At 37.1% G+C, this 44,676-nt stretch carries 42 protein-coding genes, 1 tRNA gene and 1 pseudogene; 22 read left to right on the top strand and 22 right to left on the bottom strand.

All coding sequences use genetic code 11. The features are described 5' to 3' along the window. Positions 1-441: GAF domain-containing protein (locus CFPU101_RS20660; RefSeq protein WP_206817211.1), on the bottom strand; the 441-nt coding region annotated here is incomplete at its 3' end. A 253-nt stretch (positions 442-694) separates the two neighbouring features. Here CFPU101_RS20660 and CFPU101_RS20655 point away from each other — a divergent pair. Beyond that, on the top strand, positions 695-2,152 hold the full coding sequence (locus CFPU101_RS20655; protein ID WP_206817210.1) for an aminotransferase class I/II-fold pyridoxal phosphate-dependent enzyme: 1,458 nt from the start codon (positions 695-697) through the stop codon (positions 2,150-2,152). A gap of 16 nt (positions 2,153-2,168) precedes the next feature. Here the strand turns inward: CFPU101_RS20655 and CFPU101_RS20650 are convergent. Beyond that, positions 2,169-2,255 (bottom strand) — tRNA-Ser (locus tag CFPU101_RS20650). Between the two features lie 219 nt (positions 2,256-2,474). On the opposite strand from CFPU101_RS20650, the gene CFPU101_RS20645 reads away from it, so the two are divergent. Then, positions 2,475-4,046 (top strand): hypothetical protein, encoded by a 1,572-nt coding sequence (locus tag CFPU101_RS20645; protein ID WP_206817209.1) that lies wholly within the window; start codon positions 2,475-2,477, stop codon positions 4,044-4,046. A 68-nt stretch (positions 4,047-4,114) separates the two neighbouring features. On the opposite strand, the gene CFPU101_RS20640 is transcribed toward CFPU101_RS20645, so the two are convergent. Beyond that, positions 4,115-5,437 carry a dihydroorotase gene (locus CFPU101_RS20640; RefSeq protein WP_206817208.1) on the bottom strand — a complete coding sequence of 441 codons (1,323 nt, stop codon included), beginning with the start codon at positions 5,435-5,437 and terminating at the stop codon, positions 4,115-4,117. A gap of 110 nt (positions 5,438-5,547) precedes the next feature. On the opposite strand from CFPU101_RS20640, the gene lepB reads away from it, so the two are divergent. Beyond that, positions 5,548-6,159, top strand: a complete 612-nt coding sequence (gene lepB / locus CFPU101_RS20635) for a signal peptidase I (protein WP_206817206.1) — start codon at positions 5,548-5,550, stop codon at positions 6,157-6,159. A 185-nt stretch (positions 6,160-6,344) separates the two neighbouring features. Here lepB and CFPU101_RS20630 read toward each other — a convergent pair whose 3' ends face one another. After that, on the bottom strand, positions 6,345-6,617 hold the full coding sequence (locus tag CFPU101_RS20630) for a DUF86 domain-containing protein (RefSeq protein ID WP_242578138.1): 273 nt from the start codon (positions 6,615-6,617) through the stop codon (positions 6,345-6,347). Beyond that, positions 6,607-6,897: a nucleotidyltransferase family protein gene (locus CFPU101_RS20625; protein ID WP_206817205.1), complete on the bottom strand. Its 291-nt coding sequence runs from the start codon at positions 6,895-6,897 to the stop codon at positions 6,607-6,609. The genes CFPU101_RS20630 and CFPU101_RS20625 overlap by 11 nt, the downstream gene beginning before the upstream one ends. 410 nt (positions 6,898-7,307) lie before the next feature. Here CFPU101_RS20625 and CFPU101_RS20620 point away from each other — a divergent pair, with 410 nt between their 5' ends. The 4 genes from CFPU101_RS20620 (at position 7,308) to CFPU101_RS20605 (ending at position 13,456) form a co-directional block, all read left to right on the top strand. After that, complete coding sequence (locus CFPU101_RS20620) at positions 7,308-9,074, top strand: DUF262 domain-containing protein (protein WP_206817204.1); 1,767 nt, start codon at positions 7,308-7,310, stop codon at positions 9,072-9,074. Positions 9,075-9,250: 176 nt separating this feature from the next. Further along, entirely contained in the window at positions 9,251-11,449 is a 2,199-nt protein-coding gene (locus CFPU101_RS20615; RefSeq protein ID WP_206817203.1) for a phosphoketolase, read from the top strand. Positions 11,450-11,765: 316 nt separating this feature from the next. Next, positions 11,766-12,059, top strand: coding sequence for a glycosyltransferase (locus CFPU101_RS20610; protein WP_206817202.1), 294 nt, complete (start codon positions 11,766-11,768; stop codon positions 12,057-12,059). 218 nt (positions 12,060-12,277) lie between these two features. After that, entirely contained in the window at positions 12,278-13,456 is a 1,179-nt protein-coding gene (locus CFPU101_RS20605) for a sulfotransferase family 2 domain-containing protein (RefSeq protein WP_206817201.1), read from the top strand. Between the two features lie 343 nt (positions 13,457-13,799). Here CFPU101_RS20605 and CFPU101_RS20600 read toward each other — a convergent pair whose 3' ends face one another. From CFPU101_RS20600 to CFPU101_RS20590, 3 genes are read right to left on the bottom strand one after another with little or no spacing between them, the layout of a single operon-like run. Further along, the gene (locus tag CFPU101_RS20600) at positions 13,800-15,545 is read right to left on the bottom strand and encodes an ABC transporter ATP-binding protein (RefSeq protein ID WP_206817200.1); all 1,746 of its coding nucleotides are present in this window, start codon (positions 15,543-15,545) and stop codon (positions 13,800-13,802) included. An 18-nt stretch (positions 15,546-15,563) separates the two neighbouring features. Further along, positions 15,564-16,313 (bottom strand): TIGR00297 family protein, encoded by a 750-nt coding sequence (locus tag CFPU101_RS20595; protein WP_206817198.1) that lies wholly within the window; start codon positions 16,311-16,313, stop codon positions 15,564-15,566. Between the two features lie 57 nt (positions 16,314-16,370). Beyond that, positions 16,371-17,459: a DUF3616 domain-containing protein gene (locus CFPU101_RS20590; RefSeq protein ID WP_206817197.1), complete on the bottom strand. Its 1,089-nt coding sequence runs from the start codon at positions 17,457-17,459 to the stop codon at positions 16,371-16,373. A gap of 90 nt (positions 17,460-17,549) precedes the next feature. On the opposite strand from CFPU101_RS20590, the gene CFPU101_RS20585 reads away from it, so the two are divergent. From CFPU101_RS20585 to CFPU101_RS20570, 4 genes are all read left to right on the top strand, one after another. Further along, on the top strand, positions 17,550-18,332 hold the full coding sequence (locus CFPU101_RS20585) for an ABC transporter permease (RefSeq protein ID WP_206817196.1): 783 nt from the start codon (positions 17,550-17,552) through the stop codon (positions 18,330-18,332). A 302-nt stretch (positions 18,333-18,634) separates the two neighbouring features. Beyond that, on the top strand, positions 18,635-19,006 hold the full coding sequence (locus CFPU101_RS20580) for an NINE protein (protein ID WP_206817195.1): 372 nt from the start codon (positions 18,635-18,637) through the stop codon (positions 19,004-19,006). Positions 19,007-19,011: 5 nt separating this feature from the next. Beyond that, positions 19,012-19,707 (top strand): helix-hairpin-helix domain-containing protein, encoded by a 696-nt coding sequence (locus CFPU101_RS20575; protein ID WP_206817194.1) that lies wholly within the window; start codon positions 19,012-19,014, stop codon positions 19,705-19,707. A gap of 103 nt (positions 19,708-19,810) precedes the next feature. Then, on the top strand, positions 19,811-20,008 hold the full coding sequence (locus CFPU101_RS20570) for a hypothetical protein (protein WP_206817193.1): 198 nt from the start codon (positions 19,811-19,813) through the stop codon (positions 20,006-20,008). Positions 20,009-20,264: 256 nt separating this feature from the next. Here the strand turns inward: CFPU101_RS20570 and gnd are convergent, their stop codons facing one another. From gnd to CFPU101_RS20555, 3 genes are all read right to left on the bottom strand, one after another. Beyond that, positions 20,265-21,689 (bottom strand): decarboxylating NADP(+)-dependent phosphogluconate dehydrogenase, encoded by a 1,425-nt coding sequence (gnd, locus tag CFPU101_RS20565; RefSeq protein ID WP_206817192.1) that lies wholly within the window; start codon positions 21,687-21,689, stop codon positions 20,265-20,267. A 394-nt stretch (positions 21,690-22,083) separates the two neighbouring features. Then, positions 22,084-22,551, bottom strand: a complete 468-nt coding sequence (locus CFPU101_RS20560) for a DUF29 domain-containing protein (protein ID WP_206817191.1) — start codon at positions 22,549-22,551, stop codon at positions 22,084-22,086. A gap of 9 nt (positions 22,552-22,560) precedes the next feature. Beyond that, positions 22,561-23,376, bottom strand: a complete 816-nt coding sequence (locus CFPU101_RS20555) for a carbon dioxide-concentrating mechanism protein (RefSeq protein ID WP_206817190.1) — start codon at positions 23,374-23,376, stop codon at positions 22,561-22,563. Between the two features lie 147 nt (positions 23,377-23,523). Between CFPU101_RS20555 and CFPU101_RS20550 the strand changes: the two genes are divergently transcribed. Beyond that, positions 23,524-24,603 carry a RuBisCO accumulation factor 1 gene (locus tag CFPU101_RS20550; protein ID WP_206817189.1) on the top strand — a complete coding sequence of 360 codons (1,080 nt, stop codon included), beginning with the start codon at positions 23,524-23,526 and terminating at the stop codon, positions 24,601-24,603. Between the two features lie 99 nt (positions 24,604-24,702). Beyond that, positions 24,703-25,731 carry an acyltransferase gene (locus CFPU101_RS20545; protein WP_206817188.1) on the top strand — a complete coding sequence of 343 codons (1,029 nt, stop codon included), beginning with the start codon at positions 24,703-24,705 and terminating at the stop codon, positions 25,729-25,731. Here CFPU101_RS20545 and tsaE read toward each other — a convergent pair. The 5 genes from tsaE to CFPU101_RS20520 form a co-directional block, all read right to left on the bottom strand. Next, positions 25,708-26,178 carry a tRNA (adenosine(37)-N6)-threonylcarbamoyltransferase complex ATPase subunit type 1 TsaE gene (tsaE, locus tag CFPU101_RS20540; protein ID WP_206817187.1) on the bottom strand — a complete coding sequence of 157 codons (471 nt, stop codon included), beginning with the start codon at positions 26,176-26,178 and terminating at the stop codon, positions 25,708-25,710. The two genes, CFPU101_RS20545 and tsaE, sit on opposite strands and share 24 nt — an antisense overlap. A gap of 1 nt (position 26,179) precedes the next feature. After that, entirely contained in the window at positions 26,180-27,556 is a 1,377-nt protein-coding gene (gene yvcK / locus CFPU101_RS20535; RefSeq protein ID WP_206817186.1) for a gluconeogenesis factor YvcK family protein, read from the bottom strand. Positions 27,557-27,707: 151 nt separating this feature from the next. Continuing rightward, positions 27,708-28,184, bottom strand: a complete 477-nt coding sequence (locus tag CFPU101_RS20530; RefSeq protein WP_206817185.1) for a Tic20 family protein — start codon at positions 28,182-28,184, stop codon at positions 27,708-27,710. A gap of 60 nt (positions 28,185-28,244) precedes the next feature. Beyond that, complete coding sequence (locus CFPU101_RS20525; RefSeq protein WP_206817184.1) at positions 28,245-28,442, bottom strand: hypothetical protein; 198 nt, start codon at positions 28,440-28,442, stop codon at positions 28,245-28,247. A gap of 85 nt (positions 28,443-28,527) precedes the next feature. After that, on the bottom strand, positions 28,528-30,297 hold the full coding sequence (locus CFPU101_RS20520; protein WP_206817183.1) for a serine/threonine-protein kinase: 1,770 nt from the start codon (positions 30,295-30,297) through the stop codon (positions 28,528-28,530). A gap of 175 nt (positions 30,298-30,472) precedes the next feature. Between CFPU101_RS20520 and CFPU101_RS20515 the strand changes: the two genes are divergently transcribed. From CFPU101_RS20515 to CFPU101_RS20500, 4 genes are all read left to right on the top strand, one after another. Beyond that, a complete protein-coding gene (locus CFPU101_RS20515) occupies positions 30,473-32,434 on the top strand; it encodes a pentapeptide repeat-containing protein (RefSeq protein ID WP_242578136.1) in 1,962 nt (653 codons plus the stop codon). A gap of 46 nt (positions 32,435-32,480) precedes the next feature. Continuing rightward, a complete protein-coding gene (locus tag CFPU101_RS20510; protein WP_206817182.1) occupies positions 32,481-33,092 on the top strand; it encodes a Uma2 family endonuclease in 612 nt (203 codons plus the stop codon). A 69-nt stretch (positions 33,093-33,161) separates the two neighbouring features. Next, the gene (locus CFPU101_RS20505; protein ID WP_206817181.1) at positions 33,162-34,820 is read left to right on the top strand and encodes an FAD-dependent oxidoreductase; all 1,659 of its coding nucleotides are present in this window, start codon (positions 33,162-33,164) and stop codon (positions 34,818-34,820) included. Continuing rightward, positions 34,817-36,214 carry an ATP-binding protein gene (locus CFPU101_RS20500; RefSeq protein WP_206817180.1) on the top strand — a complete coding sequence of 466 codons (1,398 nt, stop codon included), beginning with the start codon at positions 34,817-34,819 and terminating at the stop codon, positions 36,212-36,214. Before CFPU101_RS20505 ends, CFPU101_RS20500 begins: the two co-directional genes overlap by 4 nt. Before the next feature lie 101 nt (positions 36,215-36,315). Here the strand turns inward: CFPU101_RS20500 and CFPU101_RS20495 are convergent. Both CFPU101_RS20495 and CFPU101_RS20490 read right to left on the bottom strand, forming a co-directional pair. Beyond that, a pseudogene (locus CFPU101_RS20495) lies at positions 36,316-36,617 on the bottom strand (DUF29 domain-containing protein); the annotation flags it as partial. 102 nt (positions 36,618-36,719) lie between these two features. Then, the gene (locus CFPU101_RS20490; protein WP_206817179.1) at positions 36,720-38,144 is read right to left on the bottom strand and encodes an NADP-dependent isocitrate dehydrogenase; all 1,425 of its coding nucleotides are present in this window, start codon (positions 38,142-38,144) and stop codon (positions 36,720-36,722) included. Positions 38,145-38,319: 175 nt separating this feature from the next. Between CFPU101_RS20490 and CFPU101_RS20485 the strand changes: the two genes are divergently transcribed. Next, positions 38,320-39,042, top strand: coding sequence for a phycoerythrobilin:ferredoxin oxidoreductase (locus tag CFPU101_RS20485; protein ID WP_206817178.1), 723 nt, complete (start codon positions 38,320-38,322; stop codon positions 39,040-39,042). A gap of 144 nt (positions 39,043-39,186) precedes the next feature. Here the strand turns inward: CFPU101_RS20485 and CFPU101_RS20480 are convergent, their stop codons facing one another. Next, entirely contained in the window at positions 39,187-39,627 is a 441-nt protein-coding gene (locus tag CFPU101_RS20480; protein WP_206817177.1) for an Hsp20/alpha crystallin family protein, read from the bottom strand. 260 nt (positions 39,628-39,887) lie between these two features. Between CFPU101_RS20480 and CFPU101_RS20475 the strand changes: the two genes are divergently transcribed. Further along, entirely contained in the window at positions 39,888-40,346 is a 459-nt protein-coding gene (locus CFPU101_RS20475; RefSeq protein ID WP_206817176.1) for a hypothetical protein, read from the top strand. A gap of 8 nt (positions 40,347-40,354) precedes the next feature. Here CFPU101_RS20475 and CFPU101_RS20470 read toward each other — a convergent pair whose 3' ends face one another. Both CFPU101_RS20470 and CFPU101_RS20465 read right to left on the bottom strand, forming a co-directional pair. After that, positions 40,355-41,308, bottom strand: a complete 954-nt coding sequence (locus CFPU101_RS20470; RefSeq protein WP_206817175.1) for an AAA family ATPase — start codon at positions 41,306-41,308, stop codon at positions 40,355-40,357. 216 nt (positions 41,309-41,524) lie between these two features. Next, positions 41,525-42,169, bottom strand: coding sequence for a Uma2 family endonuclease (locus CFPU101_RS20465; protein ID WP_206817174.1), 645 nt, complete (start codon positions 42,167-42,169; stop codon positions 41,525-41,527). 183 nt (positions 42,170-42,352) lie between these two features. Between CFPU101_RS20465 and CFPU101_RS20460 the strand changes: the two genes are divergently transcribed. From CFPU101_RS20460 to CFPU101_RS20450, 3 genes are all read left to right on the top strand, one after another. Then, complete coding sequence (locus CFPU101_RS20460; protein ID WP_206817173.1) at positions 42,353-43,558, top strand: phospholipase D-like domain-containing protein; 1,206 nt, start codon at positions 42,353-42,355, stop codon at positions 43,556-43,558. A 226-nt stretch (positions 43,559-43,784) separates the two neighbouring features. Next, entirely contained in the window at positions 43,785-44,036 is a 252-nt protein-coding gene (locus CFPU101_RS20455; protein ID WP_206817172.1) for a hypothetical protein, read from the top strand. Beyond that, on the top strand, positions 44,011-44,370 hold the full coding sequence (locus tag CFPU101_RS20450) for a type II toxin-antitoxin system PemK/MazF family toxin (protein ID WP_206817171.1): 360 nt from the start codon (positions 44,011-44,013) through the stop codon (positions 44,368-44,370). Before CFPU101_RS20455 ends, CFPU101_RS20450 begins: the two co-directional genes overlap by 26 nt. Positions 44,371-44,396: 26 nt before the next feature. Here CFPU101_RS20450 and CFPU101_RS20445 read toward each other — a convergent pair whose 3' ends face one another. After that, positions 44,397-44,591, bottom strand: coding sequence for a DUF433 domain-containing protein (locus CFPU101_RS20445; protein ID WP_206817170.1), 195 nt, complete (start codon positions 44,589-44,591; stop codon positions 44,397-44,399). Positions 44,592-44,676: the final 85 nt, after the last annotated feature.

Raw genomic sequence — 44,676 nt, 5'->3', positions numbered from 1 at the left:
CAATTCGCAACTTGGTATGATATGACAGGGATCAACGGGCAAGTGACGAATATCAACTTTAGCGAGGTTTGCACCTGTTAAAGGACAGTCAAGATGATTTATAGTTTTGCGGGCTGCTGCTACGTCAACAATCACACGCTGACGAGCTTTCAGAAACATGGTTCGTGCTATGGGTGGAATATCTCCCGCAGGAAAGTGCAAGCCTAATAATGAAGGTAAGGCTTTACCGACTAAAGACTCTGCAATGACTTCACCACTTCTATCAGGAGAAAAGCGATAAATTTTAACTCGTGCTACGTTTAATAGGGATTGAACTTCTCGCGCTGTTGTCTGTAAAATTTCTTCAAGTTCTAGAGACTGACGAATTCGATTAACTATTCGATTGATTAAGTCTTCGGAATAAAGTTCTTGTTTGCTTAATCTTTCTTGTTGAGTTTTCAATCTGCCTCCTGTAAATTGTAAATGTTTAATATGTCATTTAATTAATGATTTTTTAATGATCCTAGGATGACTGATTTTTTGACACTCATCTGTGATCTAAGCATCAAGTTTAAGTGATTCAAATTCTGATTTTGAACCAAATTGGCTTGAAATTCCTTTAAACTATAGATCGTGCGAGAATCTTACCAAGGGCGCACCGTGTACACGAAGTGCGGCGAAGCCTAGCAGATTTCTTCGAGATCGCTCATTTAGAATGAATTCTTTTGATCTTTTTCGGCTCTCTCAATCTGAAACCCCTCTTTTAAATCAACTCAAAGAACTTGCTAATCTTAGTGAGGCGGCTTTTTATGCACCTGGACATAAAAAAGGACAAGGTATTTCACCATTATTAGCGAATTTATTAGGGAATGACGTTTTTAAGGCAGATTTACCCGAATTACCAGAACTCGATAATTTATTTATCCCGTCTGGAGTCATTCAAAAAGCACAAGAATTAGCAGCCGAAGCATTTGGGGCAAAAAAGACATGGTTTTTAGTTAATGGTTCAACCTGTGGGGTTATTGCGTCTATTCTGGCAACTTGTCGTGAAGGAGATAAAATTATTCTCCCGCGCAATAGTCATTTATCGGTGATTTCGGGTTTAATTCTTTCGGGTGCAATTCCGATTTTTGTAGAGCCAGAATACAATATAGAACGAGATTTACTTTATAGTGTAACACCCGAATCTGTAGAAAAAGCTTTACAACAACATCCTGATGCTAAAGCGGTGATGGTGGTTTATCCAACCTATCACGGTATTTGCTGTGATTTAGAGAAAATCGCCAAAATTACGCATGATTACAATATTCCTCTAATTGTAGATGAGGCACACGGCGCACATTTTACCTTTCATCCCAGTTTACCGCCATCTGCTTTATCTTTAGGGGCGGATCTCAGCATTCAATCAACCCATAAGGTTTTAGGGGCAATGACGCAAGCTTCTATGTTACACCTCAATAGCGATCGTATTGAGTTAGAGCGAATTAATCAAGCCCTGCAACTGGTTCAAAGTTCAAGCCCTAGTTATCTATTATTAGCGTCGTTGGATGCAGCGCGGCAACAAATGGCACTCTTTGGCTATGACTTATTAAACCAAACGTTAGAGTTAGCCGATACGGCAAGACAACAACTTAGTCAAATTCCTCATCTTTCTGTGTTAGACTTCTCTCGTCAAATGACTGGTTTTCACTATTTAGATAGGACTCGTTTAACGGTTTTCGTCGATCAATTGGGAAGAAATGGCTATGATGTAGATGAAGATTTACGTCAATTGGGGGTAACTGCAGAGTTACCAATGATGCGTCATCTAAGTTTTATTATCTCGATCAGTAATATTTTAGCAGATATCGAAAAATTAGTAACGGCGTTTCAATCACTTTTACCAGTTTCATCAACACTTCCCTCTATCCCATTTCCCCCCGCATCTCCCTTGGCGATATCTCCGCGTCAAGCGTTTTTTTCTCCGACTGATTTTGTAACGATTGAAAAAAGTGTGGGGTTAGTCAGTGCTGAATTAGTCTGTCCCTATCCGCCTGGTATTCCTGTACTGATGCCTGGAGAAATCATCACATCGAATGCGATCGACTATTTATTACAAGTCTCAAAAATGGGGGCAAGCATCACTAAATGTAGTGATCCAAATCTTGCAGTTTTAAAAGTCTGTTGCGCTTAAATTAATCTCATCTAAACGGAGAGGGTGGGATTTGAACCCACGTACGAGTCACCCCGTAACCTGATTTCGAGTCAAGCGCATTCAACCGCTCTGCCACCTCTCCATATTCAGATTGATATTCTAGCATATCGTTGTCTAAAAAAATAGAAAACTCAGTAAATCAAACTAAAGTGTAGTTTTAAGCTTGGAACTTTTTGAGATATTTTATAGTCTACATTCCCCGATACTTAACCTATTAAAATTTTACAAATTTTACAAACATACTGTGAAAATATCAGGTCAAATCAAAAGATTTATTTTACTTATAATATTATTCCCTTTAATGTTACTATCTTCTCGCCTAGTTGCTGTACCTGCTGAAACGAGTGCTTATCAAAAAGTCAAGACTTTTATCGAAACCAAAAAAACAGCACAAATCGTTTTATCACCAGAAGGTGAATTTATTACCTGTTTTAATGATAGTATTGCGGGTTGGGTTGAGAAAAAATTTACACCCGCTTTAGTTAATCAAATTCAAACGAGATTAGAGCCATATTTAAAAGTAAATTTAAACGCACAGGGTTTTGTAGAAGCTGCAACAAGAGCGTTAGAAAATGAAAAAGATGAAACGAATTATAATGCCATTTGGGTGAGGGATAATGTCTGGGTTTATTATGGCTTATTACAAGATCCAAATGGTCGTTCTGATGCAAGAAAGTTATTACTAGCATTATGGGACTATTACGCCACCGATGCCCAAATCGCTAGATTTAGACAAATTATTGCAAATCCAGCCTTATCCACTGATTCAATGGCAATGCCTCATATTCGTTTTGATGGCAATTCTCCCTCCTTAGAAGATGTCATGATAGATGGTAAACCTCAAATTTGGAACCATCGTCAAATTGATGCACATGGATTATTATTCACCGCAATTGGTGAAGCGATTGATCAACAATTAATCGATCTAAATGAACTTACAGAAAAAAGACTAAGAGTTCTTGCATTATATCCTTTATTTCTACAACGAATTAAATTTTATGACTATGAAGATGCGGGAGCTTGGGAAGAAATTCCTCGTAAGAATACTTCCAGCATTGCATTAGCCACTCGGTCTTTACAAGTCTGGCGTAAGTTAATGTATGCACAAAATAATTCTGCTTATCAAAAACGCTTAAAAAACTTTTTATTAAAACAATCTACTGATATTAGTAATGTTTGGTCAGAACCCTCACTCAATAATTCAATTTATCAAGGTTTAAATACAGTTAAAATACAACTTCGTCTAGGTGGAGAATCACCGAATTATAAACCTGATGACATACGTTTCCGTCTTGCCGATGCTGCTTTAGTCGTACTCATACAACCTTCACCCTTAGAAGGTTTAACCGAAGAAGAAATGCGAAAAACGCTTTTAATTATAGAATCCTTAAGACGACCGACAGGGTTTTTACGCTATACACGAGATAGTTATCAAGGAGGAAATTATTGGATAAAACCAAAAGAAGTCGCTAAAGATACGCCAACTTTAACAGGGGATACATCCTCTAAAAACGCTTTTTTAGGACGGCTGAGTCAACTTATTCCAGATACTGAGGCGCAATGGTTTTTTGATAGTTTACTCGTTTTAGCCCGTTTGCATTTAGCCGAAACTACCAAAAATCCTCAATTACGCCAACAGGATATTCATGCTGCTACCGTACATTTAAAACGCGCTTTAGGACAAATCACAGGACAAGGGTTAATGACAGCCGATGGTAGAGGGGTTAAAGCTTGGCAAGCCCCAGAAAGTATTAATACAGTAGTGATAGAAGGACAAAGATTCTTTTTACCTTCTCCTATTACGCCACTAAATTGGGCAAAAGCAGGTTTAAGTCTGGCTTTGGATAAATACGAAACGATGATTAGCCCGTAGGGGTTTAGTCTTCAAACCCTTAATTTTAGGCATTTTTGAGGGTTTGAAAAGGCATACATATAGTACATCTATTCTCTAAATCTTAAAGCTTTTCCTCTAATGTCTGTATTCAGTTTTCCTTTTTCGTAGACGACTTGACCCCCGACGATGGTATAAACAGGCCATCCTGTCAGGTTCCATCCTTCAAAAGGACTCCAACCGCATTTAGTTTGTAATTCTTCGCGCAGTACAGGACGATAGGTGTTTAAATCGACTAATACTAAGTCTGCATCATAACCAGCTTGAATGAGTCCTTTATTGGGAATTTGATAGGCTTTAGCAACCGCAGTAGACATCCAGTTCGACACTTGAGAAACGGTACAGTTTCCCTGCATGGCTTGGGTTAGCATAATGGGTAAAGATGTTTCGACTCCAGGCATTCCAGACGGACTACTGGGATAGGTTTGGGCTTTTTCCGCTAAAGTATGGGGTGCGTGGTCTGTCGCAATAAAGTCGATAATTCCATCTCGTAACGCCTGCCATAATATTTTAGGGTTATCGGGCGATCGTAAAGGTGGATTCATTTGTGCTAATGTACCAATTTTCTCGTAAGCGTCGGTGTTTAAAACCAAATGTTGGGGAGTCACTTCCGCAGTTACCCAACTCGGTTTATCTTCTCTTAAAAATTCGGCTTCAATACCTGTAGACAGATGCAAAATATGTAAGCGTCGTTGATATTTTTTCGAGAGTTTGAGGGCTAATTTTGTGGCGTTGAGGGCGGCGGTTTCATCTTGGATCATCGAGTGAATCGCGGGATCAGTAATACCTTCGTACTGTTTGCGCCGTTCGATAATACGGGCTTGGTCTTCGGCATGAACTGCAATTAAACGGGTACCATTGGCAAAGATAGGCTCTAATTCGGCTTCTGTAGAGACTTGTAAGGGCCCGTGCATGGAACCCATAAAGATTTTAATACCACAAGTCGGGTGAGCCGTTACTAAATCGGGTAAATTTTCAGCTGTTGCCCCAATAAAAAAGCCATAATTGACTAAACATTTTTCTGAAGCGCGTTGTAGTTTATCATCTAAGGCTGCTTGGGTAGTCGTCAAGGGGCGAGTATTCGGCATCTCTAAAAAAGAAGTTACGCCACCTTTAGCACAAGCACAAGATGCAGTATGTAGATCTTCTTTGTATTCTAGTCCTGGTTCGCGAAAATGGACTTGCGGGTCGATGACACCAGGCAACAACGTTAAACCCGAAGCGTCTATGATGCTACTGTGTTCACTACACAGAATGTTAGAAGCAATTTGGGTAATCTGTCCACCCTGAATTAGAACATCGCCTAAAAAAAAGTGTCCATCACTTAAAAGAATTTGTGCTTGACGAATGAGTAAAGTGTTAGGATTCGACATGATAGTGCAGAATTTCCGATGATCTTAATCATGACATCTAACTGGATGACCTTGCACTAAATCGCAAAATTATCTGTTAAATTAGTTCCTATTGATCGCTGTAAAACGATATGACTCGAAGCGTGAATCCTAAATCAAAACATCAATCAAAAACCTCTGATGAAAATCCTTGGATAGAGGGGATTAAAACCGTTGCTACTGCTGCTGTTCTAGCATTTGGTATTCGGACATTTGTTGCAGAGGCCCGCTACATTCCGTCCTCATCGATGGAACCAACTCTACAAATTAACGATCGCCTGATTATTGAAAAAGTAAGTTATAAATTTAGAGATCCTGATCGCGGGGATGTTGTCGTTTTCTCTCCAACTGCTAAATTAAGAGAAGAAAATTTTAAAGATGCTTTTATTAAACGAGTCATTGGTTTACCTGGGGACAAAATAGAAGTTAGTGGCGGAACTGTTTATATTAATGGAAAAGCGTTATCAGAGGACTATATTGCAGAAAAACCAAATTATGATTTTGGGCCTGTTACCGTACCCGAAGACCAGTACTTAGTATTAGGAGATAATCGTAATAATAGTTATGATTCGCATTTTTGGGGCTATGTACCCAAAGATAATCTAATCGGTCGTGCGGTGGTGCGTTTTTGGCCACTCAATCGTGTCGGTACTATTGATGATCCTCCAGCTTATCAAAAAGAGTCAGTTGGTTCTCAAAACTAGACAAAAATTTAATTAAAAACCTTTCATTCTGCTAGGTCTTACGCTCTGATTTTTTATACCAGAGCGATATTGACGTTTTTTTCGATTATGTTAATGATTAATCAACAAAAATTATTTTTTTCTAATTTTAATAAAATATCCTTAACTTGTTCGAGCAATGGAGCAATTTTATTTTCTATTGTATCCTAGAGAATTTCATCTTCTAAGCTAAAATAGGTATGAGCTAAAATATCTCGCAATCCTGCAATTTTTCGCCACTCAGCTTCAGGATATTGATTTCTGATTTCCATTGGTACATTTTTGACTGCTTCACCAATAATTTGTAGATTTCTTACTACTGCATAATGAGTTTTTTCATCACTCACAAAATCTTCTACTCTCATTCCTTGGGTATAACGCTTAATTTTCGTCTCACTCGTTAAAATATCTTTTAAATATAATCGGAGACTACGTGACATTTATTGCTTCCTTTAAAACTGAACTGCGAATTTGAGGTTTTAGCATTTTTTGACTGACTAAATCTACCTTTACTCCTAAATAATCTTCTAAATAAAATTCTAAATCCATATATCGATCAAACGTTACTTTTCCTTCAAATTCAACCAGTATATCTAAATCACTTTCTGGTTTAGCCTCATCTCTTGCTACCGAGCCAAAAATTGCCAGCGATTTAACTCCAAAGCTAGTAATTATTGTTTGCTGTTGTCGTAATTTAGCTAAAATTTCATTTTTAGTCATAATTCCTCATTTTCTCTGATCTCTTGTTCAATTTATTCAGCCAATTATTGGCGTTAGAACTATAAACTATTCTATCCTTAACCCTTGAGTAACCTAATCTCCCAAAGTACACGCGAAATTGTCTTAATGACAAAGTAAGGCGAGCGCTTTTCTTAAAATGGACTAAAACCTTTACAATAAGACGCTTTCATCTAAATTTTGCTATGATACGAGGAATTGATTTTTCGGATTTGCAGATCAAATCCCTACACGCTAGCGTTATTTTCATTAATAAAAATCGTAAAATTTGTTACTAATTAATTATCAAACTATTAAGATTTAGTTACATTTTACAAAAATAGTGATTTTCTGGAAATTTTTGGGAAGTCTAAAGACAAATAGTTTTAATGTCTAAGGATTAAGTTTTATCTATGACTACTTTCATTACTAGCCCAGTTCGTCTTCAGCAGCTTCTCAACGATATTCAAACAGGTAATATACAACTCCCAGATTTTCAAAGAAGTTGGGTTTGGAATGATGAAAGAATTTGTAAGTTACTAACAAGTGTATCATCATCTCATCCCATTGGATCTTTGATGATGTTAGAAACTGGAAATCCTGATGTAGAATTTTATTCACGCCCTCTAAAAGGTATAAAGTTTAGTAATGAACAGCCAAAAGCTACACAATTAATTCTAGATGGTCAGCAGCGTTTAACATCCTTGTTTTTAACTTTGCTATCAGAACAAGTAGTTGAGACAAAAGATGAGCAAGATAAAGATGTTAAGCGTTGGTACTATATTGATATTGAAAAAGCGATTGATCCAAATATTGAGCGAGAAGATGAAGATGTTCTTATAAGTGTACCTGAAAATAAAAAGAAAACAAGCAATTTTGGTAAAAATATTATTTTAGATTTATCAACTTCAGAATTAGAATATAAAAATAAAATGTTTCCATTAAATAAAATATTTAAACATTATGAGTGGGAAAGAAAATATTATAAATTTTGGAAGGATGATGAAAAAACTTTTAAAGAATTTGATGAGTTTAATTCAAAAATTATTGAAATTATTAAAGCTTATCAAATACCTATTATTACTTTAACAAAATACACTCCAAAAGAAGCAATATGCCAAGTTTTTGAAAACGTTAACACTGGTGGGGTTCCTCTTACTGTATTTGAACTACTCACAGCTACTTTTGCATCTGGAGAATTTCAACTTAGAGAAGATTGGAAAAAAAGAGAGAAAGAACTGAAAAAGCATTCAGTTTTAGAAAATACTAAAAATACTGATTTTTTACAAGCAGTTACCTTAGTTAAAACTTATCATTTAGTAAAAATAGAGCAAAAGCCATCTTCTATTAGCTGTAAACGTAAAGATATTTTAAAACTTAATCGCAGTGATTATGAAGATTATGCCGATAAAGTAATGGAATGTTTTGAAAAAGCAGCTAAACTACTTAAAAACGAAAAGATTTTTTATTCTAGAGATTTACCCTATCAAACTCAACCTATTGCTTTAGCCGCCATTTATGCAATATTGGGAGATCTTGCCGATAATGATGACATAAAAGCTAAATTACTTCGCTGGTATTGGTGTGGTGTTTTTGGTAAAATGTACGGTAGTGGAACAGAAACTCGTTTAGCGAAAGATGTACCTCAAGTTATTAATTGGATTAATGGAGGAAATGAACCTGATACGATTCAAGAAGCTAATTTTGTAGCTAGTCAAATTGAGGAGTTATGCACCCGTAATAGTGCTGCTTATAAAGGTTTATTAGCTTTAATATCACAATATGGCTGTCTTGATTATGTTAAGAATTCGACTGTTGAGCAGTCTATAATTGATGGTGCATCAATGGAGATTCATCATATTTTTCCTCAAAAATGGGCTAAAGGTAAAGGGCTTTTACCAAAACAATATGATTGTATTGTTAATAAAACTCATCTTACTAAACCAACAAATACAAAAGTTGGTGGTCATGCACCCAGTAAACATATCAACATACTTCAAGCTTCATATATAGTTTCAGAAGAAGAAATGGATGAACGTTTGAGAACTCATTTGATTGAACCCAGTGTTTTTCGGACTGATGACTTTGAGACTTTCTTTGACAAACGTAAATTTGCTTTATTGGGCTTAATTGAAAAAGCGATGGGTAAACCTGTTGTTTATCCTTCCTCTCAATCATAATTTTTTTACTGTAGGGGTTTGGTTACTAAACCCTATATAAAATTATTCATCTATATTGAGTCTCTACAGAATATTCTATCCTTAACCCCTGACTAACCGAATCTCTCGGTATACACCCGAAACTGTAAGATTAATTTAATACTTGCAGATTATATTTATATTTAAGGGGTATCTGAATGACAGTGACAGCCGCCATTCCTGCTTTTTGTCAAGGAATTCAGCATTTTGGAGAAAATCTCCCAGAATTTGAGAAATATGGAAGAGAAGCCGCAATACAAGAAGGAAATACCGCAATTACATCGCCTAGTGACCCCGTAGCCGTTTATCAAACCCTACTCGCGGCCGATGCGCTACGTTATCTTACTCTACAAACTACAGCAACAAAAGAGTCAGGACATCCTGGCGGTTTTGCGAGTGTGGCTGAGGGTATCGCTTCTTTGGTGATGTTGGGTTACAAAAATCTGATTACAGAAGTTGGACATCATGCCCCAGGTTTTTATAGTAACGTATTTCTCGATCGCTCTCTCGAAGCAATGGGCATCAACACCGTACAGCAACTCGGCGAACGGTTTCGGGAAATGCACGGACTTCTCGGACATCTTTCGGGACAAATACCTGGTCTTCTCAACCCCGCAGGGCCTTTAGGACAAGGACAACATTTTGCGATGGCAGGGGCGAAATTACATTCAGATGTACTATTTCCTGTGACAATTGGTGATGGTGGCTTAGGTGAACCTTATATCATGAGTAGTTTTGCTCACTTTCATACGGCTTACCCGACTGTAACCAATTTCCTCCCGATTTTGGTGTGGAATGGTTATTCACAGGAACATCATAGTATGGTGTCGATTAAGTCTAATGAGGAAATGATTAACTATTGGAAAGGAAACGGTTTTGCCGAAGTCATTCTAGTTAATGCGAAAGACTTTGATGATGCGAACCAAGCGGGTGAGTATGTCGATAGCACTAAGTTTTCTTTCTCTCAAAGATTAGCATTTACCCAAGCTGTTCTAGAAGCAACCGACAAAGCGGCTAAGTCGGCATTAGGTGGCACATTAACGGTTTTAATTATTAAACAACTCAAAGGGGCTGGAGTCCACAAACGCGGCGCACAGTCCCATAATTTATACCCTGGTGACTCTCTAGAAAAAGATTATATTGTTAATGGACTTAAAGAACGGGCTTTATCTCCAGATGCGTGGGCGATAGTACGAACCAACTACGAACGGGCTGCAGGTGGGCCAGCATCTAAGATAGTAGTGACTGAAACTGAATTATCGTTACCCGACTTAGGAACTCTCCCAATGACTGAATATGCAGTTGGAGGAGATAAAAAAGTAGCAACGACTGCGATGGGTGAACTGGTGGTACACGTCGGAAAGCAAGACCCTAATTTTGTCGTGACGAATGCGGATGGAAATGCGGCATCAGGTATCAATAATATTAATGTGGGTCTAAAAATTGTTCACCCGACTGTTGATGATATCTATTTCCAAACGCCACAAGGTCAGGTTTATGAACCTCTTAGCGAGGATGCTTGTGCAGGTTTAGCCGTGGGTTTAGCGTTATTTGGTGCGAGGACGCTATGGTGTTCCTATGAGTCTTTCGCTATCAATGGTTTACCTATTTTCCAAACTGTTACCCAAGCGATGGCCGAATTACGTCGCCCCACCCCTTCAACGGTTACACTGTTTACAGCAGGTGCGTTAGAACAAGGGCGTAACGGATGGACTCACCAACGTCCTGAAGTAGAAAACTATTTTGCGGCAATGATGCGAAATGGTAATGTTTTTCCGTTATTCCCCTGTGATGCTAATAGTATTCAAGCGTGTTACGAATGGGCATTAAATACAAAGAATAAAGGAATTGTCATTACCGCAAGTAAGTCACCGTTACCTGTACGAGTTACTTTTGAACAAACTCGTCAAGCTTTAAAGGATGGGGGTGTCATTCTCCATGATAGTGAAGGAACGAAAAAGGTCGTCTTTGCAGTAATTGGGGATATGACGTTACTTCCTGTATTCGAGGCAGCAACTCAGTTAGAAGCGCAAGGCATGGGGGTTAGAATTGTTTCTGTGATTAACCCGCGTCGTCTCTATCGTCCGAGTGATGTGATGTCCGAGTCTTGTACAGATGCCGATAATCATTTCTTGGATGATGCAGGGTTTGAACGCTTATTTAGTGGTGATGCTTTAATTGGGGTGACAGGCGGGACAAGCGGTATGTTAGAACCTATTATGTTACGCAGTACGGCTAAACGCGATGTTTTTGCTTGGAAACGCGGCGAAACAACAGCAAGTGCGGGTGAAATTATGGCTTTTAATGGTTTAACGGCTACTGCTTTAGCAAAACGGGCTACGGAATTAGTCGCTTAATTCGGTTTTTATATTTTATCCCTGCCTAAGTTTTAGGTGGGGATTTATTTAATTCAATATAAAATTTATTTTACGACTTGAGCGCAAAAATCCGTTAAAACTTGAGCGAGTAACAAGAACGTTAAGACCCTTAGAGCAAGCTAAAAAACGTAAGCGACGAATCTTAAGAACTAACTTAAGCATAACCAATTCAAGAAACCAACTGATAAGGTGCAAGGGCTTAATTTTAATCAAGTTTTTAAAAAAGTAAGTTTTGCTGCAAAAGATTAACATAGGTTAAAATTTTAAAACCCTGATCTAAATGATAAGCAAAAAGATGATCTCTAAAATTAAAGACTTAAGCAAAAATATAATTTGGTCAAAGATAACTCTTTCTTTCAAAAATTGTGAAGAACAAGCAGAATACAATTTTGTTCTTCCCAATCAATCACTACGCATGGGTGTAAGTGCGATGTTACGGGCTAAGAATGAAGAAAAAAAGATCTACGACTGTTTAAATTCAATATTTGATGTTTTTACAGAAATTGTTTTTGTTGATAATGGTAGCACTGACAAAACTTTAGAAATTTTAAAAAATTTAAAGAGGAGAAAGATACCCATGATAAGATAAAAGTTTTTAATTATCCTCATAGAATTGCTCGCTGCGGTGAAGAACACTTCTCGACACCTTCTGACTCTCTTCATAGTCTTGTGTACTATTATAATTGGTGCTTATCAAAATGTACTTGTAGTTATGTTTGCAAATGGGATGCTGACATGATTCTACATCGAGATTGTTATCAAAACTTTAAACAACTGATCCTAACTCTTCCTTATGGTCATCCCAAAATGATGATCTTACCTATACAGACCCTTTATCGGGACATCAATAATAATTACTATCTCAGCAAAGGGGAGATTAATCAAGAGCCTCGCATTTTCCCAAATTCTGCGAGCATACATTTTCATAAAGCAGAAAAATGGGAAAAACTACAATCAAGAATTAATCTTGATTGGCAACAATTTCCATTACTTTGTATTTATGAACTTAAAGACATCAATGAAGATGAATTTGCTCATTGGACAAATACTGATTTTAAAACTGAACGTAAAAACAGAGAATACAATAATTTTCAACTCATTAAAAAAGGCGAGATAGCTTCATCTCAATTTGAAAAACATGGTTCTGATTTTATGACCTCTGTTCTTCCTTACCCATTATCGACGCAACAATTAATTAAAAAAACTAAAAATCAAGAGTTGTCATTGCCAGCAAAAGCAAACAAATCTCAAGATTTTGAAGTGATTAAGACCAAATTTTTGACCAAAATATTGCCGTATATAGAAATTAAAAGTGTACGTCATTATCTAGGACGGCATAATGTTAATATTTGGGTTCTTCGGGAGATTGAAGTTAACCCTTCTACAGAGTATAATCTTGATGAATTATTCAAATTGCGTTGTATTTTTTTTCATATTCCTAAAACAGCAGGACTGTCAGTATGTGATGCTTTATTTGGAAATCGAGGAGCAGGTCATATAAATGTGTCGAATGCTCGTTACATTTTTGGAGAGCGGAATTTTCGCTCTTTTTTTAAGTTTTGCTTTGTTCGCAATCCCTGGGATCGTTTAGTCTCATCCTATCACTACTTGAGAAAAGGGGGGGTTCGTAAGTCTATCAGTCCTTGGATACGAGAAAAAATTTTAGCTTATGATAATTTTTCTGAGTTCGTAAAAGTCGGACTGATTTCAACTGATGTACTCAATGAGCAACATTTTCGACCGCAATATAAATTCGTGTGTGATAAACATGATGTTCTGAAAGTTGATTTTATTGGACGATTTGAGACCTTAGAGCCAGATTTTTATAAAATTATTCAAGAACTTGGTATTAAGAGTCATTTACCTCACCATAACCCATCAAGTCGTGAAGATTTTCGTCAATATTATGATGACGAAATGATTGAGATAGTTGCCAAGCTTTATGAGCGTGATATTCAACTATTTAACTATCGCTTTGATTCTTAACTTTTTTCTGTTCGCATACTCCCCAACCCTCGACTTTAGCTAACCTCAGTTTGGGATAAGAGAACAAAAAAGGCGGGGGCGTTTTAAGCTGAAAATATTCAATTAATCAGCACCCCCAACTTATATCTAGTAAAAAATCTCTCTTTCTCGTCATAAAAGCCCTGTTAATTTTTATGTCAATCCCCTCTGTGGTTTAATTGCTTATTGACTTGCCCTTTACTTGTGACGGTGCTTCTATTTTTTGTGTTGTCATGGCGTTATCATAAGGTAGCAGTTACCAAGACAATCTTTAATTTTCTGGCTCTATTCCGTTTTTTATGTGGCAAATTCAGGAAATCTAAGATTAATTTAAAGTGGCTTCTAATTGTTGCTGATTCCAGAGTGTTTGATAAATTCCAGGCTGTAATAATAAGTCTTCGTGAGTTCCCATTTGGACTATTTTCCCTTGATCCATAACAAAAATCCGATCGGCATTGGCAACGGCAGATAGTTGATGAGAAATAAAAATAACGGTTTTTTTCTGTTCGGTCGCTAGATTATTTAAAATGTTGGTGGCTGTTTCATTATCGACACTCGAAAGGGCATCATCTAAAATTAGAATTGGTGCATTGATTAATAAGGCTCTCGCTAAGGCAGTTCGTTGACGTTGCCCTCCAGAAAGGGTGATTCCTCTTTCTCCAACTAGGGTTTCATATTGTAGTGGAAAATTTAAAATCTCTGGATGAATTTGAGCTTGTTTCGCCGCCGCTTCAACTGTTGTATGTTCAGCAATTGGCTCACCATAACGAATATTATTCTGAATTGTGGTACTAAAGAGAAAACTTTCTTGAGGAACATATGCGATCGCTTTGCGTAAATCTGCTAAATTAATTTGAGTTACATCATAATCGTCGATAAATAATTGTCCTGAATTAATGTCTAATAGCCGAGGAATGGCATTTGCTAGGGTCGATTTTCCGCAGCCAATTGGGCCAACGATCGCCACCGTTTCACCCGCTAAGATTTTAAAACTTACTTCTTTTAAAGCAGGCTTTTTCGCCCCAGGGTAAGTATAAGTTAAAGAATTTGCTCTAATTTCTCCTTTAATGTCTTCTAGAGGCAATAACTCGCTATAGGGAGCATTTTTAATCTGGGGTTCCACCTGTAAAATAGCTTCGATACGATCAATGCTGACTTCACCCCGTTGATAGGCTGTAATGGTAAATCCAAGCAAGGCGGTGGGAAAGCCTAAACCTTCGACTAAAATGATTAAAGCAATAAAATCACCAGTGGTAATTTCTCCATTAATAATGGCGCGGCTCCCTAATACCAATAAAATCAGTAAACTAACATAGGATAAACCCTCCACGATGGGAAATAATAAATTTCTCGTCAGGGCTAAATTTAGATTAGCTGCTAAAAGTTTAGTATTTTTGTTCTTAAAAGCCCGTTTTTCATTTTCTTCTTGTGCATAAATTTTAATTAGCGACATTCCACTCATGTCTTCTTGAATGAGTTCACTAATATCAGATAGTTTTTCTTGTACGTCTAATTGTTGAACTCTTAAACGATCGCTAAAAAGTTGTACAGTAATCAACATCAATGGATAAATCGTGATCGCCCATAAACTTAAAGACACATTGATCGCCAACATGGCAGGAAGTGTTAAGGTATAAGCAAAAAAGGTATTGACAATACTTAAAACGGCAAATCCTAATAAACGACGAATATTATCAACATCACTGGTAGCGCGGTTAATTAAATCACCCGATGTATTAATCGCAAAGTAAGCGGGTTCAAGTTTCAACAAATGCTGAAAAATCTTTTGTTTAAGTTCGTATTCTACCTGACGACCCACCCCAAATAGCAAGACCCGTGATAACAATCGAATCGCTAACATAATCGTTGCTAGGATAATAATTAAGATCACGTAGTACCAAACTTGTGAGAAGCTAAACGTAGCTTTAAGTTGATCCACACCATCTCGAATCAGTAAAGGAATGTAAACACTTAAGCTATTAACGATAAATAAGGCAACAACCCCGATTAGAATGATTCGCCAATGGGGATAAAGATAACTAAGTAGCTTTTTAAGTCGTCTGTTGTTCATTCAATTAAAAAAATTTATTTAGAGTGCTAAATTTTGGGCTAAAAAACCGAGTAAGATAGCGACGATTGCACCGATGAGTGTGTTGATCACATTCACGTATTCATTCGTTAACCATTCCCACTTCGTCTGTAAGGTTGCACCGATGAGACTTTCTAAGTTTGTTGCCACAAAAGCGGCTAATATACACCAAATTACGCCGATTCCTGAGATAATGCCAATTCCCAAACCTAAAGACGCGATCGCAGCAGAAGCAAAAACCCCCGCTAATGTCCCTTCTAAACTAATTGCGCCTTCGGTTCCGCGTGGCACAGGTTGTAAAGTAGTAATTAAAAAAGTTTTTTTTCCGTAAGCTTTGCCGACTTCACTCGCACTGGTGTCCGATAGTTTTGTACTTAAACTCGCTACATATCCTAAAATCAATAATTCCTGATAAGGCGAACCCACCAGTAAAGTGAGTATAGCGCAAAGAGATCCTGCTAGTGCTGATCCCCAGACATTCTCTGGCCCTCTCATTCCAGAACGCTTTTCCGCTATTCCTTCTGCTTCTTTTTGCTTGATCCCAATTTTAGTAACGGCTGATCCAACGAGGAAATAAAACATAATTAGGGTATAGCCTCGCCAACCCAGTGTACCCCAGATCAACACACCCAGCACCCAAGCATGAAGGTATCCCGCAGGAGTTAAAAGTTTTTTGGGAATGATGTAAGCGATCGCTAGTAAAATGGTGTTGAGTGCGAACGCTATTAACCAAACAGAGGAGAGATTCATAATTACTAGGATCGAGACTTATTTTTTATTTTATCGTTTCTCCTCTAAAAAAGCTTTCTACGGTAACTCAAACACGTCGGCTAAAACCGTAAACTCATTATCCGAAAGACGCTGTTTATTCGGCGTATCATAAACAACTAAGATTGATTGAGTTGAATTAGTATTAGGATAAATGGTAATTCCTTCAGCGCGATCGTTTTGGAAGCCATGAGGAATTTCAAATAATAATTTTAATATTTTGTCATCTTGTTCAGTCAAACTATTTTCTTGAAGCTTAAAGGGATTATTTAACTCGAATAGCCGCATCGAAGCATCTAAACTCATGGTTGGCCCAGCAAGGATTAATAAATTATTTTCCTTAAAACAAAGTTCTCTAATTCCTAAGCCATTTAAATCTACAAAATGTAGTTTATAGCGTTTTCCCTCACTACCAATGGGTTTAAGCGTTAAAACTCCTGATGCGAATTCCTCGAGTTCTATTTCGATTAAAATCGCAATTCCTCTTAAAACAGGGCCGCGTAATCCAATTAAGATTTTATGATATTGAAGCACAAATCCTTCAATATCAAAACCATTGTCTTTTCCAGGTAGATTACTAGAAATAATTTCTCCCAGATAAGGATCTTGTGATAAAACTTGAATTAATTCGTTTGTATTAGTCCCTCGTTTTAAAACGGCTGAATGTATTGTCTCTGTTGTTTTAACTAATTTTTCGCCAACTAGGGGAATACGAGCAAGTAAATAACGATTTCCATCAAACGATACGGTTAATTGCTTTCCTTTAATCGGATTTTCTTTAGCTTTTTTGCGTTTGCTACTATGAGAACCAATCAACCATAAATATTGACCATCATAGTCTAATCCTTCGATATCGATTTCTTTTTGTTCTGGATCAAAATCATCTAATAAGTTTTGTATAGCAAATCTTTGATGATTTCCGTAAGTATGATCATCTAACTTTTCTAAACGTTCTATCGCCACTTCTTCATCAGCAGCTAACCATAAATATTGTCCATTTTCCGTAAATACCGCAGCCGATAGTTGTTCAGTGATTGGTTTTTCAGGATCACTATATTTAGGCTCTTTCTCAAGATAGGTAGCATCAAATTTAAGTTGAAGCTGTTTTATGAAATGACTTGTGTTCATCAATAAAACGATAATTTAAACTAGATGAGTTTGATAGAATAAAAAGTGAGTTGCTTAATTGTAACGATTTGGAGATAAGTTTTTAGCAATATGAAAAAATATTTACAGCTTATCGGATTGTTTTGGAGTACAGCGATCGCGGCAGAGTTAGAATACCGTTTAAACTTTATTATCGCAGGCTTAAGCAGTTTAGCCAACTTAGTCGGTAGTTTATTCGGCTTGTTTCTATTTTATCGAACAGGTTATCAATTTCAAGGTTGGTCATGGGCTGAAGCTCTGGTAGTTTTAGGTATATTTACTTTACTACAGGGGGTTTCGGCGACATTTTTGGTACCCAATCTTAATCGTATCGTCGAACAAGTGGAACAAGGAACATTAGATTTTGTTTTGCTAAAACCCATTAGTAGCCAATTTTGGTTATCAACTCGAACCTTATCCCCTTGGGGCTTTCCTGATTTGATTTTTGGAGCTATTATTATTTTATATGCAGGATTTCAATTAAATTTAAGTTTTCAATCATATTTATTGGGATTAATACCGATTTTATTTGGAGTAATTATTTTATACAGTCTGTGGTTTATGTTAGGAGCAACAAGCATTTGGTTTGTTAAAATCTATAATGTTACAGAAGTTCTTCGAGGTTTGCTTGAAGCAGGACGTTACCCAATGGTCGCTTATCCTGCTATTTACCGCTTCTTTTTTACCTTTATTATTCCCGTTGCTTTTTTAACAACAATTCCTGCACAAGTGATGTTAAATAAAGGGCAATTGATTGGGGTTGCAGGTTCGGGAGTTCTAGCGATTGCTTTATTATTCATCTCAATCTGGTTTTGGAAGTTTGCCCTAAGATTTTACACCAGTGCTTCTAGTTAAGCTTTTGATGTGATGTAAATTTAAACTAATCTTCAAGCACATTACTAATGTTGAGTTGCTAAGATGAATCATGCTCTCAGTCGTAAAATACATAAAGAGTCAATGAAATGGCTTCGGACAATTCCTTTTTTAGTTTTGGGTGGAATCGTTTTTGCATTTAACTCAAATCTGGAACTAAACTATTTGATTAAAGGGTATTTGATTTTGCTCGAAACGCAATTCGGGATTGTTATTCTTTATTTCCTAGTTACTAAATTATTGAGAAAGAAAAAGGATTTTAGTTTGTAGTAGGAGTAGAAAAAATGAAAAATAAAAGTGTAGCTACTTTATTAGCTTTCTTTTTGGGTGGTTTTGGGATACATAAATTTTATTTAGGTGAAACGTTAGCTGGAGTTTTATACTTAGTATTTTTCTGGACGATGATTCCAGGACTCATTGCTTTCTTTGAATTTATCGGTTTATTGATAATGTCTGAACAAAGCTTTAATGCTAAATATAATTCTAATTATTTTCTGGGGCAAACGATGAATTATATCGGCTCACAAAATAGCGTTCAAGAATCGTCTAAAGATAAAATGGCTATTTTAATAGACTTAAAAAAATTGTATGATTCAGGTGTGATTACCGCCGAAGAATATGAAGAAAAACGTCGTAAATATTTAGATTCATTATAAAGAAAATGAAACTATCAACTCGTCAGAAAAATAACACAAAATGGCTTTGGTTAGCTTGGGTACCTATCATTGGTGGAGGTGCGCTCGCTTATACTGGATACAAAACTAAAACAAAAAGTTGGCTAATTTTAGGTATTCTATTTATTTTAATTAATTTAATATACACATCCAATCAACTATTACCATTTGTGTTAATTTGGTTAGCTCAAATAGCAACTGCTTTTTATATACAAAAAAAATATTTAACTAAAAATAATAGATATTTATTAAGTAATTTTGAATTGCCGAATGCCATTGGACAAAAAGAGCAGAAAATAGATATTAATAAATGTTCTAAAGATGAAATGGTTTATCAACTCGGTTTACCGATCATTTATGCTAATAACATAGAACTTTTACGAAATGAAGGATATTTATTTACAGATTTAGAAGAATTAGCTGATATTGCTGGAATACCCAAAAGCTATCTAAAACAATTAGAGCCATTAGTGACATTTAGATATCATCCTGAATTAGAAGAAGATTTATCATGGAGACGAGTTAATAGTTATTCAAAAACTGAATTGATTAACTGTGGACTTGAAGAACAAGTGGCACAAAAAATTATAGAAGAAAGAGAGAAAAATGGTAGCTTTTATTCAGTTATTGAAATTAAACATAGAACTGGTTTATCTTTAAATCAGTATCGAAATATTATTTAGTATACCCAATTGAGCGTAAAAACTAACATTAAGCGATAAAAATTGATATTTTAAAAGATTACTCTAAAAATCAATATAATAAAAAAAAGAGTTTAGAAACGTCATGACTTACAAAATTCGTTTGTCTAAAAAGAAAACCTATTTAACTCTCTTAATTCTTTGGGGACTAGGTAACTTTGGACTTTTTTCAACAATGGATTTAAGCTTATCTTTAAAGTTAAGTAGCTTACTCATATTTCTGATGGGTGGGTCATACATCGTTAATTATGGATTCTACCACCACCGTCGTAAACTCGATTAAGTTGTAAAAAACAGTATGGAATCTAATCTTAAACACCAATTATGTTGTAATTAGGCTTGATTTTGATTACCTTCCGTTTCTGCGCACCAACAATTAAGATAAAAACGCTCTTCATGACGATTAATTTGAGCATAATAACTTTGAACAAGCTAATAAAAATTAAATCAAAGGTAGATCATATCGTTATTTATTTGAAAACCGCCTTAGAAAAAATTCTAAGACGGCTATTGATAGTAAAACAAAAAACTATGAAATACTACGAAGAATGAGACCATTCAGTATGGAAAAATTCGCCTTTTGGCTTATCAATGCGTTCGTAAGTATGTGCGCCGAAATAGTCGCGTTGTGCTTGGGTGAGATTTTGGGGTAGGCGATCGCGTCGATAAGCATCAAAATAGTCTAAAGAAGAACTAAACGCAGGAACAGCAAGCCCTAACTGATTCGCTAGTACTAATACTTCCCGCCAAGCTTCTTGACGATCAAGAATGGTTTGTTTAAACTCAGGTGCAAGCAGTAGATTGGGTAAACTGGGATTTTCTTGGAAAGCTTTTTTAATCTTATCAAGGAAACCTGCACGAATAATACAACCACCCTTCCAAATGCGGGCCGATTCAGGCAGACTGATATTATAGTTATATTCTGCCGATGCCTTAGCAATTAGAGCCATTCCTTGAGCATAAGAACACATCTTAGAACAGTAGAGTGCATCCCGTACCTTATTCACGTAACTAGCAACATCTCCCTCAAATTTAGCAGATGGCCCCATCAGTTCTTTAGAGGCTGCCACCCGTTCATCTTTGATTGAAGACATAATACGAGCATTCACCGCCGCATAAATCGTGGGAATGGCTACACCTAATTCTAAAGCACTCATGACCGTCCAACGTCCTGTACCCTTTTGTCCTGCGGTATCCATGATTAAATCAACTAGATGTTGATTTGTTTCGGGGTCAATATATTTAAAGATATCGGCAGTAATTTCAATCAAGAAAGAATTTAACTCATCTGTTGTATTCCATTCGGCAAAAACTTCATGTAATTCGGGGTTTGTCAGACCTAGACCATTTTTGAGAAGATCATAAGCTTCTGCAATTAGCTGCATATCGCCGTACTCAATGCCATTGTGTACCATTTTGACATAGTGACCCGCACCACCTGGCCCGATAAAAGTCACACAAGGCCCATCATCGACTTGAGCGGCAATTTTGATCAAAATGGGTTCCAATTCAGCATAAGCGGCTTTGGTGCCACCTGGCATCAAACTAGGGCCATTTAAAGCACCCTCTTCACCTCCACTGACACCCATTCCGACAAAACCGAGTCCAGTCGCTTCGAGTTCTTTGGTTCGTCTTTCTGTATCTTCATACAAAGAGTTTCCACCATCGATAATCATATCATCTGGCTCTAACAGGGGTTTAAGTTGGGCAATCACATCATCAACGGGTTTCCCTGCTTTAACCATCACCAAAATTTTGCGGGGTCGTTCTAAAATCTGAACAAATTCTTCTAGGCTATAGGCAGCTTTTACGTCCTTTCCTTGGGCGCGAGTTGCCATAAATTCATCTGTTTTGCCTGGGCTACGATTGTAGACAGCGATCGGAAAGCCCCGACTCTCTACGTTGAGGGCTAAGTTTTCCCCCATCACGGCTAAACCGATCACACCAAAGGTTCGCTTAGTCATAAAATTGTCAGTCAAATGAAATCATTTACTCTTGGTTGTAACGCGATCTACCAGGAGAAGAACATAAATGTTAGTTTTTTTTAAGACTAGCGATGACAGAAAGAGGCTAAGCATACTACACCTATGGAGTATTGTGCGATTTGATACCATCATCAAGTTAAATAATAAAGTGACAAAGATAACTATCTATCTCGCTTGTCTGACTTTAAATTATTTTGAGTTACTACAACTGGACTTGACAATTAGTTTTTAGGTACTACAATTGTCAGGAGATCGCTACGTTAAGTTAATGAATGACATGGGTTGAAGCACTAAATGTTAAGTTTTCTTGATATTAATTATTGCAAGTAATAGTGGTCTTATTAGATAATCATCTATTCCATAAATAAATTTTTTAACTTTTTGTTGTTGGGTACCAATTTTCATCTAATATTTGCTCAACCGTTGCAATGGGTTCAATAGGAAAAGTTTCTAGAGGAAGATTGGAACGCTCGGAAATGATTTCTTTAGCGTCTTGATAAGATTCTTGAAAAATTTCTAATAGATAGGCTTTAAGACTGGGACTGGCTTTTAGTTCTTTTTTGATTTGTTTACGAAAGTTACAGATTTTTGCTTTCCAATGGCTCTCATTATAATCTTTTTCAGTTGTCCAGTGAGCGAGTTTTAATAAATGCTCAAATAATCGAATCAGAAGACCTTCTAAAGTTCTTTTTTCACTTCTGCCCATGCTTTCTAACTCTAAAAGCAAGTTTTCCCAATCGACAGCCGAAAATTGCTGTAGGCGAATTTTTTGTATCGTTGTCTTTAGCCAAAGATAATAATCTTGTTCGTATAAGATTGAGATAGTTGGCAAGGATGGCATCTGAGTACACTACAAGGGTAAATCTTCTTCGGCTTTCTTTCTCATGGGGATAGCGGTTTTTTCGAGTTCGGGTAAGGCGACTAATTCGCGTTGTTTTTCACGAACTGTATTCGGCATCAACATCGGTAAAGGTTCAGGTTTATCTAACCAACAACTCGCCACAGGTAAGGTATGTTCTAAGTCTTCTAGGAGTCTCGGGATAATCATTACGGCGTGTAATTCTCCGATACGTTCAGCTTCAGCCATTCCAGCTTCGATCGCAACTGCCACATTCGCAACTGAACCTCGTATAATAGCGGTACACAAGCCATCGCCAATCGTTTCATAGGAGGCAAGCTGTACATCGGCTGATTTCATCATCGCATCAGCCGCCCCTACCATCGCAGGAAATCCTCTAGTTTCGAGTAAGCCTATTGACATATTACTCAAACGGCTGTAGCCTTTTTGGTTTTGAGCAATTTCTACCAAACGACTGCCAATGGGGAAAATGGCTTCTAAATTCGGCATCGGACGAGCAATCACCAGTTTAGAGACTAATTGGCCAAATTGTTCGGCGGTTCTAGCTCCTTCTTCGACTGCTAAACGCACATCCGCAATATTTCCGCGTACAATAGCAGTACAGTGACCTCCGCCAATTTTTTCGTATCCAACTAAAGTCACTTCGGCGGATTTTAGCATCATATCGGCTGTTCCAACAATGGCTGGAAAACTGGTGGTAGAAACCAAACCCAACGCGCTATCTTGTGCGAGACGCTTTGATTTAACTTGCCTCCGAGGTGCGGGTTTTGAGGGGGAAATGGGTTTGCGTTTATCTAGTTGTGACATTGATGGTTAGCCTGCCTGACTCGTCGTCTAGTTTTGTTGTCAGCTATTCTGTTACTATCTAGTTTAGCCTGTCAATAATAATCGATCCTGAAGATTTTTAATCACATCGATTAGTCCTAGTCATCATTGTAATCACTTTCAAACCCTATGAGCGAAAATCCGCAAGACACTTCTTTAGAGTTAAGTAATGCAGAATTATCTGAAATCCTACGTTCTCTGTTACACAAAGAGGGCAGTTGGATAGACTGGGGCAAAAAGTGTCAAAAGTTACAAAAGGCTGGCTATCCGTCTCAAGATATTTTTGAACAAACGGGGTTTCAAGCAAGTCAGCAAAATATGATTATCGTGGCAGCGCAGGTTTACGATAGTGTGTTACAAGCGAATGTCCCAGAAGACGTTTTAGCCTATTGTCGCGGCCCAAGAAGTGATGTATTGTATGAGTTCCGCATTCTCAATCAAAATCAACGGGCGGCGGCGGTAGAATTAGCTAAAGAGAAAAGATTAGAAGCGGATGAAGCCAAAGATGTAGCCAAAGCAATACAAGAATTTTACCGTCTTTCACAAGTTCCTGCCGATTTTACGAAAGTAGCGGGGGATGCGGTGGCTTATCAGTGCTGGAAACGTGCTAGACAAATTAAAGATTTACAAGATCGCTCCCGTTTGATTGCTAAAGGGTTAAAATTTGCTCAGTCTGCTACAGCTAGACAAGCCATCGAACGATTATTAAGCGATTTTACTGTAACTTCGAGTCGGAGTGCGCCCTTAATACCATTACATCGTCTCGAAGAAGAGGAGGAATTAGCTAGAGTGGTTCCCGTCGTTGGGCAATATCCCATTACTAAACAAGCGCTAGAATCAGTTGATGCGATCGTAGCAGAAGAACCCTTTCGCACCATTAGCTATTCGGGTTCGGGGATGATGGTTCCTTTACCTGGATGGCAAGCGGTTTTAAAAGCAAAAGATCCTGTTGCAGTATTATGCAAGAGTGAACAATTACCGATTAATTTATCAGGAAACACAGAACAAGTTCTAGTGATTATCGAACGGACTGTAGAACAATGGGATGTCAATAGTTATTTTGTAGTTGAACAGGATAATCAAGTCATTTTCAAATGGTTTGAGGAAGAACCAACGCTACCTTTACTCGGACAAATCATTTTAGTGTTACGTCCTAAAAGAATTCTTGATGAAAATAATTTGATTGAACCTTGGCAAATGGATGACTAGCAAGCAATGAAAAGAATTGAATAATTTCTTTTAAAGACTAGCTTTCAGCATTAAGTAATGTTACATTGGGTCATGTTTATTTATCAAGTTTGATAAACCATGCACTTACAAAAGCTAGATGCGATTCGAGGATTAGCGGCTTGTTATGTCGTTATCTATCACATTATTGCACCTCTAAAAGGTTTTCCTCAAATCATTAAAGATGTCTTTTTTTCCTTTGGGCAAGAAGCTGTTATTCTTTTCTTCTTACTCAGTGGCTTTGTGATTGCCTATTCGGTTTACAAAAAGCAAAATATTACTTTTAGAGACTATTTTATTAAACGTTTTAGACGAATTTATTTTCCTTTTATATGTTCATTAATACTGTCAATTCTTATTTTTGCTGTTCAAAATAAATTATTTAAAGAATTTACATGGGGTAACCTATTCGGCAATTTATTAATGTTACATGATTTTGGAGCCGTTAAACCAGGAGTTTGGTTTCATCCTTTTTTGAGCAATTATCCGCTTTGGAGTTTGCCTTATGAATGGTGGTTTTATATGTTGTTTTTCCCCTGTTATAAATTATTACCTAAAACTCCTTATCGAATTTATTTTATTTTAGCTTTATCTGCTCTAGCTATGATTAATTATATGATTATTCCAAATCAAATTGCTCTTTGGTTATCCTATTTTATTATTTGGTGGTCAGGTTTAGAAGCAGCAACAATATGGGTTAGTCAAAAAAAATATACTTGGAAAAATATGTCACCTATTATTTTTTCTTTAATTTTTATGACGGCTTTGATTACAGTTCCTGTTTTACAAAGTGAAAAAATTCAGTTTGGTTATTATCCTTTTGTTATTTTAAGACATTTCGCAGCCGCTTTAATTGCAATAATTCTTGGCTTGATTTGGTATCGTAATAAACTTAAATACTTTGATAATTTATTAGGAATTTTTACTAAAATTGCTCCAATTTCTTATGGTATTTATATTTTTCATTATCCTGTATTAGAACAGTTAAACTTACATTCAGTAATTCCTAATCTTTTTTTAGAATACTTGATTAAACTAGCTTTTATTCTAGGTTTATCTTATTGGGTCGAAATTAAACTACAACCTTTAATTAATCAGTGGCTCAAATAGTGATAAATCCAACTCCCTATCACCTTTATTTTCTAACACGGCTTGGCGACCTTTTTCGGGCAAATAAGTTAAATGAATACCAAGATAGTTCTGCGGTAGATAGGGTAAACGCTGCGCCCATTCAATAGCTGTAATTCCTAAAGGGACATCAATTCCTTCCCAATAGGATTCTAAATATAATTGATTGACTTCTTGAGATTCTAAACGATATAAATCTAGATGATAAAGCGGAATACGTCCTTTTAAATATTCAGCAATGAGAGTAAAAGTAGGACTAACGATCGCTTCAGTGATCCCTAAACCTAAGCCAATTCCTTGAACGAGAGTGGTTTTTCCACTTCCCAAATCACCTGTTAATAAAATCACACTTCCTGCGGGCAGCAATTCACCTAATTGTTGCCCTAATTTTTGGGTAGAATCGGCATTTGATAAAAAAATACTACGCATACTAACTTTCACTAAACCATCGAACTAAGACTCTTGCTAAACGCTGTGGGTCATGGCGAACATAACCTGTAATTTCATTTTCACTCATTACATTTGCTAGTACCAAAAAACACCCCAAACGTGATACCTCTTCACGATCTAAATAAACAGGATGACAATTCTCTGCTGCATAACGTTTCAAAGCTAATTCAGAGGGCGAGATTTTTTGGACTAATACTGCATCAAACACTCTTTGTCCACACACTTGATCAATAGCCCGTAGATGATCGCTAACGGTATAATTATCCGTTTCACCCACTTCGGTCATGATATTGCAAATATAGATACGTGGTACCTTAACTTTTGCAATGGCTTCTCGAATGCCTGGAACAAGTAAATTTGGAATCACGCTAGTATACAAACTTCCTGGCCCAATGATAATACAATCAGCGTCCTCTATAGCTTTGATCGCAGCAGGTAAAGCGGTTGGATTGGGTGGCTCACAACCAATAAGACTAATTTTGCCGTTTGCTTCCGTAATTTTAGACTCGCCTTTGATGATGCGACCGTCGCTTAATTGGGCCCATAAACAGACATCGGTGAGGGTTGCGGGTAAGACTTTTCCTCTGACGGCTAGAACTTTAGAACTAGCTGCGATCGCTCTTTCTAAATCCCCCGTCACTTCCGTCATTACTGTAAGAAATAGATTACCAAAACTATGACCACTTAATCCATCACCTGCTTTAAAACGATATTGAAATAATTCGGTTAATAATTTCTCTTCATCAGCTAAGGCTGCTAGACAGTTACGAATATCCCCTGGGGGTAAAACCCCGATTTCTCGCCGTAACCGTCCTGATGATCCACCATCATCGGCAACAGTGACGATCGCAGTAATATTAGCACTATATTGCTTCAAACCACGTAATAGGGTCGATAGTCCAGTCCCCCCACCAATAGCGACGATTTTCGGGCCACGGTTGAGACGGCGATGGGTGAGTAAGACATCAACTAATTCTTGATCACTGTCGGGTTGCAAAGCTTCTGTAATCGAACCAACAGTACGACTTTGGCCCCACAATAACAAAAATAAACCGATCATGACGGCGAGTGGCCCCGATACATAACTGGGAATCAAACGAGTAATTAGTTCTAGTAACTGGGATAACAAACCAATTAAGCGGTTAATGGGGGTTAGCTTAACCCAAATAGCTAGACCGAGTGAAAGTAAAATCGCACCTGTCAAACTAATTAATAACCAGCGTTTGATAAACAATCCAGGCGATAGCCATTTAAACCACCGATTCACTCGCCTGGGTGTTTTTTGACTCATTAATGATAATTTACGCCTTTCCAATCCGAGTTTGCGTAAGACGTTTTTGATTGGACTACCAGACATAAAGACAAACTCACATCAAAAAACAGCCGTCCATCAGAAAATTCTACTGATTAGATGAATTTTCTCAAGTTTTATGGCTATAGACCCGTCAATTTTGCTAAAAGTTGCCTCACCCCGTACCTTCATTGTAGTCTACGGTGAGACTAAATACTTAGTAGCGCACCTGCATATAAGCGGCTTCTGAAATAGTGGGGATTTCGGCGTATTTTCCCGAAATAGATTGAATAACCGAATAAATACAAGCCGCTAAGGTTCCTAGAAAAATGACGTTAAATAGTGTTTCAGTGAGTAAACCGCCACCCGTTCCTCTTAACAATACCGACAAAACTAAGCCAACTAAAAAGACGAGAATATCAATTAGAATCGCCTGCATCGTATTAAAGCGAATAAAATGACTGATTTTTGGATTTCTAACAACTGCAAGGAACAACACAAAAAAGAGAATTAAATTGCCAAATGGAATACTGTTAACCAAGGCCATTGGCAGTACAGGAATCGCTAGATAACTTAAAATTGGGAATTGTGCGATGAGAAATGTCCCAAATTTAAAAGCAGAGGCTAAAGGCATAATATAAACCAAAGCCCCGAAAATACGGTCTTTTACGTCTGCGGAACCGCGCCAGGTCATTTTTGTATCTCCTGTTGAATTCGTGATCTAGGTCTATTCCAAGATAACGCAATTGTTGACTTAATCAATATTAGCGACCCGAAAGCCCATCCGACACTCGAATAAAGTCGGTTGACTGTTTTCTGCAATGGATAGCTTTCGGCCACATTTTAAGTTCCCTTGAGACCAACGCGGTTGTCCCTGATGGGTGGCTAATAAACACCCTTGACAGACTTGCTGAGTTGATAGCACTTGTTCATCGGCAAGAATGACTAACATACTCTCACTCTCCTCTTGATCCCCGATGTTTCTGCTTATATTCTAATGCTAGTTCTTTAAATTAATGGTTCTCTTAGTTACAATTTTAATGAAAATTTGCATCCCATATTCCTATATAAATATGATTGCTTTTCTGGCGTTCAATTGTACCTTTTAGTGAGCCGACGTTAAATGAATATCTTTGTTTCTGTCCTTGATAAACTTGTTCTAAACCTTGTCTGACCAAGGGTGTTGTATTTCCTGAAAGTAATTGATTGAGGGTTTGTTGCATCGTTTTTAAGCTAACGGATGGCGTAAAAGAAACTTCAGTTTGTCGAATTTGTCCTGTTTGATTATCAATTAAATAACCTAAATCAACTTGGTCGGGAATTAAATCTTGATACCGAACCGCTTGGCTATCTCCCCAAAGCCCTTTCTTGATAAACGTGGGGGTTCCTAATTGATTAATTACAGAACTTTTCACCGTTCCTACTGGGAAAATGGGAACTTTGGGCGAATAATATTGGCTTTGAGTTTGAGGTGGTTCGGGTTCGGGTGTTGGGGTAACTTCGGGTTCGGGTGTCGGAGTTGGTTCGGGTATTGGTTCGGGTTCAGGTGTTGGGGTAACTTCGGGTTCGGGTATTGGTTCGGGTTCTGGGGTTGGTTCTTCAGGTGGAGGTACAGGAATTGGAATACTTTCAGGAGTTGGTTCGAGTGTAGGTTCAGGTGTGGGTATCGGAGTTGGTTCAGGACGCGGTTTGGGTGTAAAAATTGGGCTAGGTGTCGCTTCGGGTGTGGGTGTTGCTTCGGGGGTTGGAGTTGGTTCAGGACGCTCGGGAAATTTGGGTAAAAATGCTCTAAAACCAAGGAAAAAAGCACTAAATACAATTCCCAAGAATAGTAATGTGGGTAAGAAACATCCAAGAGGTGATTTTTGGGGACGTTCTTCTAATTGTGAAGGTTTAATGACAGGAACAGTAACAGGACGAGTCGGTTTAACGACAACGGTTTGCGGAGTTCCTGGTGATAGGGCAATGGTAGGTTCAACGATAGATTCACCAATCGATAAAGCTTGTAACATCTCTGTAGCACTCTTAAAGCGATCGCGGGGATGAAAGCGAACTGCTCGATCAATGACAGATGCTAGATTAGAGTGAAGATGATTTGCTTGTTTTCTCCAGAGAATTTCCCCCGTCGTTGGGTCAGTTTCTAATTCTTGGGGTGTTTTACCCGTCAGTAAATAAATCGCCGTTAGACCTAAACCATATAAATCACTAGAATAGACGGGACGACCTGCGGCCTGTTCTGAGGCCATATAACCAGGTGTTCCAGAGACAACGGATAAGGTTGAGTGTCCCGAAGCATCAATCACGGTTGCCACTGCTTCTTTCATGGCCCCAAAATCAATCAGGACAGGTAAATTATCACGGTTGCGTAGGATAATATTATCAGGTTTAAGATCACGGTGAATAATTTTGCGATCGTGAATAAAAGCTAGAACAGGTAAAAGATTCAACAAAATTTTTTTAACTTGTTCTTCTGACAAATTGCCTTCATGCTGTCGTTTTTGGGTGAGGGTTAGTCCTTCTATCCATTCTTGAACCAGATAAAAATTAGCTGATTCAGAGAAATAAGCATAAAGACGGGGAATTTGTTCGTTTTTTTCCCCTAATTCTTCTAAAATCGCAGCTTCTCGTTGAAAGCGTTCTTGTAACCATTGTGGAATAACGGGATATTGAACAACGGGTTTAAGTTGTTTAATGACACATTTGCGACTCGATGGCATATAGGTATCCATCGCTAGAAAGGTTTCGCCAAACCCCCCTCTTGCTAGTGTTTGTTGAATCTGATAGCGATTATTTAATAAATTTGTCATCCACGAAAACCAATCACTAAGACAATTATTGTTCTAGTACTCCTCAACCTATGATAAGCCGTCATTCCCTTAAATGTCAGAGACTCTAAATGTTGACGTAAGGTTTCAGCTTATAGGTATGCTGCAAAAAATATGATATTCTACCTATACTTCAATGGTGTTTAGGATTAGATTAATGTTGTCATTAATCGCGGCTATTTCTTCTAGGATTAAAAAACAATTTTGGCTTTGGTTCTTAATAATTTTGTTTATCTTTAACGCTTCAGCAATTGCAGCAGATCGAATCCCTTTAACGATTACTTTATTACAAGAACGAATCAGCACACCGATTTTAAGCGATGGTGTGGCTACGATTGATTTACGCAATTTAATCATCGATTTAACTGACAATAATTCAGACTTTAGAGAACAGTTTTATCAACTTTTACAAAATCAAATTACTCGATCTAAAAAGCCACTCGGATTAGATTTAAGTGGGTCACAAATTAAAGGTGATTTTTTAGGACAACGTTTAGGTCTGATCACACTTTTATCAAAAGCAGCTTTATCAACTTTATTAACACCAGCAGAACAAGAATTATTACAACAAGATAAAAAATTTTCTCTAGTTGATAGTGAGCAATTATCATCGGTTATTGTCTTTCGAGGAGGGTTAAAATTACTAAATACTAAATTTTTAGGTAAAGTTGATTTTTCTAAAGCTTTTTTTCTTAAACCAATTGAGGCATCTACTACTTATTTTTATTCGGATAGTATTTGGATAGATGCGCGTTTTGGTCGCATTGCTGATTTTAGTCGTTCTCTTTTTGCCAAAGAAGCTAATTTTAATCAAAGTCGATTTTTAGCTACTGCCAAATTTAAACAAGTTCAATTTAAAGGTGTTTCTAAATGGGTCGATAGTTGTTTTGATAATGGTGGCAGTTTTACACAGGCGGATTTTACTCAAATGGCAGATTTTACAAATAGTCAATGGTTAGGAGAGGCAATTTTTAATCAAACGGTTTGGCGCGATCGCACAATGTTTACTGAAAGTTATTTTTCTCAAGGAATTAATCTTAAAAACTCTACTTTTGAAAAATCAGTTGTTTTCAGAGCCAGTTATTTTGATAATGTAATTGATTTTCAAGATGTGAAATTATTAGATCAAGTTGATTTTAGTAACGCCGAATTTACTGAACAAGCTAGTTTAAATGTTGCGGGTTTAGCGTTTGATTCAGACAAAGCCAGAATTTTAGGAGATGCTGGAATTATTGGCCAAGTAATCTCTTTACCCAGTTTAGAAGGGAATCAGGCTGTTTTGAAAAATTTAGTCAGAAACTTTAGAACTTTAGAGCTAATTTCTGATGCGAATCAGATTGAATATAAACGAGAACTTTTAAGAGTTAGAAAATTACATCAAAAAGTTTTTGTGGGTACTCTAATAAAAATGCTTAATTTTGCTTGGTTTAAAGCTTTTATCTATTGGGTACTTTTAAATATATTATTACTATTAAGCAATTATGGAACCAATTCTAACTTAGTCTTTAGTACAGGAATTATTGTTATTAGTTATTTTGGTTTGCTATTTTGGTTAATTGATCGTTGGCGTAGAAAATATCCGACCCCGATTCTTCCTAGTCGCTATGATATTATTTGGATGATTAATAGTTATTTAACCTTAACTTTGATTGGTCTATCAGGTATTTTCCAATCTTCAAATCATCCTTGGCTTAGTTTAGGTTGTTTATTGTTTATTTTATTTCCGATTCCTCTAACTTTAACCATTCTTTTATATCAACAGGGACGCTTTCACGATTTAATGGATGTCTCTTATTTGGTACAAGATGGAACGCTTAGACAACTAAGAATTTTAATCGGTCGTTTGCCCATTATTCCCGATTACCCAATGTTTCGAGAAAGATATATCCCTATTTTGTGGGAACGTCGCTGGAATTGGTTAAATTACTATGATTTTAGTTTAAATAATTTATTAAAAACAGGCTTTAATGATATTCGTTTAAGAGATGAACATTTACCAGGATTAGTCACGAGTTTAGTCTGGTATCAATGGACGTTAGGTATTCTGTATATTAGTCTTTTACTTTGGACGCTTTCTAGAACAATTCCAGGTTTGAATTTATTAATTTATTTGAAGTAATATTTAATGTTAAAATAACAGCAAACTATTGCTTGAGGTTAAAGAAATGACACAAGCTGTACCTAAATACTTAAGCTTTGAAGAATATTTAGAACAATATCCTGAAGATGGCGGACGCTATGAATTAATTGATGGGAGAATGATAGAAGTGCTACCAATTGCTGATCATGAGGATATAGGCGGCTTTCTTTCGGGGACTCTGTTTGTAGAATACACAAGGTTACAACTGCCTTATTTTATTCCTAGATCTTGTGGTGTGAAACCACATCGAGAGGCAACAGGCTATATTCCTGATGTCATCGTCTTAAATAGAGATACTATTGTTAATGATCCTTACTGGAAAAAAGCATCATCAATTACCCTTGGAGAATCAGCCTGTTTAGTCATTGAAATTGTGAGTAATAACTGGCGTGATGACTATATCAAAAAATTTGATGATTATGAAGCATTAGGCTTTCCTGAATATTGGATTATTGAATATCTAGCAAAAGGTTCAGCCCGTTTCATTGCTACACCAAAAACACCGACTATTTCTGTTTGTCACTTAATCGATGGAGAGTATCAGGTAAATTTGTTTAAAGGAAATCAAACAATTATCTCACCAACTTTCCCAGAATTGGATTTAACAGCAGCACAAATTTTTCAAGCTCAAAAGTAATCGGCTAATCGGCTAAATCGCTTTTTCTTCGATACAATTAACAGCAAAAGCTCATTTGTCGCCTAATTCATGAATAAACCGACAATCCTCACCGTAGACGATGATCCAGAGGTTTTACAAGCTATTACCCGTGATCTACGAAGACAATATGGAGATCGCTATCGCATTGTACGGGCGGACTCTGGACAATCGGCCCTAGAAGCCGTAGAACAGCTAAAATTACGCAATGATTCCGTTTCTCTATTTCTGGTCGATCAACGAATGCCACACATGACGGGAGTAGAATTTTTAGAAAAAGCGAGTGTCATTTTTCCCGAAGCAAAACGGGTTTTACTAACCGCCTACGCAGATACCGAAGCAGCAATACGGGCGATCAATGTTGCTAGGCTGGACTATTATTTACTCAAACCTTGGGACCCGCCCGAAGAAAGACTGTATCCGATTTTAGATGACTTACTTGATGATTGGAACGCTCATTCCAAAATCGAATTTCAAGGAATCAGAGTCATTGGCGATCGCTGGTCACCCGAATCACACCGTGTCAAAGATTTTCTAGCCAGAAACCAAATTCCCTATCGTTGGCTGGATATTGAACGAGAAACCGAAGCCAAACAGTTAATGACTTATGCCAAAGTGCAAACCCCCTGTTTACCCCTAGTCCTATTTCCCGATGGCACACATCTCGTTAAACCCGATAATATCCAAATCGCGGAAAAAACTGGACTACAAACCCAAGCAAGCAAACCCTTTTACGATCTAGCCATTATTGGAGGAGGGCCAGGAGGGCTTGCAGCAGCCGTTTATGGGGCATCTGAGGGCTTACGAACAGTGATGATCGAACGAGAGGCCCCAGGAGGACAAGCAGGAACCAGTTCGCGTATTGAGAACTATTTAGGGTTTCCAGTGGGTTTAAGTGGAGGAGATTTAGCGCGTCGGGCTGTCACTCAAGCGAAACGGTTTGGGGTGGAAGTTCTCACACCTCAAGAAGTCGTCAGTATTCGGCTAGAAAATAATTATCGTATTATTACTCTCAAGAGTGGGACAGAAATTAGTTGTCACGCACTAATTCTAGCGTTGGGAGTATCTTGGCGACGTTTAAATATTCCTGGGATTGATCGTTTAACAGGGGCTGGGGTGTACTATGGCGCGGCTCAAACAGAAGCTTTAGAATGTGCTAATGAGGATGTGTATGTAGTCGGTGGTGCCAATTCAGCAGGACAAGCGGCAATGTATTTTTCTCGATATGCACGTAAAGTAACCATGCTGGTTCGGGGTGAGTCCTTGACTGCAAGTATGTCGCAATATTTGATCGATCAGATTGGCGCTAGAGCTAATATTGAAGTGAAGTGTCTCTGTAGTGTGATGGAAGTTAAAGGAGATCATAGCCTTGAAGCTTTAGTCATTAAACAAGAAATAGGTCAACTCGAAACAGTACCCGCGAACTCCCTGTTTATTTTTATCGGTGCAGTTCCGCGTACAGAATGGTTAGATGGCATGATTGAGAGGGATGATAAAGGTTTTATTCTGACAGGCTCAGATTTACCCCATTTTAGCGATCGTCCGAAAGGTTGGACACAAGATCGCGATCCCTTTTTACTCGAAACCAATATCCCTGGCATCTTTGCGGTTGGTGATGTGCGCTGTGGATCGATTAAACGAGTTGCGTCTAGTGTTGGTGAAGGAAGTATCTGTGTTCAATTTGTACATCGTTATTTGAGCAATTTATGAGCAATATTACAGATGAGTTAAAACAAATTCCTTTATTGTCCCATCTCGATGAACAGCAATTAAAGTGTATTGCCAGTCATGGAACGAGTCTGCAACTAAAAGCAGGAGATGTGATTGCAAAACAAGGTGATCCGCCAGATGGATTTTATATTATCTTAGAAGGGATAACCGAATGGACGCACCATATCGGACAACAAAATGCTTATGCTGCCACCTTAGTAGCAGGTGATGTGTTTGCAGAACTAATTTTATTACTCAATGAATCCTATCCAACAACAGGACGCGCTTTGACTGATGTCAGACTGTATAAATTAGAACCCGATGCGTTTTGGTTTGTCTTGCAAACTTGTCCGACGGTGATGCGACAAGTTTTGAAAACGGCTGCAGAGCGATCGCATATGCACGAATCAGTCATCCAACAACACGCAAAACTGATCTCTTTAGGTACAATGTCCGCAGGGTTAGCCCATGAATTAAATAATCCTGCTGCTGCCATTCGTCGTAGTGTGGAATCACTCTTAGAAGTGCTGTCAATGTTGCCATCATTTGCCCTAAGAATGCACGAGCAGCCTTTTGATTCAGAAAAAGTAAATTTTTTGTGTGATTTTTATCATAAATCGCTAAAAGCAGCTTTAAAGCCGATTCAGGATGATCCGCTTAGTCGGAGTGAAGCCGAAGACGAAGTGAGCGATTGGTTAGAAGAACAAGGCGTTAATCAAGCATGGAAATTAGCCCCAACTTTAGTCGCTTCTGGGCTTGAGATCCATGATTTGAAAGTTTTAAAGAAAAATATTGATTCAACCTGCTTAGAAAGCGTTTTAGTATGGCTAGAATCGACTTTAAATGGGATGTGTACCCTGCATCAGATCAAGCATAGTTCGACGCGAATCTCCGATCTGATCAACGCCATGAAAGATTATACCTATATGGATCGTGGCCCCTTACAAGAAATCGATGTCCATGATGGAATCGAAAACACTTTAACCATTATGAAATACAAGTTAAAGTATGGTGTTGAGGTGATTCGAGATTATGGAGATTTACCGCATATTTGCGCGTATGGACGGGAATTAAATCAAGTGTGGACGAATTTGATTGATAATGCCGTTGATGCGATGAATGGAAAAGGTAAGATTTGGATTAGAACGAGACAAGAAAGCGATCGTATAAGAGTCGAAATTGCCGACGATGGGTCAGGTATTCCGCTTGAGGTTCAATCTCGAATTTTTGAACAGTTTTTTACGACCAAAGAAGCAGGAAAAGGCACAGGTTTAGGTTTAGATATTGTACGGCGTATTGTGGAGGGACAACATAAAGGAAGTATTCGTTTTGAGTCAAAAGCGGGGGATACTCGTTTTCAGATTCGACTACCGATTAATGCAGCTAAGTGTTGAGGATTTAGGTGTCAGTGAATAAATTCACTGTCTCAAAGCTAAAATCCGTTAAAACGGATTAGAATCTTTACCTTAAGTCGGTTTTAACCAACTTTTGCTAAACGTTTTAAACTTGGACTATTTTTAAAGGCTTTATTAATTCGCCGAGAATGTTCATAAATCATATAACTCCAACTAGCAGAACGTCTCTCAGGTTGATAGTGCCATTTTAAAAGATGTTGCAAAACTCGAATCAGATTACTTTCTAACCCCTCTTTTTCACTACGGCTCATACCTTCAATTTCTTCTAGCAGATTTTCGATGTCTAATTGATTAAACTAAACTTACCTTCCCTTAGTAAATTAGCGGTTTCCTCTAGCCATAGGTTAAAGTCAGTTTCGTAGAGGGTATGGAAAGCTACCATAAGAATACATCTAAATAAATGCTGATTCAGATCTTATCTAAATTCTATAGAAAAAGGGTTTGAAGACCAAACCCCTACAATTATGTCAATGAGACGAATTAATTAATCGAAATGATTAATAATCGCTTGAGCAAACTCAGAACATTTGAATGGTTTTTCGACAGGAGGTTCCATTAAACGCGCTAAATCATATGTTACTTCACGATTGGCGATCGCGGTACTAATCCCTTTTTTAATCAAATCTGCTGCTTCTTGCCATCCCATGTACTCTAACATCATCACACCCGATAAAATAACTGAACCTGGATTAATACGGTCTAAACCCGCGTGTTTCGGGGCTGTACCGTGTGTGGCTTCAAAAATTGCACAACTATCGCCAATATTAGCACCAGGCCCCATGCCTAAACCACCAACAATAGCCGCAGCAGCATCCGAGAGATAATCCCCGTTTAGGTTCATCGTCGCAAGAATTGAATACTCATCGGGACGAGTTTGGATTTGTTGAAAGATACTATCAGCAATTCGGTCATTGACCATAATTTTATCTTTCCATTGACCCTTCCCGTGCGTTTCTCCAATGGCATCGAGAACCTTTTGTACTTCTAAACAGATTTTTTCTTTTTTTTCTGCGGTTAGTGCATCGTATCCTGGTTCTATCATGCGGGCGTTGTCTTCGATACTTAAATCTGGATTACGATCTTTATTATCCAAAATCCAAGATTCTTGTTCAGTGACGCAGACATCTCTAAATTCACTCGTGGCTAACTCATAACCCCAATCACGGAAAGCACCCTCAGTATATTTCATAATATTTCCTTTATGAACAAGGGTGACCATTTGTTTATTTTTAGGTAATCTTAACGCCTGTTCCATTGCGCGACGGACAAGACGCTGTGATCCTTTTTTACTAATGGGTTTGATGCCTATTCCTGAATCTAGCGGAATTTGTTTATTTTTGTGTTCGGGTGTTGCGGGAATTAAATCAGTATTCAAATAATGAATTAATTTATCAGCGATTTCTGTTCCTTGTTTCCATTCAATTCCCAAGTAAATGTCTTCGGTATTCTCCCGATAAACAATCACATCTAGTTTTTCTGGGGTTTTGTGAGGGGATGGTGTTCCAGCGTAATAACGACAGGGACGAACACAAGCATATAAATCAAAAATCTGTCGTAAAGCAACGTTAAGCGAACGAATACCCCCACCGATAGGAGTAGTTAAAGGACCTTTGATAGCAACTCCATATTCTTTAATTGCAGTCAGGGTATCTTCGGGTAAGTATTGATAGGTTCCGTAAACTTCACAAGCTTCATCACCCGCATAAATTTTAAACCAGTTGATTTTGCGTTCTCCCCCATATGCTTTTTCGACCGCAGCATCAATTACTTTTTCAGTAGCAGGCCAAATATCGACCCCTGTTCCATCGCCCCGAATAAAGGGAATAATAGGATCATGAGGAACAATCGGTTTACCTTCAGAGAATGTAATCTTTGATCCTGTTGTCGGGGGTGTTAGTTTTTCGTACATAAGCTTAAATTAATACTCGATGTCTTCATAAATGATAGGTTTTATCTCACAGAAGAAAGCTAATTTTACTACCAAAACCATGAGTTTACAAAATATTAAGATGTTGTCGAAAAATGAGACGATCGCTATTTGAGTTTTTTATGCTCATGGATGAAGGCTCACTCCAATACGAATAATGACGTTATATCAACCTTTTTTAGATTATGCGATCGCATTGTTACAAGAACGATTAGATTTATCTCCCTATCCCATCCCTTCAGGGTTTGAATACAAAGAAAATCTTACAGGAAAAGGAAAAAGACAAGAAACCGTCACCACCACTAGCTATGGTTTTCAATCGCCAAAACTGCGACAAATTCGAGCGGCACACGTCCAAGGTGGAAATACGCTACAAGTGCTGAATTTTGTCATTTTTCCTCGGTTAAATTACGATTTACCCTTTTTTGGAGGTGATTTAGTCACGCTCCCAGGAGGGCATTTAATCGCCCTAGATATGCAGCCGTTGTTCCATAATGCGGAATATCAAAAAAAATATTCTGATCCCGTTTTACCGATTTTTCAATCCTATCAAGAGGTTTTACCCTGGGGTGGTGATTTTCCTGATGAGGCTAAACAGTTCTTTTCACCCGCTTTTTTATGGACTCGTCCCCAAGAAACCGAACTCGTCGAAACAAAAGTCTTTAATGTGTTTAAAGAATATCTACAAGCTTATCTCAAGTTTGTCGAACAAGCCGAACCCGTAACCGATGAAGAAAAACTAGCTGAGATTAGAGAAGCCCATCTACGTTATATTGGATACCGCGCCGAAAAAGATCCCGCCAGAGGGATGTTTACTCGTTTGTATGGTTCGGAATGGACAGAAGAATATATTCACGGATTTTTGTTTGATTTAAAATAACCTCACCCTAACCCTCTCATAAAAAGAGAGGGAACTATAAAAATGCAGTTAGTGGGTTTAGGAATGAGGTTAAATTGGAAAACCCCAAGAGACTCTTTCATCCCTTGGGGTTAAACTTATCTAACTACTACAGAATAAAATCAATTAGCCGATATTGACTTTAACGATTTTATTTTTTTCTTCTTCAGCTTTGGGTAGAGTTAAAGTCAGAATGCCATCTTTGTAGTCTGCTTTAACATCAGTGTTTTCAATTTTGGTTGAGAGAGGAATCACACGTTGGAATTTACCATAACGGAATTCAGTGCGTTTGACACCATTATCTTCTGTGGTGTTTTCTTGACGACGTTCTCCACTGACATAAACAGCTTCTTTGGTGACTTGGATATCTAAGTCTTTTGCTTCCATGCCAGGAACTTCTAATTTAACGTGAATTGCTTCATCGTTTTCAGAAATTTCTACAGCAGGTGCGTGGACAAATTGTTCACCGTTGAATTCAGTAGAAGGAACTAAGTCGTTAAATAGACGATTCATTTGGCGTTGTAGGGTTTCCATCTCACGGAAAGGGGAGTAACGTACTAAAGCCATTTTGTTTTTCTCCTAACTTAATCTACGTGCTGTATTTATTGCTTATTTACATATTAATTAAAATAAAAAAGTCAGTGAATACGGTTATAGCGAAAAACTATGTAGAAATAACCCTATTTATCTTTGAATTCAATAAGGTCGGTTAACCGAACTTGAAAGATAACTAACCGAACAGGCTTAAATTGTATTCAAACAAGCAAACTTAGGAAAAAAGTCATAGTATATACAGATAAGGATCTATAGGTTGGAGAACTATACCCATGCGTCTTTTATTCTTAGCTCCCTTACTCACTGGCTTAATTTCGTTCTATATTTGCCGTAAATCACAAGATGAATTAGCTTATGTCACGGCTGTTGTCGCAGGTGTTAGCTTACTCGCTAGTCTAATACTCGCTCCTTGGCAAGTTCAGTTCTTACTCTTGATTCTTGGTTTATCAACCATTGCTTATTTTTGGAAACAGCAAGATACAGAAAATACTTTAGAAGTACAACAGTTTCAGGCTACGGTACAAACGAAAGTGAACATGATGAAAGGACAAAAACCCGCAGAAGTTGTCCCTTCATCTATTGCTGTGTCTCCAAAGGAAGTAACCGATAAACGGAAAGTCAGAAAATATCGTGGTGTTTTGATGGTAGAAACTCCCTCGCAACCCGCTAATACACCTTCTAATCTAAAGTATCGAGGAGCTAATGTTAGGGACAATAATTCTAATGGTTAGTTTTGTTTCTATTCAAAATCTATATCTTCTGCAAGTAGCATCCTCATCATTTCCACACTAAGATTAGTGATTTTGACTAAGCGATTGGCTTGTTGTGAAACGGTTCTCTCAAAAATATTTCTAACTAATCTGCCATTGCCAAAGCTGTCATCTCGAATAGAGTATAACTCGGTGAATTTGTCAAGTAAGATGGTGCGGGCCGCAGGATCTAATTGAAAGCCATATTTCTGACATTGCTGCTCAAACATAGCGATTAATTCTTGTGGTTCGTAGTCTTCAAAATAAAAATGACGAGAAAATCTAGATTTTAATCCAGGATTAGAATCAACAAACCGTTCCATTTCTCCCGTATAACCTGCTACAATCACCACTAAGCGATCGCGGTAATCTTCCATCCGTTTGAGTAAAGTATCTATTGCTTCTTGTCCAAAATCATTACCTGAAGCGTCTTCGGGTTCTAATGTATATGCTTCATCAATGAATAAAACCCCATCTAAAGCAGATTGAACCAGTTTATCGACCTGTTGCGCCGTATGTCCAATATAACCCGCAACCATGCCAGAGCGATCGGTTTCTACGAGATGCCCTTTAGACAAAATACCAATCTGTTTATAAATTTGTCCCATTAATCTAGCAACCGTCGTTTTACCCGTCCCAGGGGAACCACAGAACACCGAATGCAGGGTTAGAGGAATAGCGGTTAAACCTTTGTCTTGTCTAAGTTTTTGAATTTTGAGAAAATTAACTAAAGTATTAACCTCTTCTTTGATATTCTCCATTCCAATGAGGTTATTTAGCTTTTGTAGAACATCATTAAGGGTTTCAGGTTTATTTTGTACACTTTGCGGAGGTGAGGTTACTGGGTTTTGAGATTGTTCTTTTTTCTTTTTCTCATCGAGTAACATCTTTAGTCTGAGTAGTTCAACCTGTTTATCTAGCCATTCCTTTTCGTAATCACGCATAATAATAACCGTACTTGTTACTCTTATAGTCTCCCAAATTGTTATTGTTAACGTTGTAACAATTGCTGTAGTCTAACATTTTCCGAGCGTTAAACGAATAATTTAGTCTTAGTCAAGACGATGATTTTGTTTGCCGACAAGCATAACCAGTTAATTAAATTTGTAGATTGCTTATCTAATATATTTGTACTTAAGATGTATAAAATTTTAGTCAAATTAAAATGTTGTGAGAAGTCTTTCAAACTCTTCTAATGCTTGTAAACTTCCAACCTGCCAGCTTTTTTCAATGGTTTGAGGAATAATCTCTAAAAGAGGTATATTTGGAAAAATAGAACTAATCTCAGAATTTATATAACCATTCTCTGTTAATACAAAAATCGTTAACTTACCACTATCATAAATCCATAATTCAGGAACTTGTATCGCTTGATAAGCCTCAATTGTGTTTGAAGTAACATCAGTCTCAATTGCTAAATCTGGTGGTGGGTCATCAGATTGTAACCTTTTACGGCCAATCATTCTTTGATAATTTTGAATATAAAAACACGCATCAGGTTCTACACCCGCTATTCCTTCCTTTTTAAAAGTTGTTGACCCAAAAGGTTGATAACGTTTTTTAACAAATTTTAGTAATATTTTGACAATATCAGATAGTAAATCTCTTGGTATTTCATGTTCTGGTAAAGGAACCATAATTTCTAAATTACGATTACTGTAAGCAATGCGTGAAGTTCTGTTATCTCCCAATTCTTCTAAGATTGATTCAAATTCTAGCCAAGTCACATCAGGAATAGTGACTAAACTACCTGGTGAAAGTTGAATTTTGCTGATCTGTTTAAGGATAGGAATCGTTATCGACATCAAAAAATACGAGATTTTTTTAACTTTAATTGACTATTATAAAAAATAACTAGCCACAATATCTAGTATAACTCTGTTTTGTTAAGAAAAGCTAAGAATTATAGGCAATATGTGAATTAATAACGGGTAATTGGGCATTTTAAACGATATAGCAAGAGCAACGGACATACTTATTAGTAAAATATGACTGTAGAATACTATTTTAGCGGTGATGCCAATATTGTAGAGCGATGGAAGCGAGAACTAAAACAAGCTTCTGGTAGAGTTATTGTATTTTCACCTTATTTAACTAATCTTGCTTTAGAAGTATTAACGCTTATAAAAGATAAAGAAAATAGTGAAATTTATACAAGATTTGATTTTGATTTATTTAATCAAGGTAGTTCTAGTATAAAAACACTTAAAACACTTTTAGATTTGGGATTTCAAATCTATGAGCTTTCTAAATTACACGCTAAACTAATTATTATTCCAGATCGCTTTGTCAGTATCGGTAGTCAGAATTTAACCACTCAAGGACAGTATAATTTAGAAGCGAATATGGTTTCTACTGATAAAGATGATATTTCTTGGATTAAGGATTTAGCTGGTGAATGGTTAATAAATAGAAAATTAATTACTTTTGAGAGAATTAAAGAATTTGAAGAGCAATTATCAAAACAAAGAGTAATAGATATAGAGAATCCACCTGAGCTTATAGAGCTTGAGCCTATAGATAATGATAACGATGTTCCAGAAGCTCCACAACGTAAAGCCAGTGAAGTTGTTTATGGAACAGTTAAATTTGAGAGCAATAGATATTCTTTAATAATTGATAAAATAACAACTTTATCTAAATGGAATTTTGAAAATGAAGAAGTTGATCTTGAGAAAATATATCAAGGAAAATATAAAAGATATTTATGTGTAAAGCAAAGTTCTGATTTAGAAATTTATTCGTTTGCTTGGGTTCGTCTGGCTGGTACACGTATCACTTATACTTTTGATGAACCACCTCCACCACGAGAAATAACAATAGATAATGTTAAGATAAATCTTACTATAGCAGAAACTACAAACTTAATACCTAAAAGTAAAGACAGTGCTAATATAAAAATATTATTAGAGCTAACAAATTTTGTTTTTGCCGACTCATATAAAGCAGTGTTTTTGATGAATGAGCTATCAATAACATTTGAATCTAATTTTTATTTTTCTCCATACAAATTAAAAAATCTGAGTTTAGAACTTTACTCTACAGAAGAGCAACTAAACCAACTCTTGAATGATATAGAATCGAATACTACTTGCTGGGTTCAAACAATTAACGAGCAAGATAATGAGCCACGAGTTTTTTATTATTATAGTAAACTGAACACATATTTAACAAATAATGTAATTACTTGTTAACCAATAATAAACATCAAAATTATAAAGAACTCAAAAAACAAATATTAAATCTTTTGACTGAGCCATACATTCCTAAGAAAGAAAGACTTAACGGAAAACAAGCTAATTATTTTTTTGGGAGGAAGGTACGAGTTGGGCTTTAAAATTAGAAAAAATAAATGAGCATTACATCTTAGTAGCTGAGTTATAATTTAAATTAAATTCGCTCCTTATTTATGAGAAAAAAATGCTAACTAGTATTGAAGGTATTTATAAAAACGGTCGAATAGAATTGGCAGAACAGCCTAATGATGTGCTTGAGGGTACTAAAGTTATTGTAACTTTTATTAGATCTAATGAAATTGATCTAGCCTCTCATCAAATTAATCCAGCAGAAGCAGAAGTATTAAAAACCAGCTTGACAACTTTTGCAGATGACTGGAATAGTGATGAAATGAGCATATATGATAACTATGACGCAGCAAAACACAATTTGTAACAGAAATGATGTTGTTTTAGTGCTTTTTCCAAATTCTAATTTTATTACAGCTAAAACACGCCCCGCTTTGGTCGTTCAAGCAGATAACCTACAAACAGGTCTATCTCAAGTAATTGTTGCGATGATTACCAGCCAACTGAAGCGAGCAAATCATCCAAGTCGCGTTACTATTTTATTAAATTCTCCAGAAGGACAACAATCTGGTTTGTTAACAGATTCCGTCATCATGTCTGATAATCTAGCTACTATTACACTAACCGCAATTTATCAAGTTATTGGTTCATTACCTACAACAGATATTGATGTTGCATTAAGACATACTCTAGGTTTATAGACGAATAAATTAGTTATTTCTGTTTACTAACATAAATATAATTGTTCTAAAAAAATAATCGCTTGTTCTTTGGTAACACTTGGAAAATCATCTAAAAAAGTCTCTAAAGAATCTTCGGCGCTTAGATGCTGTATCAAAATTGCTACAGGTACACGTGTTCTGTGAAAAACTAGCATTCCGTTCATAATTTTTGGATCAGATGAAATAATTTCTCGATTCATCTTACATACCTCTAAATTTGTCTACTGATCATTATGGCACGAGCAAAATTCACCGATTCATAAATGAGGAAAATAAGTCATGGAT

It is taken from the genome of Chroococcus sp. FPU101 (genome assembly GCF_017312365.1).
Classification (GTDB): Bacteria; Cyanobacteriota; Cyanobacteriia; order Cyanobacteriales; family Microcystaceae; genus Chroococcus.
The sequence above is the reverse complement of the archived record's forward strand: the minus strand, read 5'-3'. Positions and strand labels throughout refer to the sequence as shown.

Bases quoted from the DNA above. Each gene is read 5' to 3' on its own strand.
- CFPU101_RS20575 (WP_206817194.1), top strand. From the start codon at position 19,012: ATGAAACTATCAACTCGTCAGAAAAATAACACAAAATGGCTTTGGTTA.
- CFPU101_RS20545 (WP_206817188.1), top strand. From the start codon at position 24,703: ATGCACTTACAAAAGCTAGATGCGATTCGAGGATTAGCGGCTTGTTAT.
- CFPU101_RS20560 (WP_206817191.1), bottom strand. From the start codon at position 22,551: ATGCCATCCTTGCCAACTATCTCAATCTTATACGAACAAGATTATTAT.
- CFPU101_RS20505 (WP_206817181.1), top strand. From the start codon at position 33,162: ATGAATAAACCGACAATCCTCACCGTAGACGATGATCCAGAGGTTTTA.
- CFPU101_RS20550 (WP_206817189.1), top strand. From the start codon at position 23,524: ATGAGCGAAAATCCGCAAGACACTTCTTTAGAGTTAAGTAATGCAGAA.
- CFPU101_RS20450 (WP_206817171.1), top strand. From the start codon at position 44,011: ATGACGCAGCAAAACACAATTTGTAACAGAAATGATGTTGTTTTAGTG.
- CFPU101_RS20485 (WP_206817178.1), top strand. From the start codon at position 38,320: ATGACGTTATATCAACCTTTTTTAGATTATGCGATCGCATTGTTACAA.
- CFPU101_RS20530 (WP_206817185.1), bottom strand. From the start codon at position 28,184: ATGACCTGGCGCGGTTCCGCAGACGTAAAAGACCGTATTTTCGGGGCT.
- CFPU101_RS20515 (WP_242578136.1), top strand. From the start codon at position 30,473: ATGTTGTCATTAATCGCGGCTATTTCTTCTAGGATTAAAAAACAATTT.
- CFPU101_RS20605 (WP_206817201.1), top strand. From the start codon at position 12,278: ATGATGATCTTACCTATACAGACCCTTTATCGGGACATCAATAATAAT.
- CFPU101_RS20595 (WP_206817198.1), bottom strand. From the start codon at position 16,313: ATGAATCTCTCCTCTGTTTGGTTAATAGCGTTCGCACTCAACACCATT.
- CFPU101_RS20490 (WP_206817179.1), bottom strand. From the start codon at position 38,144: ATGTACGAAAAACTAACACCCCCGACAACAGGATCAAAGATTACATTC.
- CFPU101_RS20480 (WP_206817177.1), bottom strand. From the start codon at position 39,627: ATGGCTTTAGTACGTTACTCCCCTTTCCGTGAGATGGAAACCCTACAA.
- CFPU101_RS20625 (WP_206817205.1), bottom strand. From the start codon at position 6,897: ATGACTAAAAATGAAATTTTAGCTAAATTACGACAACAGCAAACAATA.
- CFPU101_RS20475 (WP_206817176.1), top strand. From the start codon at position 39,888: ATGCGTCTTTTATTCTTAGCTCCCTTACTCACTGGCTTAATTTCGTTC.
- CFPU101_RS20585 (WP_206817196.1), top strand. From the start codon at position 17,550: ATGAAAAAATATTTACAGCTTATCGGATTGTTTTGGAGTACAGCGATC.
- lepB (WP_206817206.1), top strand. From the start codon at position 5,548: ATGACTCGAAGCGTGAATCCTAAATCAAAACATCAATCAAAAACCTCT.
- CFPU101_RS20455 (WP_206817172.1), top strand. From the start codon at position 43,785: ATGCTAACTAGTATTGAAGGTATTTATAAAAACGGTCGAATAGAATTG.
- CFPU101_RS20500 (WP_206817180.1), top strand. From the start codon at position 34,817: ATGAGCAATATTACAGATGAGTTAAAACAAATTCCTTTATTGTCCCAT.
- CFPU101_RS20465 (WP_206817174.1), bottom strand. From the start codon at position 42,169: ATGTCGATAACGATTCCTATCCTTAAACAGATCAGCAAAATTCAACTT.
- CFPU101_RS20645 (WP_206817209.1), top strand. From the start codon at position 2,475: ATGTTACTATCTTCTCGCCTAGTTGCTGTACCTGCTGAAACGAGTGCT.
- yvcK (WP_206817186.1), bottom strand. From the start codon at position 27,556: ATGTCTGGTAGTCCAATCAAAAACGTCTTACGCAAACTCGGATTGGAA.
- CFPU101_RS20620 (WP_206817204.1), top strand. From the start codon at position 7,308: ATGACTACTTTCATTACTAGCCCAGTTCGTCTTCAGCAGCTTCTCAAC.
- CFPU101_RS20460 (WP_206817173.1), top strand. From the start codon at position 42,353: ATGACTGTAGAATACTATTTTAGCGGTGATGCCAATATTGTAGAGCGA.
- CFPU101_RS20640 (WP_206817208.1), bottom strand. From the start codon at position 5,437: ATGTCGAATCCTAACACTTTACTCATTCGTCAAGCACAAATTCTTTTA.
- gnd (WP_206817192.1), bottom strand. From the start codon at position 21,689: ATGACTAAGCGAACCTTTGGTGTGATCGGTTTAGCCGTGATGGGGGAA.
- CFPU101_RS20610 (WP_206817202.1), top strand. From the start codon at position 11,766: ATGATCTCTAAAATTAAAGACTTAAGCAAAAATATAATTTGGTCAAAG.
- CFPU101_RS20630 (WP_242578138.1), bottom strand. From the start codon at position 6,617: ATGTCACGTAGTCTCCGATTATATTTAAAAGATATTTTAACGAGTGAG.
- CFPU101_RS20590 (WP_206817197.1), bottom strand. From the start codon at position 17,459: ATGAACACAAGTCATTTCATAAAACAGCTTCAACTTAAATTTGATGCT.
- CFPU101_RS20445 (WP_206817170.1), bottom strand. From the start codon at position 44,591: ATGAATCGAGAAATTATTTCATCTGATCCAAAAATTATGAACGGAATG.
- CFPU101_RS20615 (WP_206817203.1), top strand. From the start codon at position 9,251: ATGACAGTGACAGCCGCCATTCCTGCTTTTTGTCAAGGAATTCAGCAT.
- CFPU101_RS20525 (WP_206817184.1), bottom strand. From the start codon at position 28,442: ATGTTAGTCATTCTTGCCGATGAACAAGTGCTATCAACTCAGCAAGTC.
- tsaE (WP_206817187.1), bottom strand. From the start codon at position 26,178: ATGCGTAGTATTTTTTTATCAAATGCCGATTCTACCCAAAAATTAGGG.
- CFPU101_RS20470 (WP_206817175.1), bottom strand. From the start codon at position 41,308: ATGCGTGATTACGAAAAGGAATGGCTAGATAAACAGGTTGAACTACTC.
- CFPU101_RS20570 (WP_206817193.1), top strand. From the start codon at position 19,811: ATGACTTACAAAATTCGTTTGTCTAAAAAGAAAACCTATTTAACTCTC.
- CFPU101_RS20510 (WP_206817182.1), top strand. From the start codon at position 32,481: ATGACACAAGCTGTACCTAAATACTTAAGCTTTGAAGAATATTTAGAA.
- CFPU101_RS20580 (WP_206817195.1), top strand. From the start codon at position 18,635: ATGAAAAATAAAAGTGTAGCTACTTTATTAGCTTTCTTTTTGGGTGGT.
- CFPU101_RS20520 (WP_206817183.1), bottom strand. From the start codon at position 30,297: ATGACAAATTTATTAAATAATCGCTATCAGATTCAACAAACACTAGCA.
- CFPU101_RS20655 (WP_206817210.1), top strand. From the start codon at position 695: ATGAATTCTTTTGATCTTTTTCGGCTCTCTCAATCTGAAACCCCTCTT.
- CFPU101_RS20600 (WP_206817200.1), bottom strand. From the start codon at position 15,545: ATGAACAACAGACGACTTAAAAAGCTACTTAGTTATCTTTATCCCCAT.
- CFPU101_RS20555 (WP_206817190.1), bottom strand. From the start codon at position 23,376: ATGTCACAACTAGATAAACGCAAACCCATTTCCCCCTCAAAACCCGCA.